51 protein-coding genes and 1 pseudogene are annotated in these 57,040 nt (G+C 68.8%); 21 read left to right on the top strand and 31 right to left on the bottom strand.

The annotated features are described in order from the left end of the window. The first annotated feature begins 66 nt into the window (after positions 1–66). The 4 genes from ON34_RS13400 to ON34_RS13385 all read left to right on the top strand — a co-directional run bounded on the left by ON34_RS13400 (position 67) and on the right by ON34_RS13385 (position 5,259). Positions 67–975: a uroporphyrinogen decarboxylase/cobalamine-independent methonine synthase family protein gene (locus ON34_RS13400; protein WP_218003885.1), complete on the top strand. Its 909-nt coding sequence runs from the start codon at positions 67–69 to the stop codon at positions 973–975. Positions 976–1,512: 537 nt separating this feature from the next. Next, positions 1,513–2,013, top strand: coding sequence for a CGNR zinc finger domain-containing protein (locus tag ON34_RS13395; RefSeq protein WP_040779198.1), 501 nt, complete (start codon positions 1,513–1,515; stop codon positions 2,011–2,013). 250 nt (positions 2,014–2,263) lie between these two features. Beyond that, on the top strand, positions 2,264–2,902 hold the full coding sequence (yczE, locus tag ON34_RS13390; protein WP_040779196.1) for a membrane protein YczE: 639 nt from the start codon (positions 2,264–2,266) through the stop codon (positions 2,900–2,902). A gap of 146 nt (positions 2,903–3,048) precedes the next feature. After that, on the top strand, positions 3,049–5,259 hold the full coding sequence (locus ON34_RS13385) for a molybdopterin oxidoreductase family protein (RefSeq protein WP_040779193.1): 2,211 nt from the start codon (positions 3,049–3,051) through the stop codon (positions 5,257–5,259). A 40-nt stretch (positions 5,260–5,299) separates the two neighbouring features. Here ON34_RS13385 and ON34_RS13380 read toward each other — a convergent pair whose 3' ends face one another. From ON34_RS13380 to ON34_RS13360, 5 genes are all read right to left on the bottom strand, one after another. Next, positions 5,300–5,686 (bottom strand): hypothetical protein, encoded by a 387-nt coding sequence (locus ON34_RS13380; RefSeq protein ID WP_040779190.1) that lies wholly within the window; start codon positions 5,684–5,686, stop codon positions 5,300–5,302. A 151-nt stretch (positions 5,687–5,837) separates the two neighbouring features. After that, positions 5,838–8,087: a molybdopterin-dependent oxidoreductase gene (locus ON34_RS13375; protein WP_040779188.1), complete on the bottom strand. Its 2,250-nt coding sequence runs from the start codon at positions 8,085–8,087 to the stop codon at positions 5,838–5,840. Further along, positions 8,084–9,055 carry an enoyl-CoA hydratase/isomerase family protein gene (locus ON34_RS13370; protein ID WP_040779186.1) on the bottom strand — a complete coding sequence of 324 codons (972 nt, stop codon included), beginning with the start codon at positions 9,053–9,055 and terminating at the stop codon, positions 8,084–8,086. Before ON34_RS13370 ends, ON34_RS13375 begins: the two co-directional genes overlap by 4 nt. A gap of 190 nt (positions 9,056–9,245) precedes the next feature. After that, the gene (locus ON34_RS13365) at positions 9,246–9,857 is read right to left on the bottom strand and encodes a TetR/AcrR family transcriptional regulator (RefSeq protein WP_245548018.1); all 612 of its coding nucleotides are present in this window, start codon (positions 9,855–9,857) and stop codon (positions 9,246–9,248) included. 69 nt (positions 9,858–9,926) lie between these two features. Next, positions 9,927–10,829, bottom strand: a complete 903-nt coding sequence (locus ON34_RS13360; protein WP_040779338.1) for an alpha/beta fold hydrolase — start codon at positions 10,827–10,829, stop codon at positions 9,927–9,929. 127 nt (positions 10,830–10,956) lie between these two features. Here ON34_RS13360 and ON34_RS13355 point away from each other — a divergent pair, with 127 nt between their 5' ends. Beyond that, positions 10,957–12,813 carry a Na+/H+ antiporter gene (locus ON34_RS13355; protein ID WP_040779181.1) on the top strand — a complete coding sequence of 619 codons (1,857 nt, stop codon included), beginning with the start codon at positions 10,957–10,959 and terminating at the stop codon, positions 12,811–12,813. 7 nt (positions 12,814–12,820) lie between these two features. Here the strand turns inward: ON34_RS13355 and ON34_RS13350 are convergent, their stop codons facing one another. Continuing rightward, positions 12,821–13,369: a TetR/AcrR family transcriptional regulator gene (locus ON34_RS13350; RefSeq protein ID WP_040779179.1), complete on the bottom strand. Its 549-nt coding sequence runs from the start codon at positions 13,367–13,369 to the stop codon at positions 12,821–12,823. A gap of 216 nt (positions 13,370–13,585) precedes the next feature. Here ON34_RS13350 and ON34_RS13345 point away from each other — a divergent pair, with 216 nt between their 5' ends. From ON34_RS13345 to fadD11, 3 genes are all read left to right on the top strand, one after another. Beyond that, positions 13,586–14,185 carry a TetR family transcriptional regulator gene (locus ON34_RS13345; RefSeq protein WP_040779177.1) on the top strand — a complete coding sequence of 200 codons (600 nt, stop codon included), beginning with the start codon at positions 13,586–13,588 and terminating at the stop codon, positions 14,183–14,185. 40 nt (positions 14,186–14,225) lie between these two features. Next, positions 14,226–14,876, top strand: coding sequence for an enoyl-CoA hydratase-related protein (locus ON34_RS13340; protein ID WP_040779175.1), 651 nt, complete (start codon positions 14,226–14,228; stop codon positions 14,874–14,876). A 174-nt stretch (positions 14,877–15,050) separates the two neighbouring features. Next, a complete protein-coding gene (fadD11, locus tag ON34_RS13335; RefSeq protein ID WP_040779173.1) occupies positions 15,051–16,862 on the top strand; it encodes a fatty acid--CoA ligase FadD11 in 1,812 nt (603 codons plus the stop codon). A gap of 18 nt (positions 16,863–16,880) precedes the next feature. Here the strand turns inward: fadD11 and ON34_RS13330 are convergent, their stop codons facing one another. From ON34_RS13330 to ON34_RS13300, 7 genes are all read right to left on the bottom strand, one after another. Then, the gene (locus tag ON34_RS13330; RefSeq protein WP_174372032.1) at positions 16,881–17,960 is read right to left on the bottom strand and encodes an MBL fold metallo-hydrolase; all 1,080 of its coding nucleotides are present in this window, start codon (positions 17,958–17,960) and stop codon (positions 16,881–16,883) included. Between the two features lie 70 nt (positions 17,961–18,030). Next, the gene (gene mshC / locus ON34_RS13325) at positions 18,031–19,269 is read right to left on the bottom strand and encodes a cysteine--1-D-myo-inosityl 2-amino-2-deoxy-alpha-D-glucopyranoside ligase (protein ID WP_040779171.1); all 1,239 of its coding nucleotides are present in this window, start codon (positions 19,267–19,269) and stop codon (positions 18,031–18,033) included. 137 nt (positions 19,270–19,406) lie between these two features. Then, on the bottom strand, positions 19,407–19,826 hold the full coding sequence (locus ON34_RS13320) for a hypothetical protein (RefSeq protein WP_040779168.1): 420 nt from the start codon (positions 19,824–19,826) through the stop codon (positions 19,407–19,409). Positions 19,827–19,921: 95 nt separating this feature from the next. Next, positions 19,922–20,731: an SCO1664 family protein gene (locus ON34_RS13315; RefSeq protein WP_040779165.1), complete on the bottom strand. Its 810-nt coding sequence runs from the start codon at positions 20,729–20,731 to the stop codon at positions 19,922–19,924. A gap of 4 nt (positions 20,732–20,735) precedes the next feature. Further along, positions 20,736–21,320: a DUF3090 domain-containing protein gene (locus tag ON34_RS13310; protein WP_040779162.1), complete on the bottom strand. Its 585-nt coding sequence runs from the start codon at positions 21,318–21,320 to the stop codon at positions 20,736–20,738. A 73-nt stretch (positions 21,321–21,393) separates the two neighbouring features. Beyond that, positions 21,394–22,152: a histidine phosphatase family protein gene (locus tag ON34_RS13305; RefSeq protein WP_040779160.1), complete on the bottom strand. Its 759-nt coding sequence runs from the start codon at positions 22,150–22,152 to the stop codon at positions 21,394–21,396. A gap of 16 nt (positions 22,153–22,168) precedes the next feature. Then, positions 22,169–23,098 (bottom strand): undecaprenyl-diphosphate phosphatase, encoded by a 930-nt coding sequence (locus ON34_RS13300; RefSeq protein ID WP_040779158.1) that lies wholly within the window; start codon positions 23,096–23,098, stop codon positions 22,169–22,171. 281 nt (positions 23,099–23,379) lie between these two features. Between ON34_RS13300 and ON34_RS13295 the strand changes: the two genes are divergently transcribed. The 4 genes from ON34_RS13295 (at position 23,380) to ON34_RS13280 (ending at position 27,668) form a co-directional block, all read left to right on the top strand. Then, positions 23,380–24,357 carry an aldo/keto reductase gene (locus tag ON34_RS13295; RefSeq protein WP_040779156.1) on the top strand — a complete coding sequence of 326 codons (978 nt, stop codon included), beginning with the start codon at positions 23,380–23,382 and terminating at the stop codon, positions 24,355–24,357. 269 nt (positions 24,358–24,626) lie between these two features. Next, the gene (locus tag ON34_RS13290; protein ID WP_051022482.1) at positions 24,627–25,670 is read left to right on the top strand and encodes a heme/hemin ABC transporter substrate-binding protein; all 1,044 of its coding nucleotides are present in this window, start codon (positions 24,627–24,629) and stop codon (positions 25,668–25,670) included. Continuing rightward, the gene (locus ON34_RS13285) at positions 25,667–26,752 is read left to right on the top strand and encodes a FecCD family ABC transporter permease (RefSeq protein WP_040779153.1); all 1,086 of its coding nucleotides are present in this window, start codon (positions 25,667–25,669) and stop codon (positions 26,750–26,752) included. Before ON34_RS13290 ends, ON34_RS13285 begins: the two co-directional genes overlap by 4 nt. A gap of 121 nt (positions 26,753–26,873) precedes the next feature. After that, positions 26,874–27,668 (top strand): heme ABC transporter ATP-binding protein, encoded by a 795-nt coding sequence (locus tag ON34_RS13280; protein WP_051022501.1) that lies wholly within the window; start codon positions 26,874–26,876, stop codon positions 27,666–27,668. Positions 27,669–27,824: 156 nt separating this feature from the next. On the opposite strand, the gene ON34_RS13275 is transcribed toward ON34_RS13280, so the two are convergent. Genes ON34_RS13275 through ON34_RS13265 form a run of 3 tightly spaced genes read right to left on the bottom strand, consistent with a single transcriptional unit; the run spans position 27,825 to position 30,831 of the window. Next, positions 27,825–29,918, bottom strand: a complete 2,094-nt coding sequence (locus tag ON34_RS13275) for an MMPL family transporter (RefSeq protein ID WP_040779150.1) — start codon at positions 29,916–29,918, stop codon at positions 27,825–27,827. A gap of 16 nt (positions 29,919–29,934) precedes the next feature. After that, the gene (locus ON34_RS13270; RefSeq protein WP_040779147.1) at positions 29,935–30,468 is read right to left on the bottom strand and encodes a WKL family lipoprotein; all 534 of its coding nucleotides are present in this window, start codon (positions 30,466–30,468) and stop codon (positions 29,935–29,937) included. Between the two features lie 6 nt (positions 30,469–30,474). Then, complete coding sequence (locus tag ON34_RS13265) at positions 30,475–30,831, bottom strand: hypothetical protein (RefSeq protein ID WP_040779145.1); 357 nt, start codon at positions 30,829–30,831, stop codon at positions 30,475–30,477. Positions 30,832–30,987: 156 nt separating this feature from the next. Between ON34_RS13265 and ON34_RS13260 the strand changes: the two genes are divergently transcribed. Genes ON34_RS13260 through ON34_RS13250 form a run of 3 tightly spaced genes read left to right on the top strand, consistent with a single transcriptional unit; the run spans position 30,988 to position 33,381 of the window. Further along, entirely contained in the window at positions 30,988–32,001 is a 1,014-nt protein-coding gene (locus tag ON34_RS13260) for a YncE family protein (protein WP_040779143.1), read from the top strand. Beyond that, on the top strand, positions 32,001–32,300 hold the full coding sequence (locus tag ON34_RS13255; protein WP_245548017.1) for a DUF5703 family protein: 300 nt from the start codon (positions 32,001–32,003) through the stop codon (positions 32,298–32,300). Before ON34_RS13260 ends, ON34_RS13255 begins: the two co-directional genes overlap by 1 nt. Before the next feature lie 4 nt (positions 32,301–32,304). Beyond that, entirely contained in the window at positions 32,305–33,381 is a 1,077-nt protein-coding gene (locus ON34_RS13250; protein ID WP_040779141.1) for a quinone-dependent dihydroorotate dehydrogenase, read from the top strand. Between the two features lie 13 nt (positions 33,382–33,394). On the opposite strand, the gene ON34_RS13245 is transcribed toward ON34_RS13250, so the two are convergent. Continuing rightward, the gene (locus ON34_RS13245) at positions 33,395–33,781 is read right to left on the bottom strand and encodes a hypothetical protein (protein WP_063821672.1); all 387 of its coding nucleotides are present in this window, start codon (positions 33,779–33,781) and stop codon (positions 33,395–33,397) included. 752 nt (positions 33,782–34,533) lie between these two features. Between ON34_RS13245 and ON34_RS13240 the strand changes: the two genes are divergently transcribed. The 3 genes and pseudogenes from ON34_RS13240 to ON34_RS37560 all read left to right on the top strand — a co-directional run. Continuing rightward, the gene (locus ON34_RS13240; protein ID WP_245548016.1) at positions 34,534–36,015 is read left to right on the top strand and encodes a PfkB family carbohydrate kinase; all 1,482 of its coding nucleotides are present in this window, start codon (positions 34,534–34,536) and stop codon (positions 36,013–36,015) included. Positions 36,016–36,210: 195 nt separating this feature from the next. Further along, a complete protein-coding gene (locus ON34_RS13235) occupies positions 36,211–38,043 on the top strand; it encodes an AMP-dependent synthetase/ligase (RefSeq protein WP_040779137.1) in 1,833 nt (610 codons plus the stop codon). A gap of 71 nt (positions 38,044–38,114) precedes the next feature. Beyond that, positions 38,115–38,249: pseudogene (locus ON34_RS37560) on the top strand (class I SAM-dependent methyltransferase); the annotation flags it as partial. A gap of 100 nt (positions 38,250–38,349) precedes the next feature. On the opposite strand, the gene ON34_RS13230 reads toward ON34_RS37560, so the two are convergent. The 6 genes from ON34_RS13230 to ON34_RS13205 form a co-directional block, all read right to left on the bottom strand. Continuing rightward, entirely contained in the window at positions 38,350–38,778 is a 429-nt protein-coding gene (locus tag ON34_RS13230; protein ID WP_040779135.1) for a hypothetical protein, read from the bottom strand. A gap of 245 nt (positions 38,779–39,023) precedes the next feature. After that, a complete protein-coding gene (locus tag ON34_RS13225) occupies positions 39,024–39,428 on the bottom strand; it encodes a VOC family protein (RefSeq protein WP_040779133.1) in 405 nt (134 codons plus the stop codon). Beyond that, positions 39,409–40,194, bottom strand: a complete 786-nt coding sequence (locus ON34_RS13220) for an arsenate reductase/protein-tyrosine-phosphatase family protein (RefSeq protein ID WP_040779320.1) — start codon at positions 40,192–40,194, stop codon at positions 39,409–39,411. Before ON34_RS13220 ends, ON34_RS13225 begins: the two co-directional genes overlap by 20 nt. Before the next feature lie 183 nt (positions 40,195–40,377). Further along, entirely contained in the window at positions 40,378–40,911 is a 534-nt protein-coding gene (locus ON34_RS13215) for a YbhB/YbcL family Raf kinase inhibitor-like protein (protein ID WP_040779132.1), read from the bottom strand. Positions 40,912–40,933: 22 nt separating this feature from the next. Next, positions 40,934–42,295, bottom strand: coding sequence for a M20/M25/M40 family metallo-hydrolase (locus ON34_RS13210; protein WP_174372031.1), 1,362 nt, complete (start codon positions 42,293–42,295; stop codon positions 40,934–40,936). 120 nt (positions 42,296–42,415) lie between these two features. After that, a complete protein-coding gene (locus tag ON34_RS13205) occupies positions 42,416–42,883 on the bottom strand; it encodes a GtrA family protein (RefSeq protein WP_040779128.1) in 468 nt (155 codons plus the stop codon). A 134-nt stretch (positions 42,884–43,017) separates the two neighbouring features. Between ON34_RS13205 and ON34_RS33530 the strand changes: the two genes are divergently transcribed. From ON34_RS33530 to ON34_RS13190, 3 genes are all read left to right on the top strand, one after another. After that, positions 43,018–45,501 (top strand): beta-ketoacyl synthase N-terminal-like domain-containing protein, encoded by a 2,484-nt coding sequence (locus ON34_RS33530; RefSeq protein ID WP_157172289.1) that lies wholly within the window; start codon positions 43,018–43,020, stop codon positions 45,499–45,501. A 68-nt stretch (positions 45,502–45,569) separates the two neighbouring features. Next, entirely contained in the window at positions 45,570–46,130 is a 561-nt protein-coding gene (locus tag ON34_RS13195; protein ID WP_040779314.1) for a GNAT family N-acetyltransferase, read from the top strand. Positions 46,131–46,329: 199 nt separating this feature from the next. Beyond that, entirely contained in the window at positions 46,330–47,268 is a 939-nt protein-coding gene (locus tag ON34_RS13190; RefSeq protein ID WP_040779126.1) for an undecaprenyl-diphosphate phosphatase, read from the top strand. Between the two features lie 362 nt (positions 47,269–47,630). Here the strand turns inward: ON34_RS13190 and ON34_RS13185 are convergent, their stop codons facing one another. The 8 genes from ON34_RS13185 to ON34_RS13150 all read right to left on the bottom strand — a co-directional run. Continuing rightward, the gene (locus ON34_RS13185; protein WP_083889389.1) at positions 47,631–48,980 is read right to left on the bottom strand and encodes a cytochrome P450; all 1,350 of its coding nucleotides are present in this window, start codon (positions 48,978–48,980) and stop codon (positions 47,631–47,633) included. Positions 48,981–48,991: 11 nt separating this feature from the next. Beyond that, complete coding sequence (locus ON34_RS13180; protein WP_051022477.1) at positions 48,992–50,269, bottom strand: flavin-containing monooxygenase; 1,278 nt, start codon at positions 50,267–50,269, stop codon at positions 48,992–48,994. Beyond that, positions 50,266–51,831: a glycosyltransferase family 87 protein gene (locus ON34_RS13175; RefSeq protein WP_040779122.1), complete on the bottom strand. Its 1,566-nt coding sequence runs from the start codon at positions 51,829–51,831 to the stop codon at positions 50,266–50,268. Before ON34_RS13175 ends, ON34_RS13180 begins: the two co-directional genes overlap by 4 nt. A 58-nt stretch (positions 51,832–51,889) precedes the next feature. Continuing rightward, entirely contained in the window at positions 51,890–53,062 is a 1,173-nt protein-coding gene (locus ON34_RS13170; RefSeq protein ID WP_085997071.1) for a nucleotide disphospho-sugar-binding domain-containing protein, read from the bottom strand. Between the two features lie 4 nt (positions 53,063–53,066). Then, positions 53,067–54,251 (bottom strand): class I SAM-dependent methyltransferase, encoded by a 1,185-nt coding sequence (locus ON34_RS13165; protein WP_051022476.1) that lies wholly within the window; start codon positions 54,249–54,251, stop codon positions 53,067–53,069. 1 nt (position 54,252) lies between these two features. After that, positions 54,253–55,197, bottom strand: coding sequence for a GDP-mannose 4,6-dehydratase (locus ON34_RS13160; RefSeq protein WP_051022475.1), 945 nt, complete (start codon positions 55,195–55,197; stop codon positions 54,253–54,255). A gap of 1 nt (position 55,198) precedes the next feature. Next, on the bottom strand, positions 55,199–56,452 hold the full coding sequence (locus ON34_RS13155; RefSeq protein WP_218003884.1) for a class I SAM-dependent methyltransferase: 1,254 nt from the start codon (positions 56,450–56,452) through the stop codon (positions 55,199–55,201). Continuing rightward, a partial coding sequence (locus ON34_RS13150; protein ID WP_040779116.1) for a GDP-mannose 4,6-dehydratase occupies positions 56,449–57,040 on the bottom strand: 592 nt, incomplete at its 5' end. The genes ON34_RS13155 and ON34_RS13150, both read right to left, overlap by 4 nt.

Genomic DNA, 57,040 nt, shown 5'->3' with positions numbered 1-57,040 from the left:
GTTTTCTCGGAAGCGGCGCGGCGGATCGGGACCCGGTTGAAGCGCATTCCGGACGGGGAAACCGGTGTGCGCGACAACTGGGTGGTCTGGCAGCTGCCCAAGATGCAAGCGCATCCGGACCTGGAAACCGTCCCGCCGCCGAGCCCGGAATACGGGCCCAGCGAACGGGTGCAACCCAAGCCGGGCGTGGACGCGGCATCGATCGACTTCGGTCCGCTGGGATACGCGGATGCCGCTCTGGAGTCATGGCAAGTGTTCCGACAGCTCCGCGAGGACGGAACGATCCCGGAAGGCACCCGATTCCAGGTGTGCTTGCCGACTCCGATCGCGGTGATCGGGGCCTTCGTCGCGGGACCGCAGGGGGAGTTGGAGCGCCGGTACGAGGCGCAACTGCTCGCCGAGCTCGCCGTCATCCTCGATGGCATCCCGGCTGACGAGCTTGCGGTGCAATGGGATACCGCTGTGGAGTTCGCGATCTTCGAGGGTGTGTTCCCGTCCTGGTTCGGAACCGACTATCCGACCCAGCTCGAGGAAGTGGGGAAGCGGCTCGTCCGGCTGGGCGCCGCGGTGCCCGAACCGGTCGAACTCGGTTATCACCTCTGCTACGGCGACTTCGGCCACCGCCATTTCGCCGAACCCGTCGACACCGGCCGGCTGGCCGCGGTAGCGGGACGCATCCTGGCCGGGCTGGACCGGCCTGTCCAGTGGATCCACCTGCCGGTTCCGCGTTCGCGCACCGACGCCGAGTACTTCAAACCCCTTGCCGACCTTGCCCTTCCGCCCGAAACCGACCTCTATCTCGGCTTGGTCCACGCTACCGACGGCCGGGCGGGAGCGTTGCAACGCATCGAAGCGGCCCGCACCGCCGTACCCGAATTCGGCATCGCCACCGAGTGCGGCATGGGTCGCCGCCCGGCAGATCAGATTCCGGCCTTGTTCGACCTCCACGCGGAGTTGGCCGACACACTGTCCTGAACTGTCTCTCGGTGCCGGACCATCGTGCGGGGTTGGTCCGGCACCGAGACGGGGAAGTGGCCAGTGAATGCGGGCATGGGCGATCCGCAGCCTCTAGTTGACATAATGTCGATTATCGGCGGTAATTTCGGCGTGGCCCATGAGCGGCTGCGTGATCGCGTCTTGCGTTCGTTGCTCGATCGTCGGCGGCTGTCTGCCGGGACTGACCGCTGGGTGTCGGCGCACTGTCACCGCGTTGCGGAGTTGCGCTCGCGTGGCCGCATATTGGTGGCAGGATCTTTGCGGTAACCGAATCCCTTTGCGGCTGTGAAGTTTGCGAATATTTGGGCTGCTCATGCTGCGCCGGGTGGCATCGTCTCATCGCCGAGTGTGCTGTGTCCCGCGGTGGCGACAACAGTGCCGTTTTCGCTGATCAGCCATTGGCCGCAGACGCAACGCAGGTAGCGCACGGGGCCGTGTGCGGAGATCGAAACGGGTTCGGGCCAGCGGCAGGCTGGGCAGATAGCGATCATGATCCCAGACTGATGTAATGGCTTTGTGCATTTCAACCCTTACGGCGGAGCGGCGGCCGAGTTGGCCGCCCGGCTGGTGAACGCGGGGCCGGAGCAAGACCTGATCCGGTTGCTGGACGAATCCGGATACAAACCGCTCGGGTCGTTGAATGCCCGCCAGCTCGCCGAACTGCGGCGGTGGATAACCAGACTCGACGAGGTGTTCAGCAAGCCCAGCGTGGAACTGCTGAACGCGCTTTTGGCGGAGACCACGAGTCAGCCGTATATCTCCACGCACGACGGACGCGAGCCGCACCTGCACTACGCGCGTGAAGATGCGCCGATGGATGAGCGGGTGAAGGCGTACACCGCGGCGGGGCTCGCGGAGCTGTTCTGCGAGGATCCGAACCGTATCGGGCGCTGTGCCCGGGCCGGTTGCGGGCTGGTGTTCATCGACACCTCCCGCAACGGGCGGCGCCGGTTCTGCTCGACGCGCTGTTCGAATCGGGTGCACGTCGCCGAGCATCGCACGCGCCGCTCGGCCTGAGGCGGGTCGTCGAGCGTCACCTGGATCGGCTGGTGGCAATTCTCGGCGGTCTTCGTGATGACGGGTGAGTATTGTGAATTCGCTAGATACCTCTCCCCTGGCTCTCTCGACTGGTCGCACGGAAACGTCACAGTGATGAAATGAACTGCACTGTCGGACTGCGATGAGCGGCGCGGTGGATTCTGTTTTGCGGGCCAGTGATTGGTGAGTGGCTCTGGTTTCCGGGTCCAGTTGGAGCGAGGCTGGAGGGGTGCTGGTTCGTCGGTTGATCGCGTTGTACGTCGGGTTGTGGTTGTACGGGTTTTCTATGGCGGTGATGGTGCGGGCGGGGCTCGGGCTGGATCCGTGGGATGTGTTCCATCAGGGAGTCGCGCGGCATGTGCCGATCAGTTTCGGTGCGGTGACGGCGATTACCGGTGTCGTGGTGCTGCTGGCGTGGATTCCGTTGCGGCAGTTGCCGGGACTGGGCACGGTCAGCAATGTCGTGGTGATCGCGCTGTCGGTGGATGCGGGGCTGGCGTGGTTGCCGTCGTGGGATTCGCTGGCGGTGCGGGTGGGTGCGATGGGTGTCGCGGTGGTGCTGAACGCTGTGGCGAGTGTGTTGTATATCGGGGCCGGTATGGGTCCGGGTCCGCGCGATGGGCTGATGACCGGCCTGGTTCGGCGGACCGGTGAATCGGTGTGGGTGGTGCGTACGGCGATCGAGGTGACGGTGTTGGCGGTCGGGTGGGTGCTCGGCGGCAGCGTCGGTATCGGAACTCTGGTGTACGCGTTCGGGATCGGCCCGCTGATTCACCTGATGATTCCCACGGCGAATCGGTTCTTGCCCGGATTCGCCGCACCGAAGGCGGAAACTGTCGCCAGCGGCGCCACCACCTCGAACGTGTAGCTCGCTCCCCTGCGTCTCGGCTACGGCGGTGTGGCGCCGAGCGCGCGGGAGGTTGTGACCCGATGGGCGGCGGAACATAGAGCCCTGTACGGGAGCGGTGGCCCCCGGTTAGCCTGTGGGAAGCGACCCGGCAGAAGGTGAAATCCATGAGTGCTAGCACCATCGCCCGGCAGTGCACGTTGTGCGAGGCGCACTGCGGAATCCTGGTCACGGTCGAGGGTGACCGGGTGACGCGGATCGAGGGCAATCCGGAGGACGTGCTGTCGAAGGGGTACATCTGCCCCAAGGCGACGGCGATGGGCGGGTTGCATCACGACCCGGATCGGTTGCGCACTCCGGTGCGGCGGGTGGGTTCGTCGTTCGAGCCGATCGGTTGGGACGAGGCGTTCCGGGAGATCGGGCGGCGGCTGCGGAAAGTGCGCCGGGAGCACGGCAACAGCGCGATCGGCATGTATCTGGGCAATCCGGCGGCGCATAGTTCGGCGGTGCTGTACGCGGTGATGTTGCGTGCGGCGTTGTTGACGAGGAACTTCTTCTCGGCGTCGTCGATCGACCAGTTCCCGCAGGAGTTCGTGGCCTGGCGGATGTTCGGCTCGAATGTGCTGATGCCGGTGACCGATATCGATCGGACCGATCGGCTGGTGATTCTGGGGGCGAATCCCGCAGTCTCCAATGGGTCGATCACCACCATGCCGAATGCGAAGCAGCGGATTCGTGATGTGCGCCGGCGCGGTGGGAAGGTGGTGGTGATCGATCCGCGGCGGACGGAGACGGCGCGATTGGCCGATCAGCATGTCGCGGTGTGCCCGGGCGGTGACGTGTATCTACTGCTGGCGATGTTGCACGTGCTGGTCGTCGAGGAACTGTGTGACGAGAAGGCTGTTCGCGCGGCGAACACGGGGTGGGAGCGGTTGCGTGCGCTGGTGGCCGAGGCGGAGCCGGAGCGGATGGCGCCGCACGCGGGGGTGGACGCGGAGACGATTCGCCAACTCGCCCGGGAGCACGCGGCGGCGCCGTCGGCGGTGCTGTACGCGCGGATCGGAGTGTGTCAGCAGGTGACGGGCACGCTGACGCATTGGTTGGTGAACACGATCAACGCGGTGACCGGGAATCTGGATCGGCCGGGCGGGCAGATGTTCGCTACGCCGCCGATCGACGCGGCGCGGTATGCGAAGTATCTGCCGATGGGGTATGGGGCGTGGACGGATCGGTCCGGGACCTACAAGTCGTTCCGTTCGGAGTTGCCGGTGGCGGCGTTGGCGCAGGAGATCGTGACCGAGGGCCCGGGGCGGATCCGGGCGATGATCACGTATGCGGGCAATCCGGTGTTGTCGACGCCGCAGCGCGGTCAGTTGGGTGCGGCGCTGGATTCGCTGGATTTCTATGTGGCCGTGGACATGTATGTCACGGAGACGACGCGGCACGCCGACATCATCTTGCCGCCGATCTCGCCGTTGGAGCGGGAGGACGTCAATCTCTTGTTCCCGCTGTTCAGCGTGCGGAACAACCTGCGTTTCGACGCGCGGGTGTTCGAGCCGCCCGCCGACGGGTTGGAGGATTGGCAGATCATGGCGCGGTTGATCACCGAAATGGTGCCGTTGCCCGCGCGCCGGTTCACCGGGCGGGTGCTGAACGGGGTGTTCGATCGGATCAGTCCGGTGCGGGTGGCTGCGGTCGGGGTGGCGGCGGGCCCGTATGGGGTGTTGCGGCGTGGTCGCAAGGGGTTGACGGTGGGTAAGGCGCGTGCGGCGGCTGGGGGGATCGATCTGGGGCCGCTGCGGCCTCGGTTGCGGTCGTTGATCGGGACGAAGGATCGGAAGGTGTGTTTGGCGCCGGAGGATTTCGTGGCTGCCGCGCGGGAGGTGCTGGCGGATGCGCGGGACGGGAAGGCGTTGACCACACCGGCGGATGGCTTCGATTTGAAGTTGATCGGCCGCCGTCATCTGCGCAGCAACAATTCGTGGCTGCACAATGTGCCTGCGATGGTGAAGGGGCGGGATCGCTGTACGGCGCTGATGCATCCGCGGGACGCGGCCGCGCGCGGGTTGGGCGACGGCGAGCGGGTGACGGTGCGTTCGCGGACCGGGTCGATCGTGGTGCCGTTGGAGGTCAGTGACGATATCCGGGTCGGCACGGTGGCGATTCCGCATGGGTGGGGGCATCAGGAGCCGGGTGTCGGCTGGATGGTGGCGGCGTCGCTGCCGGGGGCGAATGTGAACCTGTTGCATGATCCGGCGTTGACGGACGCGTTCTCGGGGGCGGCGGCGGTGAACAACACGTGGGTGGCGGTGACGCGTGCGCCGGTCGAGGCGGGTGAGCGTGGGGTGAGCGAGCGGGAGTCCGCGGCGACCGCCTGACGTGGCATCGTGCGGGTCGTGCGGCGGCGCGCTGCCGGTGTCAGCGCGTCTGGACGGTGACCCGGTAGCCGAGGCGCAGTTCCCTGCCGATGTGGGCGGCTCCGCCGAGATGCAGCCAGCGGTGTGTGCCGCCGCGCGGGTCGGGCAGGTAGCTGGCTTCGACGTGTGCCAGGCCGAACGGGAAGACGCTCGAGGTGGATGTGGCGACGGCGGTCATCAGGAATGCTTCGGCCCAGACCTGTGGTTCGGGTGCGTCGTCGGATAACGCGGCGGCGTCGGGGAGGAAGAATCCGAATGGTTCGGGTGGTGCGCCAGAGGTGTGGACGAGCATGCCGGTGGCGAACAGTCGCGCGGTTCCGGTGTGCACCAGGCACTCCGGGGTCAACCGCAACGGTGGGGCGGGTTGCAGTTCGAGCTGGAATGCCATGCGACGACTGTAGGGCCGGTCGTGGTGGTCGGCGTGGGTAAACGCTCATCAACCTGCGTAAGACGTGCTCGCCGTGCCCGTGTGGGCGGGACCGAGCGCGGAGGCGGCACGCGCTTGGCCAGCGATGGGGAAACGGTCGGGTGAGGGTGGATCAGGCGGGTTCGATGCGGGCGGGGACGTGTTTGTGCCAGGGGGTTCCTGCGATGGCGTCGCGCCAGGTGAGGTCGGTGAGTTCGTTGGCGGCGACGCCGACGCGCTGGGTGCCGTCACCGGCGGGTAGGTCGAGGCCGAGTCCGTTGGGCAGGGAGGCGTGGCCGGGTTGCATGCGGTCGGAGATTTCGACGGCGGCGACGGCGCTGCCGCGGCGGGTGGTGATGCGGGCGCGGTCGCCGGTGGTGAGGCCGAGGCGGGTGGCGTCGCCGGGGTTGAGGCGCAGTGCGCCTTCGGGGTCGCGGCGGCGCCAGGTGTTGTCGCGGAAGATGGTGTTGGCGGTGAAGGAGCGGCGCTCCCCCGCGGAGAGGACGAACGGGAATTCGGTGCTGGTGTGGGTGGCGGGTGTGGCGGCGAGTTCGCGTAGGGCGTGCAGGAGTTCGGGGATGGCCAGGGGGATGCGTTTGTCGGGGTGTGGCAGGTAGTTCCAGGCGTCGGTGTAGTCGTCGATGGTGAAGGTGACCCCGGATCGGCTGGTGAGGATGGCGTCGAACAAGGCGTCGGCGTCGCGGTGTCCGGCGCGGCGCATCGCGGCCGGGTAGACCTTGGCGACGCGTTGGGTCAGCGCCCACAGCACGGCGGCGGGGTGGGCGCCGTCGGGCAGGGTGGGGCCGAGGGTTTCGTACAGCACGTAGGGGGCCAGGCCGCCGAGGGATTTGTCGATGGCCAGCAGCGCGGCGAAGGTCCAGGCGTAGGGGCGTCGTCCGAGTTTCGCGGCGGCGCGCAGCAGGCCGAGTGTGCCGCGGCCGACGGCGTCGAGTTCGCGCAGCAGCCGGGCGTAGATCTCCGGTTCGGGCAGGGTGCCGGGCAGGGGGTCGAGGACGGGGGCGCGCAGGTGGAAGGTGTTGTGCGGGAATTCGAGGTTGAAGAAGGTGGCTTCCCATTTCTCGAATTGGCTGGCCGCGGGCAGGACGTAGTCGGCGTGCCAGGCGGTTTCGGTGAGCGCGACATCGATGACGACGACCAGGTCGAGTGCGTCCAGTGCGTCGCGGAAGGCGGCGGAGTCGGCCAGCGAGTGGGCGGGGTTGGCGGATTCGATGATCATGGCGCGGAACCGGTCGGGGTGATCGGTGCGGATCTCTTCGGCGATGCTGTTGCACGGCAGCATGCCGCCGAAGAGGGGTGCGCCGGTGACCGGGCTGCGTTTGACTTTCCGGCTGTATCCGGCCAGTGGCGCCATCCACGAATGCGGGTGCATGCCGCCGGGTTTGGCGAAGTTGCCGGTGAGCAGCCACAGCAGTTTGTTCAGGTAGGAGATGAGGGTGCTGTTGGGGCTCTGCTGGACGCCGAGGTCTTCGTAGGTGGCGACGCTGGCGGCGGTGCCGATGCGGTGGGCGGTGCTGCGCAGCAGGTGCTCGGGGACGCCGCAGATGTCGGCATAGGCGGTGACGTCGAGGTGTGCGAGGTCGGCCAGGACGGTGTCGGATCCGGTGGTGTGCTCGGTGAGGAAGGTGTGGTCGGTGAGGTCGTCTTGCACGAGGACGGCGAGCAGGGCGGCCAGGCACCAGGCGTCGGTGCCGGGGCGGACCTGGAGGTGGATGTCGGCGAGGTCGGCGGTTTCGGTGCGCACCGGGTCGATGACGATCATGGTGCGGGCGGGGTCTTTGGCCATCTGTTGCAGGACGGTGCGGGCGCGTGGGACGCCGTGTGACTGCCAGGGGTTCTTGCCGAGGAAGATCGAGACTTCGGCGTGTTCGAAGTCGCCGGTGGTGTGTCCGCCGGTGAGGTGGGCGTCGACCCAGCCTTCGCCGGTTTTCTCCTGGGCCAGGGCGCTGGAGCGGTAGCGGCTGCCGAGGGCGCGGCGCAGGGCAGTGCTGTAGGCGCCGCCGAGGTGGTTGCCCTGTCCCCCGCCGCCGTAGTAGAAGATCTTGTCGCCGCCGTAGTTGTTCTTGACCTCGGTCAGTCGTGCGGCGACTTCGGAGATCGCGGTGTCCCAGTCGATTTCGGTGAAGCTGCCGTCGGGTTCGCGGCGCAGCGGGGTGGTGAGCCTGGTTCCGCCGTTCTGGTAGTGGTCCAGCCGCAGCGCTTTGTTGCAGGTGTATCCGGCGGAGGCGACGTGGTCTTTGTCGCCGCGGATCTTGGCGAAGCGTCGGTCGTCGAGTTGGATGAGCAGTCCGCAGTTGTTCTCGCAGAGGATGCAGGCGGTCTTGTGCCATGCTCCGGCGGCGGGGGGTGTGGTGGATGTGGTCATTTGCTCACCTGGTCTACGCGGGTGCCGTCCAGCCATGGTTTCGGGTCGGCGAGGAATGGGGTGTCGGCGAGGCGGTCGAGGTCCTCGAAGAAGGCTTTGGTGGTGCGGGCGGCCGCGGCGGTGGTGCCGACGGAGACGAATCCGGCCTGTTCGGTGTCCAGGCCGCGGGACAGTGACTTGTCGGTGCCGAAGTAGACGGCGCGTTTGAGTTCGGCGATGACGCGGGGGTTGCGTGCGGCCAGGCGGGCCGCGGTCGCCTGGGTTTCGGCGAGCAGTTCGTCGGCGGCGACCACGCGGTGTACCAGCCCGAGGCGCAGGGCTTGCGGTGCGGTGAGGGGTGCGCCTTCGAGGGTGATCTCGATGGCTTTGGCGGCGCCGAGCAGGCGGGTCAGGCGTTGGGTCGCTCCGCCGCCGGGGATGAGGTTGGCGAGTGTCTCGATCTGGCCGAGGCGGATGTGGTCGGCGTCGGCGGTGTAGCGCAGGTCGCAGGCCAGGGCGATCTCGTGGCCGCCGCCGAGCGCGGGTCCGTTGATGGCGGCGAGGTAGGCGGCGCGGGAGCGGTTCATCCGCAAGGTGGTGCGTTTCCAGCGGTAGCCCCAGACCAGTCCGGCGCCGAGTCCTCCGCCGCGGCGTTCGGCCAGTGCCGCGGCGCCGGGCAGGCGCAGTGCGGCCGTGGTGGCGCGCAGGAACGGCGCCGCGGCGCGGGCGGGGATGAACGGGTGCGGCAGGTCGATCATGCCGCTGAGGGCGGCGGGGTCGGCGTGGGTGAGGAAGCGGCCGGGTAGTCCGCCGGTGAGCACGACCGCGCCGACGGTGTCGTCGGTGTCGACCGTGGCGGTGAGGGTGTCGAGGTCGCGCACGACGGCCGGGGTGACGAAGTTCCACGGTGGAGCGACGACGCGTGCGGTGAGTACCCGCCCGTCTCGTTCGAGTTCGATGGTCTCCAGGTGCAGGTCGGCGGCGGACATCGGCGGCTCCTTCGGTGCGCGTGTCAGCGGTTGGAACGCGAGAGTGTGCCCGGGCGAAGGTGATTCACGGGGTGCGCGGCCCGGTACCGACTATGGCATACACCATAATGGGTGTGTCAAGAGCTGGGCGGCGCGGGTGGCGGGACTATCAGCGGATGCCGCGGTGACGGACATCGCGGTTCTGGCCGGATCAGCGGGCGGCGGCGACCAGTTCGCGCAGTTCGCCGACCGCGTCGTCGAGCGGGGTGATGTCGCGGTGGACGCGGCACAGCGCGATAGCGCCCTCGAACGCGGCGATGGTCAGGGTGGCCAGGCGGCGTGCGCGGTCGGCGGGCACGTCGTGGCGCTGGAGCATCTCGGTGAGCGCGCGGTGCCAGCGCTGGAAGACCTCTCCGGCGAGGCGGGCGAATTCGGGTGCGTCGTCGTTGGTTTCGACGGCGACGGCGACGATGGGGCAGCCGGCGCGGAAGTCGCTGTCGAGCAGGGTGCGCCGCCACATCGCCGCGAACCGGTCCAGGGCGGTGGCGGGGTCGTTGTCGTGGGTGAGGCGCTCGATGAATCCCGACATCAGCTCCCCCGCGGTGCTGACCGCCTCGGTGATCAGCTCGGTGCGTCCGCCGGGAAAGTGGTGGTACACCGAGCCGCGTGGCGCGCCCGTGGCCGCGAGGACTCGGTCCACGCTGGTGGCGCTGGCGCCGTGCACACGCAGCGAGTCGATCGCGCCGTCGATCATCCGCCGCCGCGCGTCCCCGGGCCGGGGGCGTGCGGTCCTGTCGCTGCGGGCTCGGCGTGTCGATGTCATATCGCCATGGTATGGCGTCTGCCATAAAGGTCGTCGCGGTACGGTCCGCGACGACCTTTCCCGCCGTGCTCAGGGGGTGGGCTTGTCGACTCGGTTGCCGTGGAATTCCAGCACGGCCGCGAGGGTCTGCTCGGGTGCTTCCAGTTGGGGGTAGTGGCCGATGCGTGGCAGTTCCACCACGTCGGGGTCGGTGATCAGCTGGCGGTAGCGGCGCACCATGTGGCCGCCGGAGACCGGGTCGGCCAGCCCGTCGATGAGCCGGATGGGTACCTGGGTCTGCCGCAGGGCCTCCACCCAGCGTTGCCGGTGCTTGCGGCGCTCGGCCATGTAGCGGATCAGCTTGTGGCCGTTGCGTTTCCCGTGCCTGCTGCACCACAGCAGCCAGAACTGGTGGAGTTCGGCGTCGGTGGGTTTGGTGTCGGGCCCGAACACCGCCGACAGGCTGCGGTGGAAGGTGCGCTCGGTGCCGAGCACCCCGACCAGCGGTCCGAGCGGACTGGCCAGCAGCCGCTGTACCAGCCGCGCGCGGTGGGTTTCGGGGAACAGGCCGCCGTTGAGCAGGCACACCGATTCCAGCACCAGCGACTCGTCACCGGCCGCGCGGCGTTCGGCGTCCCTGGCGAGCAGTTCCTGGGCGACGGTGTCGCCGTAGTCGTGGGCGAGCACGTGGAATCGCTGGATGCCCTGGTCGCGCAGCAGGTTCTCGTGGATGTCGGCTTGGTCGGCGATGCGGTAGTCGTAGTGGCGTGGTTTGGCCGACCAGCCGAAGCCGATCATGTCGGGGGCGATGACCCGCGCGAAGCGTTCGCACAGGCTCGGCCAGAGCCGGTGCCAGTCCCAGGACGCGGTGGGGAATCCGTGGATGCACACCAGTGTCCCGTCCGTGCCGCCGCCGCCGTCGCGCCAGAAGATCTGGTGGCCGCGATGTGTGAGACGTCGTCCGTTCGCCCGCCAGGCCGCGAACTCCTCCATGTCTACCTCCTCGTCGCCGACAAGCATGGCGCGTGTGCGCGCCCGGGCACAGTGATTCGGTCGACCGCGCACGTGTCATGTACCGTGCGGGCCGTTTGCCGATCGTGCGCTCTGGAAGAATTCCACCGTGGACGTCGCGATCGGCTTGGTTGTTCTTATTGCGTCAGCGGCCGCGTTGGCGGCGCTGGCGCGCCGGTTCGGGATATCCGAGCCGTTGGTTCTGACGCTGGCCGGGGTGGCGGCCTCCTATCTGCCGTTCGTGCCGGAGATCCACCTGGAGCCGGAAGTCATTCTGCTCGGTTTGCTGCCTCCTTTGCTGTATACCGCCGCGATTCGCACGTCGCTGGTGGATTTCCGGGCCAACGCGCGCACCATCGCGTTGCTGTCGGTGGGGCTGGTGTTGTTCACGACGTTCGCTGTGGCGGTGGTGGTGTGGTGGCTGCTGCCGGTGCCGTTCGCGGTCGCGGTCGCGCTGGGGGCGGTGGTGGCTCCGCCGGACGCCGTGGCGGCGACCGCGGTGGCGCGCCGGACCGGGATGCCGCGGCGGATCGTCACGATCCTGGAAGACGAGTCGCTGTTCAACGACGCCACCGCGCTGGTGGCGTTGCGCACGGCGTTGGCGGCGATGGCGGGGATGGTGTCGATCTGGGAGGCGGGTGCGGACTTCGCGCTCGCGGCCGGTGGCGGCGCGGCGGTGGGGATCGTGGTGGCCTATCTGCTGGCGATGCTGCGGCGGCGCATCACCGATCCGGTGCTGGATACGACGTTGTCGTTCCTGGCGCCGTTCGTGGCGTATCTGCCCGCCGAGGGCGTCCACGCGTCGGGAGTGATCGCGGTGGTCACCTGCGGCATGATTCTCGGGCACAACGCGCCGGTGTGGCAGAGCGCGGCGTCGCGGATCGCCGAGCGCACCAATTGGCGGACCATCCAGTTCATTCTGGAGAGCGCGGTGTTCGTCCTGATCGGGTTGCAGGTGCGCGGGATCCTGGAGGGCGCCTGGCGCAGCGGGCTCGATCATCGCAGCCTGGTGCTCGCGGCGCTGGCGGTGCTGGCGGCGACCGTGCTGGCACGGCCGGTGTGGGTGTTCGGTTCGTCGCTGCTGTCACGCAGTCTCGGAATGGGTGGCGCGGTGCCGGCGAGTCATCTGGTCGTGGTGTCGTGGGCGGGCATGCGTGGTGTGGTGACGTTGGCGGCGGTGTTGCTGTTGCCGCAGGACACTCCGCAGTTGCCGGTGCTGAAGCTGCTGGCGCTGGTGGTGGTGGCGGGAACGCTTCTGCTGCAAGGCACGTCGCTGCCGTGGCTGGTGCGGTGGTTGCGGTTGCGCGGGCCCAGCCGCGCGGAGGACGCATTACAGAAGGCCAATCTGATGCAGCAGGCGACCGCGGCGGGTTTGGCCGTGCTCGAGGCACGTATCACGCCCGATACGCCGCCGGGTGTGGTGGAGACGTTGCGTGATCGCGTCACCTGGAAGACCAACGCCGCCTGGGAGCGGCTGGGGCGGGCGGAGTCGGAGCTGGTCACGCCCACCGCCGAGTATCGGCGGCTGCGGTTGGAGATGTTGCGCGCCGAACGCGAAACGGTATTGCGGGTGCGGGATTCGGGCACGGTGGATCATGAGGTCCTGCAATACGTGCTGGCTCGATTGGACCTGGAAGAGTCCATGATCGACCGCTACGACGAGACCGAGGAAGAGCGTGTCGAACCGCTGGCGGCGCCACCGAGCGGCGACACCTGCGCGCATCTGCGTTCGGCGCCTCTGGTGCGCACGCACGCTGGGCCCGACGAATGCGCCGAGTGCCTGGCGGAGGGATTGAACTGGGTGCATCTGCGCATGTGCTTGTCATGCGGGCACGTCGCCTGCTGCGATTCCTCGCCGGGCAATCACGCGTCCAGGCACTACGCCGACAGTGGGCATCCGGTGATGCGCAGCGTAGAGCCGGGCGAGGCGTGGCGGTGGTGTTATGTCGACGAGCTGCTGGGGTAGACCGCGTTCAGCGGCGGGCGTGGGAGTAGATCAGGCGGGCGTATTCGGCCAGTAATCCGTCCAGGGACAGGTCCTCGCCGCCCGCGGCGATCTGCTGGTAGCCCACGAGCATCGCCATGCCGAGGGAGGTGACCACGGCGGCGGTGTCATCGTCGCCGACGACGCCTTTGACCGCCTTGTGCACAGTGCGTCTGCGGGATTCGTCGACGCGTTTGAGGGCGAGGTTGACCGATTCGTCATTGGCGGCCCAGGCGCGGATCGCGGCTTCGGCGGCGTGGTGCAGTCCGGCGGCGAGGTCGGACATGGCGCGGATGTCGTCGTCGGGATTGCCCTGGTTGAACGGCATCGTCCCGAGGATGCGCACCTGGCGGTTCTCCCAGTGGTCGAGCAAGGCGTCGACGAATCCCTGCCAGCTGCCGAAGTGGTGGTAGAACGACCCGCTGGTGACGCCGAGGCGGCGACAGAGCACGCCGATGTTCAGGCCCTTGAAGCCGAATTCGGCAAGCACCTCCAAGCCGGTGTCGAAGTACTGCTCCTTGGTGACCACACGTGACATTCGCGGCGCCGTTCTCTTCGTTCGGGCAGGGGGGGTGAGGGACCGAACAGTACCCCATCGTAGCGTCGACGGGACCGCGCCGGGCGAAGTACCGCGGCGTACCCCGTAGGTACACCTAGGTACCTGTTACCAGCCGAAATATCTAGGGCCCCTGGGTTATCTGGGCCGCGGGGCGCGCCGAAAATAACAGAGCAAACGCTCTGTTATAGTGGCGCCATGCCACGACCCCGGACGCACGACCCCGACACCGTGCTGGACGCCGCGGAGTCACTGGCTGTTCGCTGCGGCCCTGCCGCGGTCACCACACGCGCGGTCGCGGCCGCCACCGGCATGTCCAACGGCGCGATCTACCACACCTTCGGATCGCGCGCGGAACTGCTCGGCCGCACCTGGCTGCGCGCCGCTCGCCGATTCCTCGACCTGCAGACCACGCTGGTCGAGACGGCACTGGGCAGCAGTGACGGCGTCGAGGCCGTGGTCGCGGCGGCCGAGGCGCCCGCGGTGTTCGCCCAGCGGCATCCCGACTCGTCGCGGCTGCTGCTCGCCGTGCGGCGCGAAGAGTTGCTGGGCGAGCTGCCCGAGGCGGTCGCCGCCGACCTGGCCGCGACCGACCGGATGCTGGTGGAGCTGATGATCCGGCTGTCGCGACACCTGTGGCAGCGCGGCGACCGCCGCGCCGTCGACGTGATCACCCTGTGCCTGGTCGACCTGCCCACCGCCGTGCTGCTGCGCCGCGAGCGGCTCGCCGATCCCCGTGCGCGGGAATACCTCCGCAGCGCCGTGCGCGCCGTCCTCGCGGTCGGCCCGCCACCCTGACGATCCCCCGGTCCCCTATCCCCTACCCAAAGGACTCACCATGCCCACACTCGACTACCACGACAAGATCGCCGTCCTGGATCTGGGCGGCGACGAAAACCGTTTCTCCCCCGCCGTTATCGAACACGTGGTCGCCCACGTGGACACCGCGCTCGCCGACGGCGCCGCGGGCCTGGTCACCACCGCGAGCGGCAAGTTCTACTCCAACGGCCTGGACCTGGACTGGCTGGCCGAGAACGCCGATCGCGCCGAGTGGTACGTCGGGCAGGTGCAGGCACTGTTCGCGAAGATCCTCACGTTGCCGATGCCCACCGCGGCGGCGCTGCCCGGCCACGCGTTCGGCGCGGGCGCCATGCTCGCCATCGCCCACGACTACCGCGTCATGCGCGCCGACCGCGGCTATTTCTGCTTCCCGGAGGTCGACATACGCATTCCGTTCACCCCTGGCATGGCCGCACTCATCCAAGCCAAGCTCACTCCGAAGACCGCGGTGGCTTCGATGACCACCGGCCGCCGCTTCGGTGGCCTCGACGCCGCGGCCGCCGACATCGTCGACGCCACCGCCGCCGAAGGCGCCGTCACCGACACCGCGCTGGCCCTGCTGGCGCCGCTGGGCGGCAAAGACCCCGGCACCCTCGGCGCGATCAAGAACACCATGTACGCCAAAGCCGTCGCGGCGTTGACCGTCTAGACAGCCGCAGCCCAGCGGCGCCCGTCGGTCGCCACACCGAATCCCTTGCGCGAGAGCGAGTTCGGTAGACGCGAGCGGAAATCCGCTGGACTCGAAAACGATCGAAACGCCCCACTCGCCGCGGTCGGGCACCTACTGTCTGGGGAAGCTGGGTTTCTCCGAACGAGGTGTGCGATGACCGAACCGAATACGTCCTGTGCCGCATTCCAACACAGCGTGGCGATCGATCCGGACGCGGTGGCCGTCCGTTCCATCGGCGGCGCACAGACGCTGACCTGGCGGGAGTACGCCGAGCAGGTCCGCGCGGTCGCGGGCGGGCTGGCCGCCCTCGGCGTCGGCCGCGGCGACACCGTGGCGTTGATGATGGGCAACCGGGTGGAGTTCTATCCGATCGAGGTCGGCGCGCAGCACACCGGCGCCACCTCGTTCTCGGTGTACAACACCCTCTCGCCCGAGCAGCTGAACTATGTGTTCGGCAACGCGGGCAACCGGGTGGTGGTCTGTGAACAGCAGTACGTCGAGCGCATCCGGCGCTCGGGGGCGGCGATCGAAACCATCGTCTGCATCGACGGCACCCCCGGCGGCACGCTGAGCCTGGAGGAGCTGAAGGCCATGAGCCGCCCCGATTTCGACTTCGAGGCCACCTGGCGCGCCGTGCGCCCGGAGGACGTGCTCACCCTCGTCTACACCTCCGGCACCACCGGGAATCCGAAGGGTGTCGAGATCACCCATGCCAATCTGCTGGCCGAAGCGCGGGCGTTCCATGCGGTGCTGCCGGTCGAGTTCGGCGACCGGCAGACCTCCTATCTGCCCTCGGCGCACATGGCCGACCGGTTCTGTTCGCTGTATCTGCAGCAGGTGTACGGCACGCAGATCACCGTGGTGCCCGATCGGTCGCTGCTGCCGGCCGCGCTGGCCGACGTGCACCCGACGATCTGGGGCGCGGTGCCGCGGGTATGGGAGAAGCTGAAGGCGGCCATCGAGTTCTCCGTGGCCAGCGAATCCGACGACGCCACCCGCGCCGCGCTGGAGTGGGCGCTGGATGTGGCGGCCCGCAAGGCCGACGCGCAGCTGCGCGGGGAACCGATCGACGCGCCGCTGGCCGCCGAATGGGCGAAGGCCGACGAGCGGGTGCTGTCCGGATTGCGCGCGAAAATCGGTCTGGACCAGCTGAAGTGGGCGATGTCGGGCGCCGCGCCGATTCCGCCGCAGACACTCGGGTTCTTCTTCGGGATCGGCATCCCGATCTCGGAGATCTGGGGCATGTCCGAGCTCACCTGCGTGGCCAGTGCCTGTTCACCGCAGCAGGCGCGGTTGGGTTCGGTGGGCCGGATGTTGCCCGGGATGCAGTGGCGCATCGCCGAAGACGGTGAATTCCTGGTGCGGGGACCGCTGGTGATGAAGGGGTACCGCAAGGAGCCGCAGAAGACCGCCGAGGCGCTGGACCCCGACGGCTGGCTGCACACCGGCGACATCCTGTCCGTCGACGACGACGGCTACCTGCGGGTGGTCGACCGCAAGAAAGAGCTGATCATCAACTCGGCCGGAAAGAACATGTCCCCGGCCAACATCGAGAACGCGATCAAAGCCGCGACCCCGCTGGTCGGCGCCATCGCCGTGATCGGCGAGGCCCGCCCGTACAACACGGCGCTGATCGTCATCGATGCCGAAACCGCGGCACTGTATGCCACCAAGCATGATCTGCCGGACGCGTCGGCCGCGGCGCTGGCGGCCGACGCCGGTGTGGTCGCCGAGATCGCGCGCGGTGTGGCCGCGGGCAACGCGACGCTGTCGCGGGTCGAGCAGATCAAACGGTTCACCGTGCTGCCGACGTTCTGGGAACCCGGCGGTGACGAGGTGACCTTGACGATGAAGTTGCGGCGCAAGCCGATCGCGGCCAAGTACGCCGAGCAGATCGCGTTGCTCTACGCCGACCAGCCGGGCGAGACTGTGCACCAACCGGAGGGCCAGCAGGCGAGGTTGTAGCGAATCCGCGTGGACGCCTCACAGCGTGAAGGTGAGTCGCTGGGGTCGCAGATAGTCGGACGGATCGTGCATGGTGCGCAGGTCCGGTCGTTGCGCGGCGGGGATGCGGGCCAGTTCGGCGCGCAGCGGCGCGTCGTAGGTGGCGGCGCCGGCGGTGAGGCCGGGCAGCCAGTTGTCGTGATGGCTGGGCACGAACAGCGCCGGGGTCAGCGCCTGGATGTAGGTGCGTGGATCGCGCAGGCCGTTGTTGATCTGGTTGTAGCCCTGCACCGCGCCGATCTGCACGTCGGTGGGCGGCAGCGCGGCGAGGACGTCGAACACGTGCGGGGCGCGCTCGGTGAGCGGGCCTGTGGAGTCGTGCCAGACCAGCGTGCAGCCCGGTACCCGGAACTGGTACAGCAGCACCCCGCCCTCCGGGTCGCGCAGGCGCCCCACTCCTTGCAGTAGGCCGCCGAGCGTCGGCGGATGCGCGAGCATGATCCCGGGCTGCGGGCGGGGGAAGAAGCGCGGGGATCCGTCGATCGGGTCGGGCGGGGTGCGCGCGGAGTGCAGATGCCGCACGATGGTCACCTCGACCGCGCCGACGCTGAAGTCGTCGCGGGTGCCGATCGGTGTGTCCGCGTCGCCGTGCGCGGCGGTCGCGAACGCCGGATCGGTGACCTGCGCGGTGATGGTCGCGCAGTGTTCGGCGGTGCCGTGCACGGTGGCGGCGCTGGCTTGGGCGATGCGGGCGGCGTCACCAGCGTGGTCGAAGTGCCCGTGACCGATGAAGATCGCCGCGGGCGCCAGGTCCACCAGATCCTGCGGTGTCGCCGGGACGTATCCGGTGCTGGTCAGCCGCGGCACCCACGCGTCGAGCAGGAAGACCGAACCGCCGATGGCCATGGCGTAGGTGGTGCAGCCGATCCAGGACAGCACCACCCGATCCGTTCGCGGTGCGCCGGATTCGGTGTCGATGCTGTCGGCGCCGAAGAAGCGGATACGCGCCGCGATCGTGCGCGGATCGGTGGGCTCGGCCGCGGGCTGCAACTGTCCGACCGCGAGCGTCGCCAGTTTGCCGCCGTGCCCGAACAGTCCCAGGCCAGGAATCTTGCACACGCCGGTACCCCATCACGAACACGCCATGTGGGCAAGTGGTCGGCCGGGAGACCAGCGCCGCGCAGGCCTTTTACAGGCGGATGCCCAGCAGAGCGTCGACCGCGGTGGTGATCAAGGCGGGCGCTTCGCTGTCCTGACCGCCGTAGTCGATGGCCTGACGGGCCCAGTTGTCGACCGCGTCGAGCGCTTTGGGGGTGTCCAGGTCGTCGGCCAGATGCTGGCGCAGCCGCGCGACGGTGTCGGTAGCCGACGGGCCCGCCGTGCGGGCGGTGGCGTCGCGCCACAGCCGCAGGCGGTGCTGCGCGTGCTCGAGCAGCGCGTCGGTCCACATCCGGTCCTGGCGGTAGTGCCCGGCCAGCAGCGCCAGCCGGATGGCGGCCGGGTCGACGCCGTCGCGGCGCAACACCGACACCAGCACCAGGTTGCCCCGGGACTTCGACATCTTCTCCCCGTCCAGCCCGATCAGACCGGCGTGCACGTAGTGGCGGGCGAAACGACGACCGGCGATCAGCGACTCGGCGTGCGCGGCGGAGTATTCGTGGTGCGGGTAGATCAGGTCGCTGCCGCCGCCCTGGATGTCGAATTCCGGGCCGAGGCGGTTGACCGCGATCGCCGAACACTCGATGTGCCAGCCGGGCCTGCCCGCGCCGAACGGGGCGGGCCAGGACGGCTCGCCGGGGCGGGCCGCGCGCCACAACAGCGCGTCGATGACGTCGCGTTTGCCCGGACGGTCCGGGTCGCCGCCGCGCTCGGCGAACAGCCGCTCCATCGTGGACCGGTCGTAGCCGGATTCGTAACCGAACTGCTCGGTGGCGTCGGCGCGGAAGTAGATGTCCGGGAATTCGGCGTCGTCGACGACGTAGGCGGCGCCGGAGGCCAGCAGTTTCTGCACGAATTCCACGACCTCGTCGACGGATTCGATCGCGCCGACGTACTCGCGCGGCGGCACGATCCGCAGCGCGGACATGTCCTCGCGGAACAGGTCGGTCTCCGCGGCGCCGAGCTCACGCCAGTCCACCCCGTCGCGTTCGGCGCGTTCGAACAGCGGGTCGTCGACGTCGGTGACGTTCTGCACGTAGTGCACCTCGTGGCCCGCGTCCCGCCACAGCCGGTTGACCAGGTCGAAGGTCAGGTAGGTCGCGGCGTGACCGAGATGGGTGGCGTCGTAGGGGGTGATCCCGCAGACGTACATGGTGGCGGTCGCGCCGGGGGTGACCGGCCGTACCTGTCGGTCGGCGGTGTCGTACAACCGCAACGGCGGTCCTGCTCCAGGGACGGCGGGGACGGCGGTGTCGGACCAGGACTGCATGCTTATGAGGGTAAAGGTGTGGTGGAGATCATCCGTCCCCGCCCTGGCGAAGCCCCCGGCCCGCCCGGTCGGCGGGCCCATCGCGACCTGCGTCTTCCAGCAAATCGTGGGATGTCAATATTTTCGGTTCGGCTGAATCACCTGTCGCGGCGGGTGGGATCGGTGATCGTGTTGCGGGTGATCGCGAACGTCCCGTCCAGATCGGGGATATCGGGATCGGTGTCGGCGAGGGCCACCTGGGTGAATTCGCCGCGCGCCACATCGAACTCGAGTTCGTGATAGGCGACGGTATCGCCCCAGTCCGGGGAAGGCAACGAGATGAAGCGCATGGTGAACCGCCCGGAGTCCACCGAGCCCTCGGTGAGGACGTAGACCCCGAAGTGGTCTTCGCCCGCCGAGCTCAGCCAGTAGACGCCGTTGTCGTAGAGGTGCAGGTCGGTGTCGGGGTAGGGCTTCTTGTCGTAGAGATGCACGTAGTGCAACGCCAGCGTGTAGGTCGGCGCCCCGATGCTGATCTGTACGGTCGGTGCCGCACGGTCTCCGGTCGAGTGGGTCATCGGGTCCTCCTCGTCATCGCGCCGAGCGTTCGAGCTTCAACTGTGCCAGGAATCCGCCCGGTACGGCATCGGCCGCGGTTCAGGGGGCGGCGCGTTCAGAAGGCGGGCCACGGGATGGGGCGTGCGGTGCGCGGCAGCGGCATCACCGGGTCGTCGAGCAGGTGCTGGGCGCGTTCGGCCAGCGCGTCGATCTCGTTGTCGGTGATGTGGTCGCTCAACGCGTCGGCGACCGCGCCCGGCAATTGTTTGGCGAATGCGGTGATGTCGGCGATCAGGTCATCGTTGATGGGTTGACCGGCCCAGCCCCACAGCACGGTGCGCAATTTGTGCTCGGCGTGCAGGCAGATGCCGTGGTCGACGCCGTACACCTGACCGTCCAGGCCTTCCAGCGCGTGCCCGCCCTTGCGGTCGGCGTTGTTCAGCAGCACGTCCAGCACCGCCATACGCTGCAACCGGGGATCGTCGGCGTGGATCAGCGACACCTCGTTGCCGTCCTGGTCCAGTGCGCGCAGCACCTCACGGAATCCGTCGGGCACCGCGCCCGCGGGGCACAGGTCGATCAGGTCCAGCCGGTTGCCGCGGTCGGTGTGGTTGTCCACGCCGTCGACCCAGCGTTGCACCATGCCGGGCCCGAAAGGTCCGTCGCGCAGGATGGTTTCGGGAATCACGCCCCAGCCGATCGCCTCGGAGATCAGATACGACGCCACTTCGCGTCCGGCCAGGGTGCCGTCGGGGAAGTCCCACAGCGGCCGTTCGCCGCGGATCGGTTTGTAGACCACCCGCAGCGGCGGCTGGTCGCTGTCGCCGTCGAGCACATCGCAGACCAGGGTCACGTTGCTGGCGGTGTTCACCCGCCCGATCACCGTCAGCTCGCCGCCGCGGAATCGGTCCCCGGCCTCGGCCACCGAATCACTCCTCTAGTTCGGTCGCGCCGAAGATGTCGCCGCGTTTGTATCCGTTGGTTCGCACGCACATGTGGCCGCGTGCCGACAGCGGCTCGCCGCACAGCGGGCACGGTGGACGGCCCGCGGCGATCACCCGGGTGGAGCGCAGCGCGAATTCGCGGGCCTGGATCGGGGTGAGGAACACCCGCACCGCGTCGGGTCCCTCCTCGGTGTCGTCGAGCACCACCGACTCGTCGACCTCGGTTTCGGTGATCGCCAGCAGTTCGACCACCACCGCGCCCGCGTCGGCGTCCCAGCCGAGGCCCATGGTGCCGACCCGGAACTCGGCGTCGATCGGGGTGACCAGCGGCGCGTTGTCGGTGACGTCCTCGGCCTGCGGCGGCACTTCGGCGCCGAAGCGGCGGGCGACCTCGTCCAGGAGCAGACCCATCCGGTCGGCGAGCACCTTCACCTGCTGCTTCTCCAGCAGCACGCTGACCACGCGCGGTTCCTGCACGGCCTGCAGATAGAACGCGCGATCGCCCGGCTCACCGACGGTCCCGGCGACGAAACGATCGGGGGTGCGGAATACATGGATTGCGCGTGACACATGCACCTCCTGATACGTGACCCTGATCGACTACCCGCGGCGCGGGGATTCCATACAACGACCGTTCGGTTGTCTACAAGGAATCGCGGCGCTCCGCATTCCCATTATCCGCACTTCCGCCGCCACCGAGCTCGCCACCGGGGACAGGACCGGAGCTCGCGGCATCCGGCGCCGCCGAGGCGGCGCCAGGAGGTTGCCCGCCGGTGGCGGCGAGGGCGGACAGATCGGCGCCGGTGTCGTTCATCCGCCACACGTACGGTGCGGTCGGGGTGTAGCGGATGACGCTGATCGAGGCGGGTTCGACCATGATCCGCTGGAAGCCGTCGAGGTGGATGCCGAGGGCGTCGGCGAGCACCGCCTTGATCACGTCGCCGTGCGTGCACGCCACCCACAGTGCGTCGCGGCCGTGTTGCTGCGCCAGCGCGCGGTCGTGGTCGCGGATGGCGGCTACCGCGCGGGACTGGACTTGGGCCAGGCCCTCACCGCCGGGGAACACCGCGCCGGAGGCATGTCGCTGCACGACTTTCCACAGCGGTTCGCTCGGCAGCTCGGCGATCGGGCGGCCGGTCCACTCGCCGTAGTCGACTTCGACGAGCCGATCGTCGAATACCGGCTCCAGCCCGAACTTTTCCGCCAGCGGCGCCACCGTGAGACGGCAGCGCAGCAGTGGGGAATGCACGATCCGTTCGATCGGCAGCCCGGCCAGTCGTTCGGCCACGGCCCTGGCCTGCTCGTCGCCGCGCTCGGTGAGCCCGACGCCGGTGCTGCGGCCGGCGAGCTGGCGGGCGGTGTTCGACGTCGACACACCGTGCCGCAACAGGATCACCGTCATGCGGCCAGCCTAGCGATCATGTCGCCGAGACCGCCCCTCCCGCCAGCAGACCCATGATGGCCAGCCCGAGCACGATGCGGTAGCCGACGAACCAGTAGAACGAATGCCGCGCCACGAAACGCAGCAGCCACGCCACCGACGCGTAGCCGACGACGAACGCCAGCACCGTGGCCACCAGCAGTTGCGGCCCGCTGGCATTGAGCCCCTCACCGGCGGGTTCGAACGCGTCCGGCAGGCTGAACAGGCCCGAAGCGGTCACGGCTGGAATGGCCAGCAGGAACGAAAACCGTACGGCCGCTTCACGCTCCAGCCCCAGGAACAGACCGGCCGTCGATGTCGCGCCCGAGCGCGAGACACCGGGGATCAGCGCAAGGCACTGCGCGAACCCCATCGCCAGACCGTCGCGCGTGGTCAGCTGCTCGATCGGGCGCTCCTTGCGTCCGAAGTGTTCACCGGCGGCGATGATCAGGGCGAAGAAGATCAGCATGAACGCCACCAGCCACAGATTGCGTGCCCCGGTGCGGATTTGATCTTTGAAGACGAACCCCAGCACGCCGATCGGGATGGTGGCGATGATCACATACCAGCCGATGCGGTAGTCGAGGTCGCGCTGGGTCCGCTCGTCGAGAACGCGGGTGCGGTCGGCGGTGAGAACCGGAAGCTTCGTGGTGGGCTGATCGTGCAGGGGGAGTTCCTGCCGCCCGCGCGCGGTCACTCGCTCGCGCAGTCCCGCGAACCAGGCCAACACGATCCGCCAGATGTCCTTGGCGAAGAACACCAGCACCGCGGCCTCGGTGCCCAGCTGGGTGACCGCGGTGAACGAGGCGCCCGCGTCGTCGCCGAAGAAGACCGAGGACACGATGCGCAGATGCGCCGAGGAGGAGACCGGCAGAAACTCCGTGAGCCCCTGCACCAGACCCAGCACCAAGGCCTGCACCCAGGTCATCGACTCACCAACCACGAACCAGCCTCCACTTCCGCCCGAAATCTCTGTTCCCACCCGGGCAAGGGTCCGGCGGTCGGTCGCGCCACTGTGACCACCGCCGCAATCACGCAGCGACAGTACAGTGTCGAGGTCGCCTCGGCATGCCCGGCTGTTGCACCGCCGCCATCGCAACGGTTGCGGCGGTTTCCCGCCGACGGAAGTGCGACCCACTGTGCTGGTGGGCGTCGAGTTGCGTATCCACACTCTAGGCTTGGCGCCGTGACGATTGCGCGGGCGCGGTGATGGAACAGCGGACGGTCGGCCGCAGCGGCCTACGAGTGTCCCGGATAGGACTGGCGACCCACACCTGGGGTGCGCATACCGACACCGACGAAGCGGCAAGGCAGTTGGTGGCGTTCGCCGAGGCGGGTGGCACGCTCGTGGACACCTCCCCCGCCTATGCCGGTGGTGCGGCGCAAAAGATCTTGGCCGAACTGCTCGGCGATCTGGTCTCGCGCGACGATCTGGTGCTCAGCGGCTGCGCGGGTGTCGCGCCGCGGACCACGCCTGCCGCCCCGGTGGGAGCTTCGGTGCCCGCGCCGGACCCGGTGGGCCCGGCCGTGGACACCTCGCGCCGCGCGCTGCTGCGCCAACTCGATCGGACGCTGCTCGAACTGGGCACCGACTACCTCGATATCTGGCATGTCGCCGCCTGGGACCCGGCGACGCCGCTCGAGGAGGTCGCCGCCACCCTCGAATTCGCGGTCCGCTCCGGGCGCGTGCGCTACGCCGGGGTGCGTGGTTTCAACGCCTGGCAGGTCGCCAGCATCGCCGCGGTCGCGCCCGTCAGCGTCGCGCAGACCCCGTACTCGCTGCTGGCCCGGGATACCGAAACCGATTTCATTCCGGCCGCCCAGCATCACGGCGTCGGGCTCATCGCGACCGCGCCGCTGGCCGGGGGCATCCTCACCGGCAAGTATCGCGACGGGGTGCCCGCCGATTCGCGGGGCGCGGACGAGGCGACCGCCGCCGAGATCCGCCACCGGCTCGACGACCGCGCGACCAGGGTGGTCGAGGCGCTGGTGACCGCCGCCGATGGGCTGGCCACCTCGCCGCTGGCCGTCGCGCTGGCCTGGATCCGGGAGCGGCCCGGTATCGCCAGCATGATCGTCGGCGCCCGCGACATCGGGCAGCTCACCGGCGTGCTGGCCGCCGAAACCCTGGAACTGCCGCGCGCGATAGCGGCCGCCCTGGACGACGTCAGTGCACGCGCCGAGTGACAGAGATTAGCCTTGCCTGCATGAGGGAGCGCCAGCGAGCGAACCGACGACACAGCCGAGCACTCATTCGTGCCGGAGCCGAGCGCCAGCCAGGCGCGGGCATGAGCGAGCACAGCGAGCGAACAGTGGACACAGCCGAGCGCTCGTTCGTGCTGGAGCTGAGCGCCAGCGGGACGCGGGTATGTGCGAGCGCAGCGAGCGAATCGTCGATACAGCGCGTGGCGTATGCCGCAGCCGAGCGTCGGCCAGGCGCGGGGACGAGCACTGCAGTGACCGCGGGGCGGCAGGGGAAGCGAGTCCGAGCCGGGTGGCGTGCCGTCCTCGCTCTGCTCGCGGCGGCCCTGCTGGCCGGGTCGGTCGCGTGCGGCGCCGACGGCGCGGCCTCGCACGGCGGGCACGGGCCCGCGACAGCGACCCTCACCGATCTGGACCCGGTGCCGATCGGTCCGGAGCCGACGCCGACGCTGCCGGTGACGGTGCGTTCGTTCGACGGCGGCGAGGTCACCGTCACCGACGCCAGCCGCATCATCGCCGTGGATCGCTACGGCACCCTCGCCCAGATCGTCTACGCGCTCGGGTTGGGGCCCAAGCTGGTGGGGCGCAGTACCTCGGCGGCGTTTCCCGCGGTGCGGGAGGTGCCGAACGTGGCGGGCGGCAACGGGTCGCTGAACGTGGAATCGGTGCTGGCGCTGCGGCCTTCGGTGTTCCTGACCGACACCACCAGCGCCGCGCCCGCGGTGCGGGAGCAGTTGCGCGCGGCCGGTGTGACGGTCGTGTACTTCGATCCGCAGCGCACGATGGACGGGGTGGTGCCGCAGATCGAGGCGGTCGCGGGCGCGCTCGGTGTGCCGGAGCGGGGGCAGGCGCTGGCGCAGCGCACTCGCGACGAGATCGCCGCCGCCAGCGCCGCCGTGCCCGCCCAGGATCCGCCGCTGACCATCGCGTTCCTGTATCTGCGTTCCACGGCCATCACGATGCTCGCTGGGCCTGGGTCGGGCGCGGACGCGTTGATCGCGGCGCTGGGCGCGCGGGACGCGGGCACGGCGGCCGGGCTGAAGGAGCCGTTCACCGCGATCACCAGCGAGGCGATGATCGGCGCCGCGCCGGATGTGCTGCTGGTGATGTCGGACGGGCTGAAGTCCGTCGGCGGGGTCGATGGGCTGCAGAAGGTGCCCGGCATCGCGCAGACCCCGGCTGGGCGGGACCGGCGCGTGGTGGACATGTCCGATGCGGTGCTGTTGAGTTTCGGGCCCAACACCGGCCGGGTGATCGCGGCGCTGAGCGCGGCGGTGTACGGCACCGGGCACGCATGAGCGCTACGACAGCGGCGCGACCGGTTTCTCCCGCGCCGAAGTCACGGAGCCGTTCGCGGGTGCTGCTGGTGTTCGTGGTCGCGGTGGCGGGGTTGGTGGCGCTGGCGGTGGCGTCGGCGGCGATCGGGCAGGTGCCGACCACCCCGGCCGAGGTGGCGGGCAGTGTGCTGCGCCGGATCGGGCTGGAGCTGGGTCCGGTGCCCGCGCATCCCTCCGGGGAGGTGACGTTGTGGCAGGTGCGGTTTCCGCGGGTGGTGCTGGCGATGCTGGTCGGTGCGGCGCTGGCGACCGCGGGTGCGTTGTTGCAGGGGGTGTTCGCCAATCCGCTGGCCGAACCCGGTGTGATCGGGGTGTCGGCGGGCGCCGCGGTCGGGGCGGGCACGGTGATCGTGGTGGGTGGTGCGTTCGTGGCGGCGTGGTCGGTGGCCGCGGCGGCGTTCGTCTCGGGGTTGGCGACCACGCTGCTGGTGTATGTGCTGGCGCGCGCGAATGGACGCACCGAGGTCGTCACGCTGGTGCTCACCGGTGTCGCGATCAACGCGTTCGCGGGCGGGGTGATCGCGCTGCTGCTGTTCGTGGCGTCTCCGGCCGCCCGCGACCAGATCGTGTTCTGGCAGCTGGGGTCACTCAACGGCGCCAGCTGGGAATCGGTGGGCGTGGTCGCGCCGCTGACCGCGGTGGGCGTGGCCGCGGCGGTGCTGCTGGCGCCGCGGCTGGATCTGCTGGCGCTCGGTGAGTCCGCCGCCCGTCATCTCGGCGTCGACGTGGAGCGGCTGCGGCGCAATGTGATCGTCGTCGTCGCGGTACTGGCCACCGCCGGTGTCGCGTTCACCGGCATCATCCTGTTCGTCGGGCTCATCGTCCCGCACCTGGTGCGGATGCTGGTCGGCCCCGCCCACCGCGTCCTCATCCCGCTCAGCGCCATCGTCGGCGCGGTCGTGCTGCTGGCGGCCGATGTCTGCGCCCGCTCCCTGGTCGACAACGCAGACCTGCCGCTGGGCATGCTCACCTCCCTCATCGGCGGCCCCGTCTTCTTCTGGCTGCTGCGCCGCACCCGAGCCCGCTCCGGAGGCTGGGCATGATCCCGGCGGGCTTCGCCGAACGGCACATGGCTGCGGCGAACGTCGACAGACCCTCTTCATGGTGTGCCGCTGGACGGGGATCAGGAGGACCGGGGTGAGGGTGTTGGTGCGGGCGCATGAGATGCCGGAGGCGCCGAAGCCGGGGGCGGTGACGGTGCGGGCGGCGGGGGTGAGTGTGGATCGGCAGGCGCGGCGGGTGCTCGATGGGATCGACTTCGAAGCCGTCGCGGGGCAGGTCGTCGCGCTTGTCGGGCCCAATGGCGCCGGTAAGTCGACGCTGCTGGCGGCGCTGGCCGGGGAGTTGAGCCTCCGCGAAGGCATCGTGGAGCTCGACGGGCAGCCGTTGGCGCACTGGTCGACGCTGGACATGGCGCGGCGGCGAGCGGTGTTGCCGCAGACCCACACCGTCGGCTTCCCGTTCACGGCACGCGAAGTGGTGGCGATGGGCCGCGCGCCCTGGGTGCGCACCGAGCGGCGTGAGCTCGACGACGAACAGATCGCCGCCGCGATGGCCGCCACCGACGTCGAACACCTTGCCGCCCGGGCGTTTCCGACGCTGTCGGGTGGTGAACGCGCCCGGGTCGCGCTGGCGCGGGTGCTGGCCCAGGACACCGCGACGCTGCTGTTGGACGAGCCGACCGCGGCGCTGGATCTCGGTCATCAAGAAGCGGTGCTGCGGTTGGCCACCGATCGCGCCGCGGCGGGCGCGGCGGTGGTGGTGGTCCTGCACGACCTGGGGATCGCCGCCGCCTACGCCGACCGCGTCGCGGTGCTGGAATCCGGCCGCATCGCCGCCGACGGCCCGCCCCGCGAGGTGCTCACCACCGATCTGCTCAGTCGCGTCTACCAGCATCCGGTGGAAGTTTTCGACCACCCGGTCACCGGTGCTCAACTGGTGCTGCCGGTGCGTCGCTGACGGCGTCGCCGCCGTGCCGATGGCCGACGCCGGGATAGCCACCTGCCCCGTTCTGCGGCGTCCGGGGCGCGTGGCGGTAGCGGCCACGCCGGGCGTTGGTCGGCCGGACGTGGCGTGCACCGCCGAGGGCGGACACCGGACGGCAAGTCCGCGGCCCTAGCGCCAGATCAGTTTGAGTACCGCGGGGGTCAGCAGCATGCGGATCACGGTGGCGTCCAGGATCAGCGCCGCGATCATGCCGTAGGCGATGTATTTCATCAGCACCAGATCGGAGAACCCGAACGCGCCGGTGACCACGATGAGGATGGCGGCGGCGGAGGTGATCACGCCGCCGGTGTGGGCGATGCCGTAGCGGATCGCCTCCGGTGCGCACGAGCCCGCGGCGCGCGCCTCCGAGACCCGCGACAGCAGGAAGACCTCGTAGTCGGTGGACAGTCCGAACACCACCGTCACGATCAACGCCAGGACCGCGAACATCAATGGTCCCGGTGTGAAGTCGAGCAGGCCCGCGCCGTGGCCTTCGACGAACACCCAGGTCAGCACGCCGAGGGTGGAGACGAGGCTGAGCGCGCTCATCGCGACGGCCTTCACCGCGAGCACGATCGAACCGAACGCGGCGTACATCAGCGCCAGCGCCGCGGCCGCCAGGATCGCCAGCAGCATCGGCAGGCCGTCGAGCAGACCGTTGATGCTGTCGCGCTCGAGCGCGGGCACTCCGGCGACCATCACCCGCACCCCGGGCGGCTCTGGGATGGCGCGCAACGCGGCGATCACCCGGTCGGCGTCGCGTTTGTCGGCCAGTCCGGCGGCGAGGACGTTGATGCCGTCCTTGGTCGCCGCGGCGGGCTCGAAGCGCCCGGTCAAGCCGGGAATCTGGCTGGCGGCGTAGCGGATGTCGCTCAGTTGCCGCGGGTCGGCGCCGACCACGACGAGTTTCAGCGGTTCGGTGCGGAAGCTGGGGAACAACTCGTCGAAACGTTCCTGCGCCACCCGCGCCGGATTGTCGTGCGCGAGATAGCGTTCGCTGAGTCCGCCGAACTCGATGTGCCGCAGCGGGATGCTCAGCGCGAGCAGTGCCAGCACGATCGGCACGGCCACCGCCAGCGGACGGCGCATCGCCCACACCGCCAGCCGGGAGAAGAATCCGCCGTCGATCTGCGCTTCGGTTTTGCTGCGGGAGAATCGTTTCCAGCCCAGGAAGTCGATGCGGTGCCCGACGATGCTCAATGCGGCGGGCAGCGCGGTCACCGACAGCACTGCCGCCAGCAGCACCGAGCTGATGCCGCCCAGCGGCACCGAGCGCAGGACCCCGTTGGGGAAAATGAACAGCGCGCCGAGGCTGATGGCGATGATGGCCGCCGAGAACAGCACCGTGCGTCCGGCGGTCGCGACGGTGCGGGCGGTGGCTTCTTCCACGTCGTGGCCCGCGGCCAGTTCCTCTCGGAACCGGGTGACGGTGAACAACCCGTAGTCGATCGCCAATCCCAGGCTGACCAGTGTCATGACGGCGGAGGCGAAGACGTTGACGTCGATGTGGTCGGTGAGCAGCCGCAGCCCGCCTTGGGTGCCCAGGATCGTCATGCCGCCGATGAGTACCGGCAGCAGTGCCCCGATCACGCCGCCGAATACGAAGTACAGGCCGATCGCCACGATCGGCAGGGCGATCATTTCGGCGCGTCTGATGTCGCGTTGCATGCCGGTGTTGATGCCTTCGACGATCGGCTGCAACCCGGCCAGCTGCACCGTGGTGCCGCCCGGCCCGCCGCCGGCGCGTCCGGCGCCGAGATGGTCTTCGATGGCGGCGTAGTTCTCCACGGTGGCGGTGCCGGAGCCGCGTAATCCGACGCTGGCGAAGGCGTGGGTGCGGGTGGCGTCGGTGGCCTGCGCGGCGAACGGGCTGTCCCAATAGCTGTCGATCTTCAGGATGCGATCGGGGTAGGCGGCCAGCAGCGCGGCCAGTTGTGCGGTGACCGGGCCGCGGACGGCGGGGTCGTCGACGGTGGCGCCCGCGGGGGCGGTGTAGAGCAGGATCAGGTCGCTGTCGGTGTCGCGGCCGAAGGTGCGGTCGGCCAGTTCGGCGGCGGCGACCGATTCGCTGCTGTCGTCGAACCAGCCCTCCTGGGTCAACCGGCCGGACAGGTCGCGGCCGTACCAGCCCGACACCAGGACGAACAGCAGGAAGACGGCCAGCACGAGGAAGCGGTTGCGGTGGACGAACCGTCCCCACCGCAGCGATCCCGGCCTGCGCATCGAGTCGGGGCCCGGTTCAGCCGCAGGCCGGTGTGCGGTAGTCGGCCGAGCGCAGGATGCCGCACAGGTCGGTGCGCGAGATCCGCCACTTGCCGTCGATCAGCACGAAGTGCACCACGGTGGTGCGCACGGCGGTGCCGGTGCCGTCCTTGTCCAGCCGCATGGTGGCGGTCAGGGTGCCGTCGTGGTTGTCGAACACCGGGTCGGTGACGCCGTAGACGGCGCGCGGATTGTCCTGCAGCGCCCGGTACATGTCGGGGATGGCCTGGCGGAAGGCGTCGCCGTCTTCGATGAGGGCGGTGCGTTCGCTGTCGGGCAGGGCCGGGTCCAGCGCCCGCTTGATCTGGGCATCCAGGTCGGCGGCGGTCGGCAATGGCGGGTGGGCGGCGCTGGAGGAGGCGGCGATCGAGGACGACAGCGACGCGTTCGCCGACGAGCGGGCGGCCGCGACGGCGTCGTCGTCGGGCCCGCTGTCGCAGCCGGTGATCGGCGCCGCCAGCAGCAGGCCCGCAGCGGCGAGGGCGGTGCGGGCGAGTCGTGTGTGGGTCATCACGTCCTACATACCGTCGATGACGGAGCTGATCCGTCCCAGCAGGGCCCGCACGGTCGTGACGTCGCGGTCGGCGGCGGCCTCGATCGTCGCGGCGTCGGGGATCATATCCCGCACCAGGGCCACGACACTGCGCTCGTCGTCGAGGTCGATGTCGGTGACGGTGGCTTCGGCGACCGCGAGGACGTCTTCCGGGCCGGGTACGGCGCTGTCGAGGTCGCGGCGGTAGATCTCCAGCGTGAGGGTCGCGCGGACGGTCCGGAACGCGAAGGGGTGGCCGTCGGCGGTGGTGCCGAACCCGTGCGCGTACGGGCCGACGGTGATGTCATCGACGACAAATCCCGACGGATGGTCGGCTTTCAACCGGAATCTCCCTGAATCGGACAGCGTGTGGACTCCACCGTAACTCCGATCACCGACATCGTGCTCGCGCCGACACCCCGGTCGGTCGGTTCAGTGCGTCATCATGGTCAGATGGTGAGGTTGCGGAAGATTCGTCGGTAGTTAGGAGCTCGGTGCATGCGCCCTCGCGGCTCGATCCTCTCGGCACTCGCGGGTGTGGCGGTGCCGGTGCTGCTGGCCGGATGCTCCTCCGGCCCCGGCGGCGCGGACCTGCCGAGTCGGGATCCGGCCACCGCGGCGGTCGCGCCCGCGGTGACCACACCGCCGGCGGGCCGGGTGCTGCCCACCGGTCCGGTCGCCGCGCTGGAAGCCGATCCCGGCACCGGGCTGCTTGCCGTGCTCGACGGCACCGCCCTCACCGTCGTCGACCCCGGCGCCGCCCAGCCCGTAGTGCGCACCGTGACGCTGCCGGATCGCGCGAGCAGTCTCGCGCCGGGCAGGCCGGGTGAGATGCTGGCGGCCGCGCCGGGGCGGGTGCTGCGGGTGGATCTGGCCGGTGGCGCGGTCGGCGCGGTCGCCGTCGACGGCGACGCGCGGTCGGTGCTCGCGCGCCCGGACGGCGGGCTGCTGGTCGGTACCGCCGATGGCCGGGTGCTGGAGGTGGCGCCGGGTGGTGCGGTGACCGGGACGGTGTCCGGGCTGGTGTCGGCAGACGAGCTCGCCGAGGCCGACGGCAAAGTGACTGTGCTCGACCGTCACCAAACCGCGATCTTCGAGCTCGACTTGGGCCGCGACCGGTTCGGGCTGGCGTTGCGGGCCGGCGATGGCGCCACGCGGATGATCGGTGACGCGCGCGGCCGGTTCGTGGTCACCGACACCGCCGGTGGGGAACTGCTGGTCTACACTGCGGGACCGCTCGTGCTGCGTCAGCGTTTCCCGGTAGGATCTTCGCCTTACGCGATTGCCTACGATCAGCGGTCCGACACCGTGTGGGTGACGTGCACGCAGCGCAACGAGGTCGTCGGGTTCGACCTGTCGACAGGTATACCGAAGGAAGTGGGACGTTACGCCACCGTCCGGCAACCGAACTCGGTGACCATCGAGCAACACACCGGGGACTTGTTCGTGGGATCCGCGACCGGCGACGGTCTGCAGCGGATCGGTGCGGACGATCGGAAGAGAGGGCACTGATGGCTCGGACATCGCGCGCGGGTGACGATTCCGCGACATCCCCTGATCCGGCAGCACACCGGCGGCGCGGGCGCGCGTTGCCCGCGGGCTGGGAGACCACCAGCGACGACTACGAGTACGTGCCGCTGCGACTGCCGCCGGATGTCACGCGGGTGACCGCGTCCATGCGGCTGGCGATCCAGGCCGAGTTCGGCGGCTGGGAGCTCTCGCGGGTGCGGGCCTACACCGACGGCAGCAGGCGGGTCCTGCTGCGGCGGCGAAAATCCGCACTACTACCCCAGCCCGAACCCGGAATGTGAGCCGATGTACGCCCTGCTACTCCGACTGATGTTCCTGGTCGCGCCGGAACGCATCCACCACTTCGTCTTCGCTGTCATGCGGTTGGCCGCCTGGTGCGCGCCCGTGCGCTGGGCGATGAGCAAGATTCTCGTCATCGATGACCCGATTCTGCGCACCACCGCGTTCGGGGTCGAATTCCCCGCGCCGCTGGGTTTGGCCGCCGGGTTCGACAAGAACGCCGACGGTGTCGACGCCTGGGCCCCGCTCGGGTTCGGTTTCGCCGAGATCGGCACCGTCACCGCCCAGCCGCAGCCGGGCAATCCCGCACCGCGACTGTTCCGGCTGCCCGCCGACCGGGCGCTGATCAACCGGATGGGTTTCAACAACCACGGCGCCGCCGCCGCGGCCGAACGGCTGCGCGGGCGCCGCGGCGGCGTGCCGATCGGGGCGAACATCGGCAAGACGAAGATCGTCGAACCGGACGCCGCGGCCGCCGACTACGCCACCAGCGCCGCGCTGCTGGGCCCGCTGGCCGATTTCGTCGTGGTCAACGTCAGCTCCCCCAACACCCCCGGCCTGCGGGATCTGCAGGCGGTGGAATCGCTGCGTCCGCTGTTGCGGGCGGTGCTGGACAGCGTGCGGGTGCCGGTGCTGGTGAAGATCGCTCCGGATTTGTCCGACGAGGACATCGACGCGGTCGCCGACCTGGCCGTGGAACTGGGTTTGGCGGGCATCGTGGCCACCAACACCACCATTCGTCGCGACGGTCTGCGCACCGATCCGGACGAGGTGGCCGCCATGGGCGCGGGCGGCCTGTCGGGGCCGCCGGTCGCGGATCGCTCGCTCGAGGTGCTGCGCCGGTTGTACCGGCGGGTCGGTGACCGGCTGGTGCTGATCTCGGTCGGCGGCATCGAAACGGTCGACCAGGCGTGGGAACGCATTCTCGCCGGTGCGACGCTGTTGCAGGGTTATACCGGCTTCATCTACGGCGGCCCGTTCTGGATGCGCAGGATCCATCGCGGTCTGGCGCAGCGGTTGCGTGCCGGCGGGTACCGCAGCATCGGCGAGGCCGTGGGCGCGGAGCACAAAGCGCACGCGTGAGCTCCGGCGCCGGTCAGTGGTGGACGGGCGGGGGTTCGATCGTCTGCGTGAGCAATCGGCGGCCGCATGTGCCGGGCCCCGGCGGCGTCGGGTCCCCTTTGGGTCGCAACTCTTTCTCCAAGCGGGCCGCCATCCGCTTGGCCAGCAGGATCACCGCGTGCTCGCGCAGGATGCCCAGTTCGTCGGCGTAGACGTCGACGCGGGCCTGGGTCATCCGGTCGTGCACCATCCGCGGGTCGCTGAGCAGTTCGTCCAAGCGCATGCCCGCCAGCGCCTGAGCGCGGGTCAGCCGTCGGTCCGGCAGCCAGCTCAAGCGCCAGCCATCGGTGTCGGTGTCCCGATAGGCGGCTTCGGGGGTTATGTCGCTGGTCATCGTCCATTCGGTGGTGTGAATGGTCATCGTTGTCTCCGGTGCGACAGGTGGAGTGAGGCCGTCTCCAGGGTGCTGAGTTCGATGATCACGAATGCCTCCAGTCGTGCATCCGCTGGTACAGCGCGGTGGAGGTGCGCTGCGCCGTGAGTGGTGCGGTGTCGGCGGGCGCGGCATGACGCACCCGGCCCGGTGGCGCCGGGCGGCCGGATATGGCGCTCGGCGGAGAAGGGGATCGGACGCGCCGGTGGATGGACCGGCATATCCGCGGTGTCGGGTTCTTCGTGGCAAGTTTGCTCGCCCGTTCGGCGAGGTGCGTCGTCAGGGGTGTCGTGCCCGAGGAAGGAATGCCGCGCGGCGGCGGTGTCGACAGTGAGTCCGGCCCCGGTCGGGGTGTGGTCGGCTGGGAAGCCCGTTCGCGCTGACACGTGACAGGTGATGACCACGGTGCGGCGTTGCGGGGATCTCGGACGGCTCCTTTAGTCCACCACCGGCTCGGGCAGCGGGTCGGTATCCGTTCCGGTGAGGCGGCGTTGCCGCCGAATATGCTGTATACGGAGCATGGTGCTCATCACCAGCCCTCCCGTGCCTGGTGGTGCGATTGAGGTCGCCACATCCAGTGTGACATTTGCCGTTCCTCAAGCGCAATTGCCGTTGTACTTTGGTAATTGCCATTTCATTCGGTGGCTAAACCCGATTCGCGTGGCCTATGTGCGCACGATCGCTGCGGTGTCACGCCGATCAAGGAGGGGTGGATCGCCATGGTCCCGCAGGATTCGGGAATGGTTGCCGTTCGCAATATCCTCACCCGGCTGTGCAAGCGGTCGGGCCTGAGCTCGGATCGGTTGCGCAGCACAGAAATCGACGTACTGCCGCTGCTGGATCTGCTCGCCGTGCGCCAGTACGCCCGCCGCGCCGGTATCGACCGGGAAGAGGCGGTGCTGCCGCTGGTGCGCGACCTCGCTCGGCGATTGGAGCCCACCAACCGACTCATCGTGGACGCGGAACTGTCGTTGGGGCTGCTGCGGGAGAATCCCCCCGCCGGAATCTATCCCGGCCGCCTCTATGGGGCAGACCTGGGCGAGCGGCGCGAGTACCTCGTCGACCGCTGGGCGCAGCTGCACGAAGCCCTTGGCGCGCAACCGATTCCTGCCACACTGACGGTGCGGTCGCTGCGCGGGACGCCCGAGCGCCGTGCGTTCACCGAACTGGCCGCGCGACTGGCCACGGCCTCGGTGTTCGACGGCGCGCACGTCGTGGACATCGGCGGCTCCTCGGAAACCGCTGCGGGCAAATCGGATTCGGCGGATTCCCGCGGCGTGGTGACCGTCATCGGCGACGCGGTCATCGACCACATCTATGTGGTCGACGAAATCCCCCGTCCCGGCGGCAGCGCTCGCGGCAGCTATCAGGAGCACCCCGGCGGCAAGGGACTCACCCGCGCCGTCGCCGCCGCCCGGCTCGGCCTGCGAGTGCGGCTGATCTCGGCGGTCGGCGACGACGACGCGGGCAGCCGCACCCTGGAATACCTGCGCAGCGAACGCGTCGACACCGAACTGGTCAAAGTCGTGCCCTACGCGCCGACCCCGGTCACGGCGGTGATCGTGGCCGGTACCGGTGTGGCCAGCCGGGTCGGCTGCAAAGACGAGCGAATCCGGTTGAGCGCCCAGGACGTGCGCAGCGACGCGGTCCGCTCGGCGATCGCCACCTCCGACGCGGTGCTGCTGACCTTCGAACAACCCACCGGGGTGCTCGAGCAGATCATGGCGCAGCTGCGGCAGCTGCCGGCCAGGCCGCTGGTGGTCGTGCATCCGGCGCCGCGGCTGGATCGCCCGCAGTACCTGTATCAGCATCTCGGCGTGGTGGATTACCTGATCGGTGGTGACGCGGACCTGAAGGCACTGGCGATGGCGCCCGACGGTGCGACCGCATGCGGGGAGCACACCGCGACCCGTTTGCGTGCGCTCGGCGTGGGGACGGTGTGCGCGATCCGGGATTTCCGCTGCGCGGTGTGGTCGGAGCAGGTCAGTGACCGATTTCAGCCGTTCCCGACGGCGCTGGAGGACTCGGTCGGCGCTCACGCCGCCTTCTCCGCCGCCCTGGTCTCTCGTCTCCTCGCTTCGCGCCGCCCCGCCGCGCCCGACGACTACGTCTGGGCCACCGCCGCGATGGTGGCGACGCAATCGATGGGGGACGTTCCCGGAGCGATGCCACTGGTGAGTGAGATCGAACGGATCTTCCAGCTCGCTGCGCCGCGGCACTGACTCGAGGCCGGATTCATGTAAGGGCTGCCACAGTCGCCGCATCTGGCTACCATGAGTGAGCCGCGCCACATGCGGGCGCGCCGACTCGCGAGAGACCGACGGTGCCAGCGCCGCATTCCGTCAGCATTCGAGTCGCGGACCGGGCGTCGGCGGACACCGGATTCGGTCCACGCCAGAGATAGCGGGAACAGGGATATGACGACAGCAGATATCGGATACGCACACGAATCGGGCAAAACGGTCTACACCGTGCCCGCGGCATTCCAGGAGACCGCCCGACTACGGCCCGACCAGATCGCCCTACGCAAAGTGGGTGGCACCCAGGAATACACCTGGCGCGACTACGCCGAACGTGTGCGATCCATCGCGGCGGGCCTGGCCGGACTCGGTGTAGCGCGCGGCGACACCGTCGGCATCATGCTCACCAACCGTCCCGAGTTCAACCTGGTCGACACCGCGGCACTGCACCTGGGCGCCACCCCGTTCTCGATCTACAACACCAGCTCCCCCGAGCAGATCACCCACCTGTTCACCAACGCGGGCAACAAGGTGGTGGTGACCGAGCAGGTCTTCCTGGACCGCATCACCGCCGCCGGTGTGCCGATCGAGCACATCATCGTGGTCGACGGACCCGCCGAGGGCGCCATCACCCTCGAACAGGTCGAGGCCGCACCCGCCGCGGACTTCGATTTCGACGCCGCCTGGCAGGCCGTGCGAGCCGACGACCCGGCCACCCTGATCTACACCTCCGGCACCACCGGCCCGTCCAAAGGCGTGGAGATCACCCACCGCAACGTGCTCGCCCAGATCATCGCGCTGGTCAACGGCCCGCTGCCGGCCGGCTTGGACGACCGGGCAGTGTCCTACTTGCCCGCCGCGCACGTCGCCGACCGCATCTCCGCTCACGCGATGAACCTGCTCACCGGCATTCAGATCACTACCGTGCCCGACCCGCGCGAGGTCGCCGCCGCACTGCCCGACGCGCGCCCGACCGTCTTCTTCGGGGTACCTCGGGTGTGGCAGAAGATCAAGGCGGGCGTGGAGAGCAGACTTGCCGCCGAACCGAGCCCGGTCAAGAAAGCATTGGCCAACTGGGCGATCAGCACCGGCATCGCCGCCGCGCGGGCCGATCTCGCCGGCCGGAGCGGCGGTCCCCTGCTGGCTGCACAGCACAGGATCGCCGAAGCCCTGGTGCTGTCCAAACTGCGTCACGCGCTCGGGTTGGATCAGCTGATGGGCGCCTACTCCGGCGCGGCGCCGATTCCGCCGGAGACCCTGGAGTACTTCCTCGGCCTCGGCTTCACCGTCTGCGAGGTGTGGGGGATGTCGGAGACCACCGGCGTGGGCACCTTCACCGAGCTGGACAAGCCGCGGCCCGGTTCGGTCGGGCGTCCGGTGGACGGCATGGAACTGCGGCTGGACGCCGACGGCGAGGTCCTGGTGCGCGGTCCGATCGTCACCCACGGCTACCGCAATATGCCGGACAAGACCGCCGAAGCCATCGACGCCGACGGCTGGCTGCACACCGGCGACATCGGCACGATCGACGCCGACGGCTACCTGCGCATCGTGGACCGCAAGAAGGAGCTGATCATCAACGAGGCGGGCAAGAACATCGCGCCCTCCAACATCGAGAACGCCGTCAAGGCCGCCTCCTCGCTGATCGGCCAGGCCGTCGCGATCGGCGACGCCAAGCCCTACATCGCCGCCCTGATCGTGCTGGATCCCGACGTCGCCGCCATCCGCGCCAAGGAACTCGACGCCACGGGCGAGGACATCGCCACCCTGGCCACCCGCCGCGAGATCGTCGACGAGGTGCTGGCCGCGGTGCAGGCGGGCAACGCCAAGCTCTCGCGGGTGGAGCAGATCAAGCGGTTCATCATCCTCGGCGCCGTCTGGGAGCCCGGCGGCGAGGAGTTGACCCCGAAGATGTCGCTCAAGCGTGTCCCGATCGCGACCAAGTACCAGGCCGAGATCGAGGCGCTGTATGCCGAGGAGCCTTCCGACCGGGTCGTCAATGTGAAGTAGGTTTCCACCGCGAGTGCTGCGGCTCTGGACATTCCGTTCAGGGCCACAGTCGTATCACCCCGTGCCGGTGTCTCGCCCGGCACGACCGCGCCACGGTACTGCACCTCGGCGGCGGGCTGGACTGCCGAGCCTTCCAGCTGGACCCCTGCCCGCAAGTCGAGTGGTATGACGTCGACTACCCCGATGTGATCACGCTGCGGCTACAAGGTGATGGGAAAGGTGATGTCGCTGATTCCGTCTGTCCGGATGATCGCGCAGTACCACCGCTACGCCTTCTGAACGCGCCCCGCGAGCGAGGCCGCGGCACTACAGCTGCTCCACCGCGAAGCCGACGAGGAGAACACTGAATCCCCCGATCTCGCCGATGATCAGGGCGGCCAGGACGAAACGCATCGAGGGTGGCGGGTTGCGCATTTGATTGTCGGTCTCACGCTGCAACCCGAGCCGGATGTAGTTCGCGATAGTCACCACGAACAGCAAGACGATCACCGCAGCCGCACCGAAGTTCACCGCGGACGGCCAGCCAGACAGTTCGACGAACACCGCGATCAAGCCGGTCGCGAATGCATACAGCAACGCCGCTCGGTGAGCGATATCGACGTACGGGTGTGCCAAGCCGTCCGGCGAGGTAGTCATCGCCTGCCACTTCCACACACCGAGAACCAGCGCCCACAGGAAGATGAGCCCAGCAAAGAACAGCACCCAGGCGGTACCCGTGTGAACAACCACCGTCATCCCTTACCAGTCCAGCACGTACCCTCTTTGGTCCGCCGTCAAGCGGCAGCGTACCTCCTCCGGCTGGCAAGCGCGCGGCAACAACCAACCGCCACGGTGTCATTCACTGATCCGCCGTAGCTCCCACGGAGTCGAACCGCGCGAATTTACATCTCGGTCTGCTCGACCGACTCTGGGCACCAGGCCGCCGAAGATCATGGGGGCGGAACGGCGATCACCGAGCTGCGGTGCCTGGGAGCCCGGTATCAGCGGGCCTCGAAATGGGCTGCGGGTTGGAACAGTTCGACGACGTTGCCCGCTGGGTCTTGCACCAGGGCTTGCTGCCCGCCGGGACCGCTGATGATGTCGTTGCGGAAGCCGACACCGGCCGCTTTCAGTCGTTCGACTTCAGCGGCGATGTCGTCGACGATGAGGTGGATTCGGTTCCAGCCGCCCGGTTGCGGGACAGCGCCGTCGGACATGGGACGGCCGGCAGAGCTCGTGGGCCCGGCCAGCAGCAGCCGCAGCGGGCCTCGGGTGACGTCGGCGAAAGCGGGACTGTAGTTGTTGGCGACGGTGAAGCCGAGATGGGTGGTGTAGAAATCGACGGCCGCGGCGACGTCGTCGACGAGGTAACGGACACTGGCCAGTTCAGTTGCGGTGTTCGACATGATCGGCACTCCTGGTGAGGGTTGTGGATGTGAGCAGGGACAGCAGGTCTCTGCTGCGGACGTCGATTTCTTCCGCGACGCGGCAGAACTCGGGATAACTCGCCTCGTCGTCGGGCGCGGCAGCGGCCGGATCGGGCAGGCTCCAGTGCACGGTGGTGGCCGGACCGTGATCGCGAGGGAGTTCCCGGACCTTGTCGCACAAGGTGATCACATAATCGAAGCGGCGGCCAGCGACCTCCGGCAGTGCTGTGGTGCGGTGTGCGCTGAGGTCGATGTCGTAGCGCTCGCGCATCACCCGCACCGTGTTCGGGTGCAGCGCGGGTTTGGGATGGCTGCCCGCGCTGGCCACCTCGACCCGGCCGCCACTGCGGCGGCGCAGCAACGCTTCGGCCATGGGTGACCGCGCGCTGTTGCCGGTGCACAGGAACAACACCGCCCCACCGACCGGATCGGGAGAGGTCGCGGCGGTGGGGGCCAGCCCTGGGTGTAGCGCGGCCGCGGCCTCGGCGAACGCTGTCCCGCACCGGGTGAGATCGAGGTGGTAGTAGCTGTCGCGGCCGTCGAAAGTGCTGCGGCGCATCGTGACCAGCCCGGCTGAGCGCAGCAGTCGCAGATGGTAGGAGACCAGGTTTTGCGGCTCACCGACCGCGGCGACCAGTTCCCGCACCCGGCGGTCGCTGGCCGCCAGTTCGGTCATCAACGCCCACCGCAGGGGGTGTGCGGCCATCCGCATCAGCAGCGGAACGGGCACCCGGTCACTCGCCATGTACCGAAAATACATCAAACTGACTTGATGTAATAGATTCGGGTCATCGAGGTCGATTGTCGCGAACCTGATGTCGTGGAAGACGTCGCCATCGATGCAGGCGAAGGCCCAAAGTCGATGTACTCGCGAGAAACACTGTGGCCCTGAGCATTCCGCTCAGGGCCACAGGTCTGCGATGGGAACCTACTTCTGCTCGTAGGTGCCGATGAGGGTGGCGCGGGCCAACGTGTGGGAGAACAGGTTGAAACCCAGGTAGGCCGGGGTGGCGTTTTCGTCGATGCCGAGGCTTTCGACGTCGACGGCGTGGACGACGATGAAGTACCGGTGGGGGCCGTGGCCGGGCGGCGGGGCGGCGCCGACGAAGCCGTGGAAGCCGCCGTCGTTGCGGAGGGTGATCGCGCCGGTGGGGAGGGCGCCGCCTTCCTCGCCGCTGCCCGCGCCGCTGGGCAGGGAGGTCACGGTGCCGGGGATGTCGGCGACGGCCCAGTGCCAGAAGCCGGAGGCGGTGGGCGCGTCGGGGTCGTACACGGTGACCGCGAAGCTCTTGGTTTCCGCCGGGAAGCCCGACCAGGACAGCTGCGGGGAGATGTCCTTGCCGCCCGCGCCGAAGACGCCGCTGACCTGGTCATTGTTCAACGGCTGGCCGTCGGTCACGTCGGTGGAGGTGAGGGTGAACGACGGCACCTGGGGCAGCGCGTCGTAGGGGTTGTAGGTCATGGAACCTCTTTTCCGGATCGGTTCAGCTGTGTAGGAGGAAGTGTTCCAGCACGCGGGTGCCGAATTCGAGGGCCTGGACCGGCACCCGCTCGTCGACGCCGTGGAACAGGGCGGAGAAGTCCAGTTCCGGCGGCAGCTGCAGCGGGGCGAAACCGAAGCAGCGAATTCCCAAGCGGGCGAATGCTTTCGCGTCCGTGCCGCCGGAGAGCATGTAGGGCACCGTGCGGCCCCGCGGATCGTGGGCGAGCACGGCGTTGTTCATCGCGTCGACCAGATCGCCGTCGAAAGTCGTCTCGTAGGAGTCGAGTTTGGTGATCCACTCGCGTTCGACGTCGGGGCCGATCAGCTCGTCCACCTCCCGTTCGAACGCCGCCTGCCGCCCGGGGACCACGCGGCAGTCCACCACCGCCTCGGCGGTCTGCGGGATCACGTTGGCTTTGTACCCGGCCTGCAACATGGTCGGATTCGCGGTGTCGCGCAGCGTCGCGCCGATGATGCGGGAGATGGTGCCCAGCTTCGCCAGCTGGCCTTCGATATCGGGGCTGGACGGGTCGAACTGGAGACCGGTCTCTTCGGCGACGGCGGCCAGGAACTCGGCCACCGAATCCGAAAGCACCAGGGGGAAGGTGTGTTTGCCCAGCCGCGCCACCGCGTCGGCGAGGATGGTCACCGCGTTGTCCTCGTGCAGGAACGAGCCGTGACCCGCCCGGGCCTTGGCGCGCAAGCGCATCCAGCCGAGACCCTTCTCGGCGGTCTCCACCAGATACAGCCTGCGTTCGGTGCCGTCGGGACGCGGGACGGTCAGCGAGAATCCGCCGACCTCCCCCACCGCCTCGGTGACGCCGTCGAACAGGTCGGGCCGGTTGTCCACCAGCCACTGCGAGCCCCACTTGCCGCCGTTCTCCTCGTCGGCGAGAAAGGCGAAGACCAGATCGCGCGGCGGCACCGTCCCCTCGAGCTTGAACTGGCGGGCCACCGCCAGCGTCATGCCGACCATGTCCTTCATGTCGATCGCGCCGCGACCCCACACGTAGCCGTCGCGGACCGCGCCGGAGAACGGGTGCACACTCCAGTCGGCGGCCTCGGCGGGCACCACATCCAGGTGCCCGTGGATCATCAGCGCGCCACGACTGCGATCCGCGCCTTCCAGCCGCGCGAAGACATTGCCGCGTCCCTGGGCGCCGGACTCGACATACTCGGTGACATATCCCGCCTGGTGCAGTTGGTCGGCCACCCACTGCGCACACTCGCGCTCCCCCTTGGTGGTGGCCAGGTCGCCGGTGTTGGAGGTGTCGAAGCGGATCAGCGTGCTGACCAGCTCCACCACTTCCGACACCGCGCGGGTGGTTCGGTGCGGATCGATTCCTTCGCCAGTTGCGGACACGCTCCCTTTCCTACCACCCGGACGGCGAGGCGATCGCGCGGCCGGGTGGTCGCGTCGGGTCGTCGAGTCCGCACGGTGCGGGATCGTGCCCGACAGGGTTGCGATCAGGGTGGTCGCAACTCACGCGCTGCCGCGGTCCACTTCCTCGGGGAAAACCACCCGCACGAACGCCCAGAAGCGGAACACCATGCCCAACGCGGTGCCGATCAGCTGCGCGGCGACGAAATCGGCCAGGTTCTGCGTGAACCGGGAGACCTCGGGCACCTCGAGGTGCAGCACATACCGCGACACCCACAGCGGTGCGGTGTTGATCGCGACGGCCAGGAAACTGACCAGGTAGAACAGCGCTGCCTCGTGATGCCCGCGCCGTCCGCCGCGGGCGTCGAAGGACCACTGCTTGTTCAGCACATACGACAGCGTGATCGCCGCGAGCACCGCGAGGACTTTCGCCGTGACCGGATGCGCCTCGAGCACAGTGCTCTTCAATGTCAGGAAGACCGCGGTGTCCAGCGTGAACGCGGCGACGCCGACGGAAGCGAATCGGATGAGTTCTCGACGCCGTGCCTCGCCCCCCAGCGCGGACGTCACCCGAGTGAAAATCGGGCGTTCGGAAAATAGCACAGGTAAAGTTTCCGGCACATATCCCGACCCCACAACAAGATCGGCGGATTCACCACACCACATATTCCGGGCAGGTGGATCACAGCAGGCGAGAAGGCAGCGTGAAGAAGTCCAAGCGGCGCACCCGTCACCAGCAAGAGCGCGACACACCGGTGCTGGCCGCCGAGCCCATCGCCGTGGTCGGCATGAGCTGCCGCTTCGCCGGGGGCGCGGATTCACCGGAAGCGTTGTGGCGCTTGCTGGTCGAGGAGACCGACGCGGTCGCCGACGCGCCGCCGCCGGACCGGTGGACCGGCGACCACCGTGACCTCGATCGGTCCGCTCCGGGCAAGACGGTGTCGGTCGCCGGGGGCTATCTGCCGGATGTCGCCGGGTTCGACGCCGAATTCTTCGGCATCACCCCGCGCGAAGCGGCGGATATGGATCCGCAGCAGCGCTTGGCGCTGGAATTGGCCTGGGAGGCGTTCGAGGACGCGGGCATCCGGCCCGATCGGGTTCCGGAGACCGGGGTGTATTTCGCCAATAAGTTCAACGATTATCGCGCCGTCAAACTCGCTCGTGGCGCCACCGCCATCACACCGTTCACCAGCACCGGCGACGTCGAGGGCGTCATCGCCAACCGGGTGTCGTATTTCCTGGGTTTCGACGGGCCCAGCATGACCGTGAACGCCTCCTGCGCGGGATCACTCGTCGCGGTGCATCTGGCCTGCCAGGCGCTGCGGGCGGGTGAGAGCGCGCTGGCGGTCGCCGGTGGCGTGCAACTGAACCTGATTCCCGAGACCGCGGTCGGGCTCTCGGCGCTGGGCGTGCTGTCCCCGCGAGGCCGGTCCCGCACCTTCGACGCCTCCGCCGACGGCTACGTGCGCGGCGAGGGTGGCGCGGTGGTCGTGCTCAAACCGTTGACCCACGCGCTGCGCGACGGCGACCGCGTCTACTGCACCCTGCTCGGCAGCGCCACCAACAACAACGGCAACCACCGCTCCATGCCCGCCAGCAGCGCAGACGGACAGCGGCAGCTGCTGCGGCGGGCATGCGCGCGGGCGCGTGTCGACCCGATGACGATCGACTACGTAGAGGCGCACGGCACGGGCACCGCGGTCGGTGACCGTGCGGAACTGTCGGCGCTGGCCGAGATCTATGGGACCGGCCGCGCCCCCGAGGCTCCGTTGACGGTCGGCTCGATCAAAACGAATATCGGGCACACCGAAGCCGCCGCAGGGATGGCCGGGCTGCTTAAGGTCGCACTTGCCCTGTCGCATCGCCGCATTCCGCGCAGTCTCCATTTCGACCGCGCGCCAGTCGATTTCGACTTGGCGGCGGCTGGATTGCGGGTCGCTGACACGGCATTGCCGTGGCCGCAGCACAACGGCCCCGCACGCGCCGCGGTGAGCGCGTTCGGCTTCGGCGGTTCCAACGCCCACGTGATCGTCGAAGCGGCGCCGCACGCCGCACCGGTGCTCGAGTCCGAGGTCACGGAACGGCTGGTGGTGCTGTCCGCGCGCACCGAGGCTGCGTTGCGGGCGCATGCCCGCCGTCTGCGTGACCATCTCGTGCGCGAACCCGGCATTCCGCTCGGCGACCTCGCACATACGCTCGCGACGAGAACACCGTTCCGTCACCGGCTGTCGGTGGTCGCCGAGGATGTGGGTCACGTTGTCGAGTTCCTCGACAGCTACCTCGACGGGGCCCACGATGCGGACAGCGCCGACGGCCGGGAAAACGAAGTACTGAGCCGAGTGCTGTCGGCGGCGCTGCGTCCGGGCACTGTGGACCGGCGTGAGCTGCTGGTGGCGGCGGGCGTGCTGTTCCGGCGTGGCGTCGAGCCCGACTGGGCGGCGGTCAACCTGCCGGGGCGTCCGATATCGTTGCCCACCTATCCCTTTCAGCGGCAACGGCATTGGGTGACCGCGGAGGCTCGCGCGGACGAGCCCGGGGATGCTCTGCTCGAGTCGTCGGCGACCTATTCGCCGCCAGCTGAACCTACCGTCTCCACCGGTCGATCGACACCGCGACACGTCACCCCTGACGACAAGTCATCGGCGGACCACCCCGCCCTGGTCGAATCCGACAGTCCGAGTTCGAGGCGCGCTGCGATCGAGCAGCGCACCGATTCCGGCATCGCGCCGAACGAGTCGTCGTCGAGCGCTTCCGTTGCGGTCCAGCCCGCTGATTCGGCATCACGCGAACGGCCCACCAAGTCCGGTGAGCTGGCAGATACCGTCGAGCCCGACACCGCGACGCTTACCGCTGTGGTGACCAAGGAGCTGGCCGAGGTCGTCGGCATCGCGGCTGACCGCGTCGACGTGCGCCAGAACTTCGACCAGCTCGGCATCGGCTCGGTGCATGCCGTGGAACTCAGCGCTCGCCTCAGCGCCCGGCTGGGCATCGACGTCCCGGCCGCCATCATCTGGGGGTGCCCCACTGTCGAGCTGCTGGCTGCCGAACTGGGCACCCGCCTGGCCCCCGTGCGCCCAGCGGAACCCTTCCGCCCCGCATCGTCGACGGCGGTTTCCGAGCCGACGCTGGGCGAGGAAGCCCTCTCCACCGCCGAGCTGCTGGCACTGAGCCGAGAACTCCTGGGCTGACGCGGGGATTCGCGCAACCGCCACGAGGGATCGGTCGGTCGAACGGCTGCTCGGCCAGAATGGCTTTCATGAGCCGACTGCCCACGCTGTCCGCCCCGGAAATCACCTCCGACCGTCTCTTGCTCCGCAAGGCACACGACGGCGACCGCGACGGATTCATCGAGTTGCAGACCGATCCCGAGGTCAGGACATACCTCGGCGGTCCGCGGCCCCGCAGCGCGGTCGAACAGTACCTCGACGCGGTCGGCACCGCGAACGTCACAGCCAACCCCGGCGTCTACGTCATCGCCGACAAGGAAACGAACCTTCTCATCGGAACGCTGATGCTCAACCGCCGGTCCGCCGATCAACCCGGGCACCTCACCGAGGACGGCGAAGAACTGGAACTGACCTACCTCCTGCGGCGCGATGCGTGGGGCGCGGGACTGGCATTCGAAGCGGCGACCGCCGCGCTACGCACCGCCGCCGCCGAACTTCCCGACCAGCCGGTCATCGTCGTCACTCAGACGGCCAACCATCGCTCACTGAAACTCGCCGCCCGCCTTGGTTTCCAGCCCGTCGGCACTTTCGAGGCGTTCGACGCCCAGCAGACCCTCGCCACTGCCCGCCTCCAGACATTCAAAGCCTGACGGGCACATCCGCGGTACAACGGACCCCGCACCCGGCCAGGGTTGGTGCGCTTCCGGTCAGGTCGTCACTGGCTCGGTGACACGGTGCAGCGAACCGATGCGCTGATACGAAAACCGCTGAGGCGCGGCGCGTTCGGCATTACCACTGGCGTGCAGGCCCACCGGCGGTTTTCGGAGTGTGCATGCGAGACTCGAAACGATGCTCACATATGTTCAAGCGACCGTGATCGGTGCGGTGCAGGGTGTCACGGAGCTGTTCCCGATCTCGAGCCTGGGGCATTCCGTGCTGGTTGCCGCGTGGCTCGGCGGCGATTGGGAGAAGCTGACCGCGGAGGGCGAGTCCGGCACGGGCACATCGTATCTGGCGTTCGTGGTCGCCTTGCACGTGGCGACGGTGGTGGCGCTGCTGGCTCATTACTGGCGGGACTGGTGTGCCATCGTCGCCGGGTTCATCACGTCACTGCGCACCGGGCGCCTCGACACCATCCCTCAGCGGCTGGCGTGGCTGATCGTGATCGCCACGATTCCTGTCGCCGTCCTCGGCTCGCTGCTGGAACATCCGCTGCATGCTCTGTTCGCGGCGCCGATCTACGCCGGGATCTTTCTGACACTGAACGGTGTCGTGCTGATCGTCGGTGAGGGACTGCGCCGACGCAACGAGCCGTCACTGGCGGAATACGGTCGACGATTCGCCCGGCGGGAGGCCCGCAGAGGTCTTCCCGCCGAGGCGCGAACTCGCCGCCAGTCCGACCGGCCACTGGCCGCCCTCGGGGTCGGGGACGCCCTCGGCATCGGCTTCGCCCAAGTCGGCGCGCTGCTGACCGGGTTCAGCCGTGCGGGCCTGACCATGGTCGGCGGCTTGTGGCGCGGCCTCGAACACGAGCACGCGGCCAAATTCGCCTTCCTGCTCGCCACTCCGGCCATCCTGGGCGCAGGAGTGCTGGAGATGCCGGAACTGGCCGGATCGAAAACCGACGGAATCTCGGGTCCGGTACTGGTCGGCGCCGTGGTGTCCGGGGTGTCGTCATGGCTGGCAGTGCGGTTCCTGGAGCGGTATTTCCAGACCCGGACACTGCTGCCGTTCGCGGTGTACTGCCTGGCCGCCGGAACGCTCTCGATCGTCCACTTCATGGGATGACGCCCTCGCCGACCAGCTTTCCCGACCGAGATCGCCGGTGGCCGTCCACATCACGGTCGACGGTCGGGGATTCGATGCCTGACGTCATAGTCCTGTCGGGCCTTCTCGACCTTGTCCAGGTTGACCGACCGCTTCCAGCTGCCGCAGCCGCTGGGTCAGCAACCTTGGACGTGATCGTGGTGATGCGGCGCTCCAGTTCCACGAACCGCTGCCGAGCAAGCCGTCAGCCCCGACGTGGAGCGCCTGCTCGGCCGCCCACCCGCGCCTTCGCCGAATGGGCTGCCCGTAACGTCGAGGCGTTCAAGTGACTTGCCCGGCGGGCATTTCCACGCCCGGTGTGCGCTACCGGGCGTGGTCGCGAGTCAGGTTGTCAGTGGCTCGGTGACGCGGCGGAGCGGGCGGATGCGGATGCCGAATTCCGGTCGCAGATTCACCGACGCCAGCGGCACCACCGGGTGGGCGTCGTCGAGTTCGAGGCGGAAACGCTGCACCGTCATGGCCAGGATCAGCACCATCTCCGTCATCGACATGTCCTTGCCCAGGCAGATGCGGGGACCGCCGGAGAACGGGAAGAACGCGAACTTGTGCCGCTCGGCCACCGCTTGGTCGGTGAAACGCTCTGGACGGAACGCCTCCGGGTCGTCCCACAGCCGCTTGTCGCGATGGATGTAGTACATGCACAAGGTGACTCGCGCACCGGCCGGGACGTGGTAGCCGCCGATCTCGTCGTCGGCGATCGGGGTGCGCTCCACGATCCAGGCGGGCGGATACAGGCGCATGGTTTCCTCGATGACCATGCGGCAGTAGCTCAGCTGCCCCAGGTCGGCGAAGGTCGGTGGTCGGTCGCCGATCGCGGCGCGCACCTCCTCGGCCAGCCGCTCCTGGACCTCGGGGTGCGTGGCCAGCAGGTAGCACGCCCACGACAGCGCGTTCGCGGGGGACTCGTGACCGGCCACCAGGAGGGTCTTGATCTCGTTGAGCAGATCCTCTTCGCGCATGCCCTGGCCGCCCTCGTCGCGGGCGCGCACCAGCGCGGTGAGCACGTCGGTGGTGTCGCCGCCGCGGCGGCGTTCCTCGATGAGATGCCGTACCACGTCGTCGAGTTCGCCGACCTTGCGCGCGACCCGCCGCGCCTCGGGGGTCGGGAAGGACTGCGGCAGTTTCACCGGCGCGTTCACCCGCTTCATGATCAACGCGAACGCCGCCCGCATCGCGTCGGTCACCTGGGTGGTGTCGGTGGACAGGTCGATGCTGAACAGGATCCGGCCGGTCACCGCGAGCAGCAGCTTGACGTAGTCGTCATAGATGTCGCGGAACTGCCCGGCCGTCGCGTCCCAGCCATCGAGCATCGCCGCGGCGCTGTCGGTGATGTCGTCGGCGAAACCCTTGACGTGCGAGTGGGAGAACGCCGGTGAGATGAGTTTGCGCTGCTTGCGCCAGTACTCCAGGTTGTTGGTGGTCAGCTGCCCTTCGCCGAGCAGGATGCTGAACTCGTCGTAGATCGGGCTCTTGCGATAGTTGGTGTAGTTGTCCTTGAGCACGTATTCGGTCATCGCCGGGTCGGCGACGAGGTAGACCAGCATCGGGCCCGCTTTGACCCGCACGACGTCGCCGTAGCCGTCCAGCAGCTCGCCCACCGTGGCGAGCGGATTCTTCGCCAATTTCGGCAGCATGCGTCCGGTTTCCACCAGACCTGGCCCGGGTGCTTTCATGGTCGGCCCTTTCACTTCAACAGCTTGGCGTGCTTGCGCAGCTGGTTCACGTAGTCCTGTTTCTCTACCACCAGCGGGTACTGGTCGGCGTGGTAGAGCCGCAGCCCGGCGTACAGGTCGGGTTGGCGGCCCTGCGTGGCGCGGTCGAAGCGCGCGACCCGCCGCGGATCGGCCGCTTTCGCACGCAGATACTCGGCGACCAACTCGGCTTGCTTCTCGTACACGTCCCAGTGCGAGCCGATCGGGCGCACCATCCCGACCACGAACAGGTCGCGGGTGTGCGGCGGAAAGATGTTGAGGTACAGGCCCGGTCGCAGACTGCCCTCGGCCCAGTTGAGGTGAGCGCGGTCGACGACCGGATAGTTCGGCACGAACCCGGTCGCCAGTACCACCAGATCCACCTTCTCCTCGGTGCCGTCGGCGAAGGTGACCCGGTCGTCCTCGATCGCGGTGACATCGGGTTTGGGGGTGATGTCGCCATGGGTGTAGTAGTGGTGCAGCTGGTCGCCCAGCATCGGGATGACGATGCCCTCGTCGAAGTCGGGCACCGGCAGCCCGAACGAGCGGGACCGGCCGCGCAGGTACCCGAACAACCGCTCGAAGGCCCGCTTGCGCAGCGGCCGCCACATCCGGCCTTGCAGCATGCTGTCGGTCGGGCGGCCGAGCATGTACTTGGGCATGCAGTAGAACCCGCGTCTGCTGCTGTGCAGGGTCAGCGCCGCGTTCACCGCGCAGTCGGACAGGATGTCGGCGGCCGACTGCCCGGCGCCGACCACCAGCACGCGTTTGCCCAGCACCTGTTCGGGATGGCGGTATTCGCTGGAATGCAGCATCGGCACGGTGCTGGTACCGGGGATGTCGATGCCGCGCGGGGTGCGGTCGTGCCCGGTGGCGATGACGACTCCCGCGTAAACGCGCTCGGAGCCGTCGGCCAGGGTCACCGTCCATCCGTCGTCCGTGGGTTCGATCCGCTGCACCGCGGTGTTCAACCGGATGCGCGGCCACAGATCGAACGCGTCGGCGTAGGCGTGCAGATACCGCAGCACGAGCTCGTGCCCCGGGTAGTCGGGATAGTCCTCGGGCATCGGGAACCCCGAAAAGGCCTGCACCCCTTTGGAAGCGATGACATGCGTATTGTGGCTGACCGGCGAATCCGCCCGCCGCGCGTCCCAGATCCCGCCGATGCCGTCGGCGGCCTCCAAGACCTCGAAGTCCAGGCCGTGTGCGGCGAATCCGCGGGCGGTGGCCAATCCGGCCGCGCCCGCGCCGATGATGCAGTAGCGGCTCATGCGGCAGCCACCGGTTCGGCCTGGGGTTCGTCGGTGCGCGGGGCCTGGTCCGGTTCGGTTCCCGCGCTCGCGCGCCAGGCCACCACGAAGCAGGCGACGTAGATGACCGTCTGACCCACCAGGGTGAAGTAGACGTTCTCGTTGTAGACCGCCACGACCAACCAGGCCACGGTGAGCAGTGCGACGGTGCGCGCGCCGCCGCGCATCAGCCCGGCGTACACCGCGAGCATCCACACCGCGCCGACGGCGATGTACACCCACGGACCGAACGGTGCGCGGAACGACGCCAGCGTCAGCACCGCCAGCCAGATGGCCAGCTGCTCGGCGCGCAACCGCGGACCCTGCGCGCCCGCGGCCACCCGCCGGTGGATGCGGACCGCGGTGACCGCCACCAGGATCAGCAGCAGCAGGGTGTAGACGTTGGTGATCAGGCGAGCCGGGCCGGTCGGGTCGCCGATATCCCAGCCGATGATCTCGGCCTTGTACGGCAAGCCGAACGGCGAGTAGTTGACCAGCTGATTGGCTCGCTCCACCAGCACGAACTGGTGGAACTCGCCGCTGGCCAGCCGCTGCCAGGTCCCGTCGGACAGGAAGATCCGCCACGGCTCCCAGCCGAAGATCGCCAGCGTCGCCGCCGAATACAGTCCGCAGAACGCGGCGGTCCACACCGCGGGCCGCCAGCGCCGCTGCACGAGCAGATAGACCAGCAGGATCGCCGGAGACACTTTGGCGATGATCGCGAACGCCAACGCAGCGCCCCCGAAGATGTTGCGCCGCAACTGGAACAACACCATGGCACCCGCCGCGCCCACGTAGAGCACCAGCACGTGGATGTTGCCGATCTGCAGGGTCGCCAGCGTCGGCAGGCTGATCCACACCACCGGCGTCAGCGCGGCCAGCACCCCGCCCTGCCTGCCGCCGATCCAGCGGGCGATGGCGAACATGGCCACCAGCACGATCGCGACGTACAGCGCGTACCACAGCGCTCGCAGCGTGGCGAAGTCGTGGCTGAACAGCAGCAGCAACCGCGGCAGCAGCAGGAACGGCGGCGGGTACAGGTAGGCGTCGCGATCCTGCGGGGCCACGCTGGGCAGCACCGAATCCGCCTGCGGCGATTCGTACCGGTGCCGGTCGTAGAGGCTGCCGGGATCGTGCTCGGCCATCAGCGCCCCGCTGATGTAGCCGGACAGGTGGGTCTTCTCGACCAGGAATTCGTCGTCGGCCGACAGGGAGGCGTCGACGTTGTCGGCGTCGAGGATGAACTGCGTCAGCCGGGCCAGTATCGCGACCACGAGCAGGATGACCACGCTCCACAGCACCCGCACCACGATCGGCTTGCTGCGCACGACCTCCCGCCACTCCGTCGGGACGGTCGGCACGAACAGCACGAAAAGTACTGCCGCGCAAGTTATTCCGAGTAACGCGGTGACCGGACCAGGTAGCCCGGTGAGCGCGAGCACGATCATCACGACGGGGACGAGAATGCCGACCACGAACACCGCGTACATCGCGGCGTAGTAGTCGAGCGAACCCCGGAAGCGGGTCCATGTCCTGGATATCATCTGCAACCTACGGTTTTCGGTTCCCGCACCGCTCCGGCTCGGGGCGGCGCGGCTGGTCTCATCTGGTCGCTGCCCCGGCGGCCAGCAGCGGAATCACCTGCGCCACCACGTCTTGGGCGGAGGGCGCTGCGCGCAGGTCGGCGCCGATCCGCTCAGCGGCCGCACGGAAGCGGGATTCCTGCAGCAGCGCGCGGATCGAGGCGGCGAGTGCTTCGACGTCTCCCTGGGCAGCCGAGGTCTCGGCGGCCAGGCCCGCGCCCGTACGCACCAGGCCGCGGGCGTAGTCGAACTGGTCGAACATCTGCGGCAGCACCAACTGCGGCAGCCCGAACCAGCCCGCGGTCAGGCCGGTGGTCGAGCCGCCGTGGTGCACCAGCAGATCGCAGCCGGGCAGGAACAGGTTCAGCGGCACCTCTTCGACGACCCGCACGTGGTCGGGCAACTCGCCGACCGCGGTGCGGTCATGGGCGGACAGCGCCACGATCACCTCGGCGTCGCCCACCTCGCCCAGCGCCGCCAGCACCGACTCCAGCGGCCGCGGACCGGTCAGGCTCAGGGTGCTGCCGCCCATGCAGACCGCGATCCGCTTGCGGCCGTGCTCGTTGCGGTGCCACTGCGGCAACGCGCCGGTGCCGTTGAACGGGACGTAACCCACCGGGATACCGGGCGGAGCGTCCGGCGCCTGCAACCGCGGCGGGCAGATGTCGAGCACGGCGAGCGGGTCGGCCAGCCGCGTGCCCGCTTCGTCGGCCAGCGCGGTGGTGCGTTCGGTGAACGGACCGCCGGTGGGGTCGATGCCCCAGCGGTGCACCAGGACCGGCAGATCCAGTTCCGCGCCCAGCGCGCGGCCGATGGTGGCCAGCGGGTCGGTGATGATCACGTCCGCGCCCCAATCCCTGGCCACCGCGGCGAACGTCTCGAGGTGCTGGCCGGCGTGGTTGTGCCAGTTCTGTGCGGCGATCTGCCACAGGCCCTGCCCGCTGGGCTGGTCGCGGTCGGCGAACAGCGGAAGGGGAAACATGCCTTCGTTCACCGTGGTGCGCAGCTGGTCCATCGGCACGTTCAAAGCGGTGAGCTCGACGGCGTTCAACCCCGACCGAAGCGCCGTCGCTGTCACGTCGTTGCGGGAGGCGACCAGCACTTCGTGACCGGCCAGCCGCAGCGCCCAGCAAAACGGCACCATCGCCAGCAGATGCCCCGACGAAGGCACCGGCACGACAAGAAACTTCATCGATTCACTCCTTCGGCTTCATCCACTCCATCGGATTGGTGTGCCGAGGCACCCATGATGGAGCCGATTGCTCGGCGTTGCGACGTTTTTCGATGACGACGATGTTGTGGTAGAAGTGCAGCGCCCCGATCCAGTCGTCGAACTCGCTCGCCGCGCGGCCGGAGTCCTTCTCGAATTCCTGGTGGTGCAGGGCGTCGACGAGGGTTTTCAGGTAGCCGACCGTGGTCGCCGGGTCGTCGGTGCTGGTGCTGCTTCCGCCCCAGCCGGACCAGTAGGAGGTCTGGGTGTCCTCCACCACGTACAGGCCGCCGGGCCGCAGATGCGCGAACAGCGCCTGGAACGAGGCGATCACGTCGCCGCTGATGTGGCTGCCGTCGTCGATGATGATGTCGAACGGGCCGAGCGAGCGGCCGAGTTGGTCCAGGAACGCCGCGTCGCCCTGGTCGCCCTGCAGTGGTTGCAGGCGGGGCTCGGCGATGCCGGACTTGTCGAAGTAGTCCAGCCCGTACACCAGGCCGCGGCGGAAATACTGCTTCCACATGCGCAGCGAGGCGCCGCCGACATCGGGTGCGGTGTATCCGCCGATGCCCAGTTCCAGCACCCGCACCCGGCTGTCGCGTAGTGGGGCGAAGTGCCGCTCGTAGTGCTGGGTGTACCAGTGCCCGCCCCACTTGTCCGAACCGAACTGCAGCGACAGCGCGTTGAGGTCGTAATGGGTGGGGCGGCTGGCGGTGACGATCCGGTCGGCGGCGACGGCGGCGGCGTCGCGGGCCAGCCGCCACGGGTCGTCGGGGGCGAAACTGCCCGGCCCCGGTTCGTCCTTGATCGCGATGGCGCGGGTGCCGATGGCGGCATCGGGCGGGCCGTAGACCGCGCGCAGCAGCTCCACCAGGTCCTGGCGCACCACCAGCCACGGATCCTCCAGGGTGCCCGGGGCGATCACGGGGTCGTCGGCGCCGAGGGTGACCAGGTAGTCCAGTTGCTTGCCGTCATGGGTCAGCTCGAACACCGCGGTGACCGGCTGCCCGGGGCGGGTGCCGTGACCCGCGCGCCAGGCGATCTCCTTGAGCACCGCGTCGGCCACGGTCTCGGTGCCGATCTCGCCGATGCGCGCGGCGGTCTCCTCGTAGACGCCGTCGGCGATCGCGATCAGGTGGGCGGCAAGGACATTCTCGTCGTTCAGGTTCACGTTATCCATCCGTTCCGCCGGTGCGCACCGGCCTCGATTGCTCCACCAGGCGCACGCCATCGGCGGCGAGCATGGCCCTGACCATGCCGCGGAAGTCCACCGACGGACGCCACCCGGTCCGCTGGCGCAGCCTCGTCGCGTCACCCACCAGTGGTTGCCTGCTGCGGGTGAGTACCGAGGAGCGTTCGCGGACATGGTCTTTCCAGTCCAGTCCGGCCATGCCGAACGCGGCCGCGCAGAACTGCGCGACCGTATGGTGTTCGCCGGTGGCGACGACGAATTCGTCCGGTTCGTCGAGGGCCAGGATCCGGGTCATCGCCTCGACGTAGTCCGGCGCGTATCCCCAGTCGGCGCCCGCGTCCAACCGGCCCACCTCGAGCACGTCGGTGTCGCCGCGCTGGATCCGCGCGACCGCGCGCACGATCTTGCGCGTGACGAACTTCTCGGCGCGCAGGGGTGATTCGTGGTTGAACATGATTCCCGCGGCCGCGAACACGCCACGGGCACGGTAGGCGCGGCAGGCCAGCAGGCCCGCCGCTTTCGTCACCCCGTAGATCGAGTCCGGCCGCAGTCCGCTGTCCTCGTCGCACACCGCGCTGTCGGATCCGTAGACGTGCGAGGAGGCGGCGTAGAACAGGCGGGTGCCGGTGCGGTGGTGCTCGATCGCTTCCGCGAAGTGCTGCACCGGCAGCGTGTTCACCCGATGCGAGGCGCGCGCCAGCTGGTGCGGGTCGCCGTGGTCGTCCTGCGAGGAGTGCTGCACCGCCGCCAGCAGATACACCTGCCGGGGGCGTTCGGTCGCGATCAGGTGATCGACGGCCGCCGCGTCGGTGATGTCGACGGGGCCGCCGCGGCCGATCCGCAGCACGTGCTCACCGCGCGCGGCGAGCAGGTCCGACAACAGTGTGCCGTCCTGCCCCGCCGCGCCCGTGACGACGACGGTCATCTCACACCACGTCCAGTTCCGGCAGCGGGAAGACCAGCCGTCCCCCGGCCGCGCGGAACGCGCTTTCCCGCTCGAGCATCATGGTGCGGAAGTGCCAGGGCAGCACGAAGAACTGGTCGGGAGCCAGCTCGCGCGCCTGCGCCTCGGATACGATCGGGATCGCGCTGCCGGGGGTGAACTTGCCGAACTTGTCGTCGTTGACCTCCGCGATGCAGGCCAGGTCCTCCGGCCCGATGCCGCAGTGCTGCAACACCACATTGCCTTTGGTGGAGGCGCCGTAGCCGAGGGTGCGCAGACCGGCCTTGCGGGAGCGGTCGAAGAACTCGCGGACCTGCTCGCGATGTTCCTCGACCCGTTTGGCGAAGTCGGCGTAGGGCTGCGGGGTGTGCAGCCCGAGCGCGGCTTCCTCCTGACGCATCCGATCCAGCGCGGCGGCGTCGGCGGCGGCCGGGACGCCCCGCTTGCCCAGCGTGAGGGCGAAACTGCCGCCGTTGACAGTATTGCGCTCCACCTCGAGCACCACGAATCCACACCGCCGCGCCATCCACTCGATCTGGTCGAGGGTGTAGTACTCGAGGTGTTCGTGGCAGATCGTGTCGTAGGAGGTGGTGGCCAGCATCGCGGGCAGGTAGCTCTGTTCGAGTACCCAGATGCCGTCGTCGGTGAGGCTGTCGTACACCGCCTGCATGAATTCCAGCGGGCTGGGCACGTCGTAGAACATGGCGATCGAGCTGATCACCTTGGCGCGCCGCCCGTCGAGCACCGACTCGACCAGTTCGCGGTCGAAGTATCCGGTCACCAGTCGCACGTGCGGCGGATAGAACCGGCGGAACTTCTCCCCCAGCGGGTCGATCCCCACGATGGTCGCCGACCCCTCGGGGTAGGCCCGCAGCAGCGTCGCGTCGTTGCTGCCGATGTCGATCACCAGATCCTGCGGTGTCAACGCCACGCGCTCGCGGATCCTGGTCACCCGGTGGGCCAGGTGATCGATCATCGATCGGTTGAGTCCGGAGCGGTATCCGTAACCCGGGGAATACATCTCGTCGAAATCGGCGGTATGGCGCAGCTGCACCAGGCCGCATTCCTCGGAGCCGGTGGGCACGCAGCGCACCAGTTCCAAGGGGTAGCGCGGCACGGCGGTCGGGTCGGTGGCCGGGAACACCCCGGTCAACGCCATCGTGCCGAGATCGACGACCGTCTCGAGCCGGGTGTTCCCGCACACCCGGCAACAATCCACCGCCACTGCTTGCGTCACGCGTTCTCCATATCGTGGGCGACCATCAGCTCGACAAGTTCGGTGAAGCTCGTACGGGGTTCCCACCCGAGCTTCTTCTTCGCCTTGGTCGGGTCACCGGTGAGATGATGCACCTCGGCGGGCCGGAAGTAGGCCGGATCGACCTCGACCAGCACCCGGGAGGTGCGCCGGTCGATCCCTTTCTCATCGAGACCCGTTCCCTCCCAGACTAGTTCGACTCCCGTGGCGGAGAACGCGGTCTCGCACAGCTCGCGCACGCTGTGTGTCTCGCCGGTGGCGATCACGTAGTCGTCGGGTTCGGGCTGCTGGAGCATCAGCCACATCGCCTCGACGTACTCCTTGGCGTATCCCCAGTCACGCCGGGCGTCCAGGTTGCCGATATAGAGCTTGTCCTGCTTGCCCTGCGCGATGCGCACCGCGCCGCGGGTGACCTTCCGGGTAACGAAAACCTCACCACGCCTGGGTGATTCGTGATTGAACAGGGTGCCGTTGACCGTGTACATCCCGTAGGCCTCGCGGTGGTTCACCGTGATCCAGTACGCGTACAGCTTCGCCACGGCATACGGAGAACGCGGATGGAACGGTGTG

It is taken from the genome of Nocardia pneumoniae NBRC 100136, assembly GCF_000308755.1.
In the GTDB taxonomy this organism is placed as follows: domain Bacteria; phylum Actinomycetota; class Actinomycetes; order Mycobacteriales; family Mycobacteriaceae; genus Nocardia; species Nocardia pneumoniae.
This window is presented reverse-complemented; position numbering and strand designations above follow the sequence as displayed.

Excerpts from the sequence above, each read along its gene's own strand:
- ON34_RS13385 (WP_040779193.1), top strand. The coding sequence starts at position 3,049 with ATGAGTGCTAGCACCATCGCCCGGCAGTGCACGTTGTGCGAGGCGCAC.
- ON34_RS13380 (WP_040779190.1), bottom strand. The coding sequence starts at position 5,686 with ATGGCATTCCAGCTCGAACTGCAACCCGCCCCACCGTTGCGGTTGACC.
- ON34_RS13375 (WP_040779188.1), bottom strand. The coding sequence starts at position 8,087 with ATGACCACATCCACCACACCCCCCGCCGCCGGAGCATGGCACAAGACC.
- ON34_RS13370 (WP_040779186.1), bottom strand. The coding sequence starts at position 9,055 with ATGTCCGCCGCCGACCTGCACCTGGAGACCATCGAACTCGAACGAGAC.
- ON34_RS13365 (WP_245548018.1), bottom strand. The coding sequence starts at position 9,857 with ATGACATCGACACGCCGAGCCCGCAGCGACAGGACCGCACGCCCCCGG.
- ON34_RS13360 (WP_040779338.1), bottom strand. The coding sequence starts at position 10,829 with ATGGAGGAGTTCGCGGCCTGGCGGGCGAACGGACGACGTCTCACACAT.
- ON34_RS13350 (WP_040779179.1), bottom strand. The coding sequence starts at position 13,369 with ATGTCACGTGTGGTCACCAAGGAGCAGTACTTCGACACCGGCTTGGAG.
- ON34_RS13345 (WP_040779177.1), top strand. The coding sequence starts at position 13,586 with ATGCCACGACCCCGGACGCACGACCCCGACACCGTGCTGGACGCCGCG.
- ON34_RS13340 (WP_040779175.1), top strand. The coding sequence starts at position 14,226 with ATGCCCACACTCGACTACCACGACAAGATCGCCGTCCTGGATCTGGGC.
- fadD11 (WP_040779173.1), top strand. The coding sequence starts at position 15,051 with ATGACCGAACCGAATACGTCCTGTGCCGCATTCCAACACAGCGTGGCG.
- mshC (WP_040779171.1), bottom strand. The coding sequence starts at position 19,269 with ATGCAGTCCTGGTCCGACACCGCCGTCCCCGCCGTCCCTGGAGCAGGA.
- ON34_RS13320 (WP_040779168.1), bottom strand. The coding sequence starts at position 19,826 with ATGACCCACTCGACCGGAGACCGTGCGGCACCGACCGTACAGATCAGC.
- ON34_RS13305 (WP_040779160.1), bottom strand. The coding sequence starts at position 22,152 with ATGACGGTGATCCTGTTGCGGCACGGTGTGTCGACGTCGAACACCGCC.
- ON34_RS13300 (WP_040779158.1), bottom strand. The coding sequence starts at position 23,098 with ATGACCTGGGTGCAGGCCTTGGTGCTGGGTCTGGTGCAGGGGCTCACG.
- ON34_RS13295 (WP_040779156.1), top strand. The coding sequence starts at position 23,380 with ATGGAACAGCGGACGGTCGGCCGCAGCGGCCTACGAGTGTCCCGGATA.
- ON34_RS13285 (WP_040779153.1), top strand. The coding sequence starts at position 25,667 with ATGAGCGCTACGACAGCGGCGCGACCGGTTTCTCCCGCGCCGAAGTCA.
- ON34_RS13280 (WP_051022501.1), top strand. The coding sequence starts at position 26,874 with ATGCCGGAGGCGCCGAAGCCGGGGGCGGTGACGGTGCGGGCGGCGGGG.
- ON34_RS13275 (WP_040779150.1), bottom strand. The coding sequence starts at position 29,918 with ATGCGCAGGCCGGGATCGCTGCGGTGGGGACGGTTCGTCCACCGCAAC.
- ON34_RS13270 (WP_040779147.1), bottom strand. The coding sequence starts at position 30,468 with ATGACCCACACACGACTCGCCCGCACCGCCCTCGCCGCTGCGGGCCTG.
- ON34_RS13260 (WP_040779143.1), top strand. The coding sequence starts at position 30,988 with ATGCGCCCTCGCGGCTCGATCCTCTCGGCACTCGCGGGTGTGGCGGTG.
- ON34_RS13255 (WP_245548017.1), top strand. The coding sequence starts at position 32,001 with ATGGCTCGGACATCGCGCGCGGGTGACGATTCCGCGACATCCCCTGAT.
- ON34_RS13250 (WP_040779141.1), top strand. The coding sequence starts at position 32,305 with ATGTACGCCCTGCTACTCCGACTGATGTTCCTGGTCGCGCCGGAACGC.
- ON34_RS13245 (WP_063821672.1), bottom strand. The coding sequence starts at position 33,781 with ATGACCATTCACACCACCGAATGGACGATGACCAGCGACATAACCCCC.
- ON34_RS13240 (WP_245548016.1), top strand. The coding sequence starts at position 34,534 with ATGGTTGCCGTTCGCAATATCCTCACCCGGCTGTGCAAGCGGTCGGGC.
- ON34_RS13235 (WP_040779137.1), top strand. The coding sequence starts at position 36,211 with ATGACGACAGCAGATATCGGATACGCACACGAATCGGGCAAAACGGTC.
- ON34_RS13230 (WP_040779135.1), bottom strand. The coding sequence starts at position 38,778 with ATGACGGTGGTTGTTCACACGGGTACCGCCTGGGTGCTGTTCTTTGCT.
- ON34_RS13225 (WP_040779133.1), bottom strand. The coding sequence starts at position 39,428 with ATGTCGAACACCGCAACTGAACTGGCCAGTGTCCGTTACCTCGTCGAC.
- ON34_RS13220 (WP_040779320.1), bottom strand. The coding sequence starts at position 40,194 with ATGGCGAGTGACCGGGTGCCCGTTCCGCTGCTGATGCGGATGGCCGCA.
- ON34_RS13215 (WP_040779132.1), bottom strand. The coding sequence starts at position 40,911 with ATGACCTACAACCCCTACGACGCGCTGCCCCAGGTGCCGTCGTTCACC.
- ON34_RS13195 (WP_040779314.1), top strand. The coding sequence starts at position 45,570 with ATGAGCCGACTGCCCACGCTGTCCGCCCCGGAAATCACCTCCGACCGT.
- ON34_RS13190 (WP_040779126.1), top strand. The coding sequence starts at position 46,330 with ATGCTCACATATGTTCAAGCGACCGTGATCGGTGCGGTGCAGGGTGTC.
- ON34_RS13185 (WP_083889389.1), bottom strand. The coding sequence starts at position 48,980 with ATGAAAGCACCCGGGCCAGGTCTGGTGGAAACCGGACGCATGCTGCCG.
- ON34_RS13180 (WP_051022477.1), bottom strand. The coding sequence starts at position 50,269 with ATGAGCCGCTACTGCATCATCGGCGCGGGCGCGGCCGGATTGGCCACC.
- ON34_RS13175 (WP_040779122.1), bottom strand. The coding sequence starts at position 51,831 with ATGATATCCAGGACATGGACCCGCTTCCGGGGTTCGCTCGACTACTAC.
- ON34_RS13170 (WP_085997071.1), bottom strand. The coding sequence starts at position 53,062 with ATGAAGTTTCTTGTCGTGCCGGTGCCTTCGTCGGGGCATCTGCTGGCG.
- ON34_RS13160 (WP_051022475.1), bottom strand. The coding sequence starts at position 55,197 with ATGACCGTCGTCGTCACGGGCGCGGCGGGGCAGGACGGCACACTGTTG.